This window comes from uncultured Apibacter sp. (assembly GCF_946479295.1).
Taxonomy (GTDB): Bacteria; Bacteroidota; Bacteroidia; order Flavobacteriales; family Weeksellaceae; genus Apibacter.
On the sequence record NZ_CAMLFD010000020.1, the window covers coordinates 1 to 46,957 of the forward strand.

Consider the following 46,957-nt stretch of genomic DNA (forward strand, 5'->3'; position numbering starts at 1 on the left):
ACGGATGTGGTAATGCTGGAATCATTACGATAACCCAGAAAGAAACTCCAAGGCCTGTACTATCTCCGCAATTTGTATGTGATGGAGATAATAATGGAATATATGACGACTTATTGTTAAAAGATTTAGATCCTAAAATAAAAGATAAAGAAGGTCATGATTATTTAAATAATTCCAATTATAAAATAACTTATCATGAGGGACTTTCAAAAGCATTGAAAGGAACAGAAAGTATAGATAAAAATACTTATTTTACTTTGTCCGATAATATTTACATTAGAATTAAAAACATACATACCGAATGTATAGGTATTACTAAAATTGAATTTGAAACTAATAATCCGGCAGAAATTAAAGATACAACTTTATATGCTTGTGATGAGGATAAAGACGGGTATGCATATTTTCAATTACCTTTAGTAGAAAGCTTGTTTAAAGTAAAACCAGATACAAGAGTACGTTATTATAGAACGGAAAAGGATGCAAATAATGCCTTAAAAGACCTGGCAATGGGTATTCCTTCTAAGGAAATACTAGAGCCGGAATTATCTAATTATAAAAGTAATAAAGGATATATCTATGTAAGGGTTGATGATATTTCTGAGGATTTTTGTCCTTCTGTAGCAAAAGTAGAGCTAATACCTTATATTTCTCCTACCCCTCCTAATGAAGTGGTATATGTCTGTCCAAGATACTCCACTACCTTAGATGCCGGAGATGATGGCTATACGGAGATCCGTTGGTTCTTTAATGGAAAATTAGTCGGAAATGGTCGTTATCTTGAAAATGTTAGAGATATAGGTGTTTATACAGTAGAACTTACCAAGCTTCTAAACTATAATATCTCTTGTACCACTACACATCAGATTAAAGTTAAACTATTGGAAGAACCTGTGATTGTAGAATTGCAACAAGGAAAAGATTATATTACTGTTATAGCTAAAGGACCTGCTCCTTTAGAATATTCGATAGATAAAGTAAAATGGCAAAGAAATAATACATTTACTAATCTGAAACAAGGCATTTATACCTTTTATGTGCGATCTGTGGCAAACAACTGTGATGCATTAACATCGAAAGGGATTATATTCGGGATTAATAATGTAATTACACCTAATGGCGATAACTATAACGATGTTTGGAGAGTGTGTGGATTGGATTTATTTAATGGAGGAGTTTCCCATGTTAAAATTTTTGACAGATATGGTAAGCAAGTGTTCGAACAAAGTTCCAATACGTGTTTCCTATGGGATGGTAAGCATTTAGGCAGAAATTTGCCAACATCTTCTTATTGGTATATAATAACTATTGCTGATGGGCGCGAGTTTACAGGTTGGATTATGTTGAGGAATTATAACGAATCAGATAGATAATACGATTAGTAATATAAATAAAAAAGACATTCATTTTCGAATGTCTTTTTTGTTATAAAAAAAGCCGACTGTTATAGTCGGCTTTAATACAAAAGATAAATTAGGACAACAACTTCCTAACAGTTTCTGAAATTATTTTCCCTTCAGATTTTCCTTGCAATTTTTTAGAAGCAATACCCATGACTTTTCCTAAATCTTTAATATCCTGGGCACCTGTTTCTTTAATAATTTCTTTGAGTTCATTCTCTAATTCTTCAGGGGTAAGTTGTGCAGGAAGAAATTTCTCAATAACTTTTGCCTGGGCCAATTCATTTTCAGCCAATTCATTCCTGTTATTTGCAATAAATTGCTCATAAGCTTCCTTTCTCTGCTTAACTAATCTTTGTAATAAAGCTATTTCTTGATCAGAAGAAATATTTTCAGTCTTGCCGTCAGTTTTAAGTAATAATAATTGAGATTTAATAGCTCGTAAAGATTCTAAAGCTATTTTATCTTTATCTTTCATAGCGACCTTCATCGCATCCATTATTTGGGTTTCTAAGCTCATATCATCTTTTTATAAGTTATGGACTAATCTACATTGTCATGGAAAAAATTATTAGGACGAATTTGAACTTCATTAGATTTTTTATTGAAGAACATATCCGAGTTTTGATTATAATCATTAGTATCATCTAAATTAATACCTTGTCTTTTATATGCAGGAACTCTTTCAACTTCATCAACATTTTGTTTAGATAATCCTTGAAATTTACTATTCAATTTTTTTAGTCTTTCTCTTCTTTCCTGAATTTTTTTCTCCATAAGTTCATTTAGAGATTCTGAAGAATAATTTTTATCTTCAATAACGGTTTTATCTTCGGTTAAGTTCGAAATCTTTTCCTCAGGAAGCTGAATCTTATTTTGATTGATATCAATCTCTCCAAAGTCAGTTTGTAAAGTTACTTTTTGGGTAAAATCATCAGCCTCATCTAAAGTGAATATGGTTGATTGATTGACAGGAGGCTCCTGTAACTTATCTTCACGAACTTCTTGATAACTATTTTCTGAGCTAGAAAATAGAGTTGTTTCGTTATTTTTGGAAAGATTAGTAATATCTTTTTTAATAATATTTATTTCTTCATCGATATAAAAAGAAGGAGCTGTAGGATCTTGTCTGTTTGATATACCAAAAGTAGTTACTTCATCCTCATCTTCAAGTGTTATTATCTTCTGGGCTACTTTTTCTTCCGTTTTTTCCTGATTATAATTTTCTTTATTTGAAGGAGAGATAACTCTAGGCTCATCGTTTCCATTATCTTTTTGACTTTGACTTTGAGAAATGGTTGAATTTCTAATTCCAACATGCAGAGTACCGGATGATGGAAAATCATCGGTTAAAGTATGTACGATCTTTTCTCTTTCCTTTCCGCTATTTCTTTCGTCGTCTACAGGAAATCCGGTAGCAATAACCGTAACGCTTATATTTTCTCCTAAACTTTCATCTTCACCGATACCCATAATGATATTTGTATTATTGCCTGCTTCAGATTGAATATGATCGTTTATAATACCTATTTCATCTACGGTGATTTCTTCTTCTCCCGAAACAATAAGTAACAATACATTTTTAGCACCCGTAATTTTATTATCATTAAGCAAAGGAGAATCCAATGCGGTCATAATAGCATCTTGAGCTTTATTAGGCCCTGAGGCTATAGAAGATCCCATTATTGCTGTACCGCTGTCTGCCAATACGGTTTTAGCATCACGTAAATCTATATTTATCGAGTAATTTTTTGTAATTACCTCTGCAATCCCTTTTGCTGCAGTGCTGAGGACCTCATTTGATTTAGAAAAACCAGATTTATAACCTAAATTACCATAAAGCTCTCGAAGTTTATCATTTTTTACAACGATTAAAGAATCTACGTTTTTTCTAATTTTTTCAAGTCCCTTTTCCGCTTGCTCCAGTCTGATTTTACCTTCAAATGAAAATGGAATAGTTACTATACCTACAGTTAATATGCCCATTTCTTTTGCAATGCCGGAAATAATGGGTGCTGCACCAGTACCTGTTCCACCTCCCATTCCTGCAGTAATAAAAACCATTTTGGTTTCTTCTCCTAAAGCATTTTTAATATCATCGATACTTTCAAGAGCAGCTTGTTCTCCGATTTCCGGATTTGCTCCTGCACCCAATCCTTCTGTAATTGTATTTCCTAATTGAATTTTGTTAGGAATAGGATTGTTTATTAATGCCTGTGCATCCGTGTTGCAAATTATAAAATCAACACCAGTTATGCCTTGATCATACATATAACCAACAGCATTATTACCTCCACCTCCAACACCAATAACCTTGATCGCAGAAGTTTTATTTTTGGGCAGCTCAAAAAATAGCTTATTGTTTTCTGTATTATCCATCTTATTTAAATAATTTACTCTGTGTCATTAATATATTTAATAAATTTTTCTTGAAAAGCTGCGAATATGGATTTCTTCTTTTTCTTTTCTTCTTTCAATTTTTTTTCAATATTATTATTTATTGTACTATTTGAAATTTTCTTTTCCTCAAGAGATTCAGAAGTGTTTTCCTTAGGTTGAATATCTTTCTGCTCTTGTTTAAACTTATTTTTCTTTAGATCAAGATTATTAAGTCCCGTCATCAATAGTCCGATAGCTGTAGCATATTCTGGACTTGCGAGTTCTTCCGGTTGTCCACTTGCAAGATGTTCATTGCAAAAACCTATCCGAACATCCATTCCGGTAGTATATTCTGTTAATTGTCTTAAATGTTTTAATTTAGAGCCACCTCCGGTCATTACAATTCCTGCAATTAATTTTTTCTTTTGCTCTTCACAGCCATAATTTTTTAATTCAATATAGGCTAAAGAAATAATTTCTTCTACTCTAGCGTGAATGATTTGGGATAATTTTTTTACCGTAATTTCTTTAGGTTCTCTCCCATGTAATCCTGGAATGCTTATGACCTCAATTTCTTTATTTTCAGAAGGCCAAGCAGACCCGTGTTTAACTTTTAAAATTTCAGCTTGTCTTTCAATGATGGAGCAACCTGATTTAATATCATCTGTAATAACATTGCCTCCAAAAGGTATCACTGCCGTATGACGTATAATATTATCTTTAAAAACAGCAATATCTGTAGTACCACCTCCTATGTCTATCAAAGCTACTCCTGCTTCTTTCTCTTCTTGACTCAATACAGCATCGGATGAAGCAAGAGGCTCGAGCGTTATTCCTACTAAGTTCAATCCTGCTTCTTTAACGCATCTAGCAATATTTCTTATTAAGGAAATTTGTCCAACTACTACATGAAAGTTGGCTTCCAGACGACTTCCATGAAAGCCGCGTGGTTCAATAATTTCAGATTGAGAATCTACTTTGTAATCCTGAGGGAGAACATGTATTATTTCCTCTCCTGGAAGCATAACAAGCTTATGTACTTGATCTTTTAAATTCTCAATATCTCTATCATCAATAACATCTTCGAAATTGGGTCTCGAAATATAATCACTATGCTGAAGACTTCTAATATGTTGACCTGCGATTCCTACAGTCACATCGGTAATTTTGTAGTTAGCAGCCTTTTCAGCCTCAGAAATTGCCTTTTTAATTGAATCAATAGTCTGAGTAATGTTATTTACCACACCTCGATGAACTCCTAAACTTTTAGCTCTGCCCATTCCCAGAATGACCAATTTTCCATGCTCATTCCTTTGACCTACTATAGCAACAATCTTTGTTGTTCCTATGTCCAAACCTACTGCAATATTGTTATTGTTCATATTTATCTTTTTGTTGCAACTATTTGATTGTCATATTTTAAACTTATTTTTTTATACACTCCAAAACCTACATAATCTAAATATTGTCTGTAAAATTCTTTTAAATTAGTAAGCTTTTGATGATTATTTTTTAATTCTCCATATTCAATATATACTCCCGGTATATTTAAAAGAAAATTATAACAATTTTTTTTGTCTTTTACAATACTTACAATATGGTTTTTTAATGTATCATCATCTGCAATTAATTGAGTTAATTTTACTAAATTATTAAATTCTTTATTTCCTATTTCCCCGGTTGCAATTAAACAAGGTAATGAAAAGTTTCTAGATAAAGGGAATTTACTTCCGAATTTATCCAAATAAAATTCTTCATTAGAGGTTTTTACTCGAACTACAGGAATTTTTTGATCAATATTTATATTAATAGAACCATTTAAATCAATATATACGTTACTATTAGAAATAAATGGATTTGAATCTAAATTACTTTCCGTTTTTGAAATGTTTATATCTTTTATTTTAATAGCCTTTTTTCCGTTTTCTGAAGATAGATTTACTATATCTTTGACCATAGTATTAGTAATAAAATGTATATAATCAGAATTTTCAATATGAATTTTTACTGTATCTATAATTCTATCGTTATGCCTTCGTACAGCGAAGTTCATTAGAAACCCTAATACTATTATCAATGAAAATATTTTTATAAATCTATATTTTAATTTCATTAAGCCAATTAATTATAGGATCATGTAAAGTATCAATGTTACCGGCTCCTATAGTAAGAAGCACATCAAAATCTTTTGTCTTAATAGTATTTAAAACATTGTCTATCGAGCTTATCTCTTTATTATCTAATTCAATTTTTTCAGCAAGCCATTCCGAGGTAACTCCCTCAATAGGAATTTCTCTTGCAGGATAAATGTCTAACAAAATTAGTTGGTCTGTTTTACTAAGACTACTAGCAAAATCTTCAGCAAAATCTTTTGTTCTAGAATAGAGATGAGGTTGAAAAACAGTCAGTAATTTTTTTGAAGGATACATATTTCTAATAGTATCAATTACTGCGTTTATCTCAGTCGGATGATGTGCATAATCATCAATGTATATTGTATCGTTTTCGAAAATATGCTGGTTGAATCTTCGTAAAACTCCTTTAAATTCAGCTAATGCTTTACGTAAAATATCGGGTTCAATACCTAGTTTTAAACCGATTGCTAAGGCGGCTATTGCATTTTCTACATTATGCTTTCCCGGAATAGGCAGTTTGAAATCTTTTATAGTTTGTTTAGGAGTTATTAAATCAAATTTAAAACTTCCGTTGACAATTTGAATATTTTCAGCATAATAATCAGCCTTTTCCTGCGCGGAATAAGTTAAATGTTTTGCCCGGATGGGTAACCCCTTTTTTACTACTAAGAATCCATCTTCTGGAATCAATGCTGCGAACTTATTATAGGAATCTATAATATTTTCTTTATTTCCATATATATCTAGGTGATCGGAGTCTGTTGAGGTTATAGTCGCCATATTGGGTGATAAGGCAAGAAAAGATCTATCGAATTCGTCTGCTTCAACAATAGAAATTTCAGCTCCATTATAAATAAAATTAGAATTATAATTTGCTGAAATGCCGCCGAGAAAAGCAGTCGAAGGTAGATTTGCATACTTACATATATGCCCCAATAGGGTAGAGGTGGTTGTTTTTCCATGAGTTCCTGCTATGGCTAAACATAAAGTACTTCTAGTAATTTCTCCTAAAACTTGTGATCTTTTTAAGAGAGTAAAGTTTTTTTCAATAAAATAATTTTTAATTTTTAAATCTTTCGGTATAGCCGGTGTATATATAATTAATGTATTTCCCGCTGAAATATCTTTTGGAAGTAATGAAATTGAATCTTCATATAGAATAGGTATATTTTCATTTTCTAGGCTATGAGTTAGCTTAGTACTTGTTTTATCATATCCATATACATTTGAGTTGGAAAACTTAAAATAGCGTGCTAAGGCACTCATTCCAATTCCTCCAATTCCTATAAAATAATAGTTTTTATATGTGTGAATGTCTGTCATTAATTATTCAAAATTTAATTCTTTTAATATATGAGAAACAATTTCTTCAGTAGCATTAGGTTTAGCCATTTTTAAAATATTTTCACCTAACAGTTCTCTTTCATTGGCATTGCTAATGAGATTTTGAATTTCTTCTAATAATTTACTTGAAACATCAGAATCTTTTACCATTTTTGCTGCTTTATAATTAACCAATTGCAGAGCATTTTTAGTCTGATGATCTTCTGCAGCATAGGGAAAAGGTATGAGTATAGTAGGTTTTCCGGCTAAAGTTAATTCGGATATAGCTATGGCTCCAGCTCTCGAAATAATTATATCAGCAGCAGCATAAGCTAGAGACATATTTTTAATAAACTCAGTTATTTGTATGTTGGGATGTTTTAACTCAGAATTATTTATAATATCAGAGTAATCCGATTTACCGGTTTGCCATAAAATTTGTATATCAGAATCAGCAATTATTTTTGAGTTATTTTTCCAAAAATTATTTATAGTCCTAGAACCTAAAGATCCACCTATTGATAATATAACCAATTTAGAAGAATCTAATTTTAATTCTTTCTTCGCTTGTTCTTGTGAAACTTTATTATTGAATAGTGATTTTCTAACAGGATTTCCTGTAAAGTGTATTTTTTCTTTTGGAAAAAACGTATCCATACTATCATAGGCAACAAATATTCCCTTTGTTTTGTTTGCAAGTTTCTTATTGGTTATCCCTGGAAAGGAATTTTGCTCCTGTATAAAAGTAGGAATATTTGTATTTGCAGCTACGTACAAAGCTGGTCCGGATGCATATCCTCCTGTGCCTATAGCAGCATCGGGTTTAAAAGATTTAATAATTTTTCGTGATTTTATGATACTTGAAAAAACCTTAAAAGGAAATTTTAGGTTGGCAAGCATAGAAGATCTTGAAATTCCTGAAATCCATAATCCTTCGATTTTATAACCAGCTTGAGGTACTTTTTCCATCTCCATTTTATCTTCCGATCCTATAAAAAGAAATTCTGCATTGGGTAAGCGACGTTTTATTTCATCTGCAATGGCTATTGCGGGGAAAATATGTCCTCCAGTACCTCCACCACTAAGTAAGAATCTAGGCGATTTCATAATTTACATCTTCTTTTTTATTATTTTCTTTAATATTTTCTTCAGGAATCATATCACGACTTACACTGATAATAATTCCTAAAGCCATATAGGTTACCCACATGGAGGTTCCGCCATAGCTTAGTATAGGTAATGGCTGGCCAGTTACAGGAATTAAGTTTACCGCAACAGCCATATTTGAAAATGCCTGAAATATAATAGGCAATCCAATTCCTACTACTAACAGGGTGCCGAATATATTTTCTACTTTTGTAGCAATAACTATTATTCTCCATAGTATAAGTAAGTAAAGGAAAAAGCATGTAATAGCACCCATAATACCATATTCTTCAACTATAATGGCAAAAATAAAGTCTGAGGACGATTGAGGTAAAGATTGCTTAAATGCACTTTTTCCCGGACCTCTAGCTATTATACCGCCTTGAACTATTGCCGCTTTTGCTTGTTGTACTTGATAGCTTTCTTCTCCTTCTCCTCCAGCAAAGTTCTCAATTCTGCTTTTCCAGGTATGAACCCTATGACCAGGAAACATATCAGGAAATTTTAGCATGATTGTTATAAAGAGAATAACCACAATTATACCAACTCCAATTATAGAAAGTAATATTTTCATTGGATACCCCCCGATAAATAATAAAGCCAACACCATCAAAAAGATTAAAATTCCAGTGGATCCGTTTGCCGGAAATATTAATCCCACTACTAGGAATATAGGTAAAAGTATTGGTACAAAACTGTTATTAAAAGTTATTTCTCTATCTTTATTTCTATCCAGATATCTGGCAACATATATATTTAATATTAATGCAGCGAAAACAGAAGTTTGAAAAGCAAATGGCACTCCTGGAAGTTTTAACCATCGAGAAGCATTTGCTCCGTCAATACTTTTTCCTTGCATTAAAGTAAGTATTAATAGAAAAATAACTACAGGTAATAATAATTTTGAAAAACCTCCAAAATATTTATAATCAATTTTTTGAAAAATAAAAACAATACCAATGCCAACTATAATGAATCCAGCATGTTTAGTAAAATGTCCCAATACAGAACCCTCTCCGACAACATACTGCAAGTTAGAACTTGCAGAATATACAGGTAAGAAGGATGCAAGCGAAATTAAAAATATCGCTGCCCATAAAGTTATATCTCCTTTAAAGTATTGTTTTAATTTTTTCATGTACTAAAGTTTTCTAACTTCTTCTTTAAATTGATTTCCACGATCTTCGTAATTTTTAAATAAATCGAAGCTAGCACATGCTGGAGAAAGAAGAACAGAATCTCCTTTAGAACCTAAGCTATAAGCTGCTTTAACTGCATCTTTCATTGACTGAGTTTCTACAATGTTTGAAACAATGTCTTGAAAAGAGCTTATAATTTTGGTATTATCTATTCCCAGGCAAACAATAGCTTTAACTTTGCGTTGTACAAAAGGAAGTAATTCTTTATAATCATTTCCTTTATCTGTACCACCTACAATCCAAATAATTGGAGTTTTCATGCTTTCTAAAGCATAATACACGGAATTTACATTAGTTGCTTTACTGTCATTTATGAAATTGATGCCATTAATTTTTAAAACAAATTCTAGACGATGCTCTACTGCTTCAAAATCCATCAGACTTTGTTTTATAAATTCATTTTTAATTTTAGAAAGCTTTCCTGCAATCCCTGCTGCCATAGAATTGGCCATATTATGTTTTCCTGTTAGTGCTAATTCATTAATTTTCATTTTAAAAGTATCAGAGTTAATGTGGAAGTTTATATATTCATTATCGCTATAAGCCCCGTTTTCTATTTTATTATCTAAAGAAAAAGAAAGCTTGTTAGCATGTGTATCATTATTTTCAAACCAATTTTTTGTCATCAGGTCATCTTCATTATATATAAAGAAATCGTATTTATCTTGGTTAGAGGTTATCATAAATTTTGCATCAACATATTTTTGGTATGTATAATCATATCGATCCAAATGATCCGGGCTTGTGTTCAGTACCATAGCAATGTGTGGTTTAAAACTTTGTATGTCATCTAATTGGAAACTGCTGATTTCAAGTATATAGTAATCGAAATTTTCTTCAGCCACTTGCCATGCAAAGCTTTTTCCGATGTTTCCGGCTAGACCTACATGATATCCTGCGTTTTTAAAAATGTGATAGGTTAGAGAAGTGGTAGTTGTTTTTCCGTTAGACCCCGTGATTGCAATTAATGTAGCCTTTGTAAATTGAGAAGCGAATTCAATTTCAGAAGAAATTCGAATTTTTCTTTCATTTATTTTTTGAATGATGTTAGATTTTTTTGGAATTCCAGGGCTTTTTATAATCCAATCTGCATTTAGAATTATTTCTACCGTATGTTGATTTTCCTCAAAAGGTATTTGTTTTTTGGTTAGAATATTTTTATATTTTTCTTTTATACTATTTCTATCGGAAAGAAAGACATCATAACCTACCTTTTTACCTAAAATTGCAGCTCCAACGCCGCTTTCTCCGCCACCTAATATAACTAGCTTCTTCATTTTTATCTATCTTATTTTTAAGGTTATAATACAGAAAATTGCGAGCATAATACCGATAATCCAAAAACGAGTAACAATTTTACTTTCATGGTATCCCAATTTTTGAAAATGATGATGAAGAGGAGACATTAAGAATATTCTTTTTCCCTCTCCGTATTTTTTCTTAGTATATTTAAAATAACTCACCTGTACCATGACTGATAGGTTTTCAACCAAAAATATTCCGCATAGCACCGGTATGAGGAGTTCTTTTCTCAATACGATAGCCAAAACAGCAATTAATCCGCCTATGGTCAAACTTCCCGTATCTCCCATAAATACTTGTGCCGGATACGTATTATACCATAAAAAGCCTATTAAAGCCCCAGCAAAAGCTGCTGAAAATATTACTACTTCTCCAGAGTTTGGTATATACATTAGATTTAAGTAATCCGCCATCATTATATTTCCAGAAACATAAGCAAAAAGAGCAAGTGCAGTAACTATAATAGCAGAACTTCCAGCAGCTAATCCGTCGATTCCATCTGTTAAATTGGCTCCATTTGATACAGCCGTTACAATGGTGATAACTACAGGAATTAAAATAATCCATACCAAATTTTGTGAGTCTTTTTCATCAACTCCTATCCATGTTAAAACTTTTCCATAGTCAAATTGATTATTTTTAAAAAAAGGAATGGTTGTTTTAAATGATTTTTCTTTAGGATAAAAGTCCTTTGCTAATTCAATATTAAGAGATCCTTCAATCTTTTCTCTAATTACAATGTCCTTATTGGTATATAATACAACTCCTACAAAAATTCCCAGACTAATCTGTCCTAAGATTTTGAACTTTCCTTTTAGTCCATCCTTATTTTTTTTATGAATTTTTAAGAAGTCGTCCAAAAAGCCAATAATGCCCATCCAAATTGTTGATATAACTAGAATGATGATATAAATGTTATTTAGCTTACAGAATAATAGTACAGGAATCAATGTGGCAAGAATAATAATTATTCCTCCCATAGTTGGAGTACCTTCTTTTTCTTTCTGACCGGTAAGACCTAATTCCCTAACGGTTTCACCTAGTTGCTTTTTTCTAAGAAAATTTATAATTCTTTTTCCTATAATTAATGATATGAATAAAGATGTAAATACCGCAGCTAAGGCACGGAATGTAATATATTTATATAATCCACTTCCGGGTATATAATAATGTACATTTAGATAATCAAATAAGTGGTAAAGCATCTTTTCTTTATGTATTTTTTAGTAATTGTTTAGTTATGTTCATATCATCAAATGGAAATCGTTCTCCATTTATTTCTTGGTAATTTTCGTGTCCTTTTCCAGCAATTAGAATTATATCTTTAGGCTGAGTCATTTTAATAGCTGCTCGTATGGCCTGTTTTCTGTCTGTTATGGAAAGATATTTATGGGTATTTTGTGCTTCAATTCCGGATTCGATTTCAGTAATAATTTCATCCGGATTTTCATCTCTAGGATTATCTGAAGTAATAATTGATAAATCAGATAACTGAGTAGCTATATTACCCATTTTAGGTCTTTTTTCCTTATCTCGGTGTCCTCCGCATCCGAATACTGTAATTAACTTTTCATTCCTTGTTCGAGATTGATTGATTGCTTCCAATATATTTTGTAATGCATCGGGAGTATGAGCATAATCAACAATAATATATTTTTGATCATCAGATACGTAGGTTTCAAAACGTCCTTTAACTCTTTGTAATTTGCTAAGAGCTGTCAATATAGTTAAGTGATCAAAACCCAATTCAGAGGAAATGGCATATGACAATAGTTCATTATATGCATTGAATTTACCTGCTAAGACTGTCCAAAATTCGTAACTATTAAATTGCAACAACATTCCATCTAGCCTGTTTTCAATAATTTTACCTTTATAGTCGGAAGTTGATTTTAAAGAATATGTTACCTTCTTAGCCTTTGTATTTTGAAGCATGATCAGTCCATTCTTGTCATCAACATTAGTAATAGCTATTGCAGTTTTTGGTAATTCATCAAAAAACTTCTTTTTTGCCAATATATAATTGGAAAATGATTTATGATAATCTAAATGATCATGAGTAATATTAGTAAAAGCTCCGATCTTAAAAGTAAGTCCGGCTAATCTATTTTGATGAATTCCATGTGAGCTGACCTCCATAAAAGCGTATTGACAATTATTTTCAACGGCTTGTGCCAATAAATTATTAATAGTAATGGGGTCGGGGGTTGTATGATTTGATTTTAAAATTTTATTTGAAATTCTATTTTCAATAGTTGATAGTAAAGCACAATGAAAACCTAATTGTGTAAATAGGTTAAACAATAAAGTGGTAGTTGTAGTTTTCCCATTAGTTCCGGTAATCCCTATAAGTGTCAATTTTTCTGAAGGATTATCATAAAAATTAGAGGCAACTATTCCTAAAGCTAGGCTCGTATCTTTAACCTGAATATAAGTGACTGAATCAAAGCATTGAGCCGGCAACTCTTCACATATAATAGCAGTAGCTCCTTTTGATATTGCTTGGGGTATAAATTGATGCCCATCTAAATCATATCCTTTGATGGCAAAGAAAATACATCCCGGTTCAATTTTTCTTGAATCGAAAGCAATACCTTTGATTAAAGAACTAACATTTCCTATTAGTTTTTCAATGGATACTTTATTCAATAGATCTGAGAGCTTTTTCATGCGCTTAATTTTAAATATACGGTCATACCTTTTTTTATTGGAAAGCCAATAATGGATTGTTCCACGACTTTTCCATTTCCTGTGTATACTACTTTCAATCCTAAATTTTCCAAAGCAGGTATGGCATCTTTGCCATAATAGCCGATCACATTTGGGACTATAGTAGTTAGTGGATTAATAGTTATTTTTTGTTTTCGTGTTATCAGTAAATTTATTTTTTGTGATTCTTTAGATTTATCTAATTTAGGTAGATTTAATGGTTTTTTTAGATATACTTTTCCAGCTATTTCTTTAAATACAGGAGCGGCAACTTGTGCCCCATAAAAACCTTTTTTGGGTTTATTGATGACTACAATGCAAGAATATTCGGGTTGATCTGCTGGAAAAAATCCACAGAATGATGCTTGATATAGTCTTCCTTTTCCTTTATTCCAATATTCTACCTGTGCAGTTCCCGTTTTACCGGCCATAGATAAATTGGGCGTATAAATGCTTCTCGAAGTTCCGGTTTCTACGGCATAGGTTAACATTTTCTTTAAATCGTTAATTGCTTTTTGAGAAGCCATTTTTTGATTTATTACTATAGGTGTAAATTTTTCTGTAACGATGCCTTTAGTTTCAATTTTATATAGCAACTGCGGCTTCATTAATTTCCCATTATTGGCTATCCCATTGTAAAAAGTGAGAATCTGTAAAGGAGTTAGCTTTATTCCATATCCGAATGACATCCAGGCAAGCGTAACCGGCCCCCATCTTTTGTCATATTTTGGAATGTAAGGTGCGCTTTCTCCTGGAATATCTATATCCGTTTTTTGATTTATTCCCCAGGAATTGATTTTATTCAAGAAATCTTGTGGATTTTTTGAAAAATAAGTGCTTACCATTTTAGATATCCCGACGTTGCTCGATTGAGAAAGAACCTGTGATAGTGTAATTACACCACTTCCATGGTCATCTCGTATAATATGTTTATGATATTCCCAATATCCCGGACCTATATCAACTTTTGTATTAGGTTCTACATATCCATCGTCAAGAAGTGCGAGCATAGATACGGATTTAAATGTTGATCCAGGCTCTGCAGCTTCCCATACAGCATAATTCCGTAGATCGATATATTCTCCTTCTTTAGTTCTTTTTAGATTGGTAAGAGCAACTATTTTCCCGCTTTTTACCTCCATTACTATAGTGCAACCGTGGTCAGCTTCTGATTTTTCAAGTTGATCTTGTAAAGCAGAGTATGCAATATTTTGAATCCTTATATCAATCGTTGTGTACACATCATTACCATCTTGTGGCTCCAGTTCAATATTTATGGGCTTCCATTGTTTTTGGTTAATTCGTTGTTGAATTTCTCTACCGTTTTTACCTTTTAAATAACCAGAGAAAGCTCCTTCCAATCCGGATTTACCTCTCTCATCATCAAATCCTAAAGTTCTGCCCCCAAATCCTGAAATAGTTTTTACTCTTTCTGTTCTTCTTTCTACTATAAAGCCTCCTTTATTTTTCCCTTTATTTAGGATGGGAAAATTTTTAAGTCGTGCAAATTGTTCGTAATCCAGACCTTTGACTAATTTTAAATATTGGTTTTCTTTTTTTCTTCCTTCATTTAGTCTCGAATAAAAATAAAAGCTCGGCTTTTTAAACATTTTTTGCAATGAATCGCATAATGCGCCAATATTATTCTGATACAATTCTGTGCGGATAGTTTTCATATCCATATAAATATCATATTTGGTAATCGTTGTAGCAAGTAAGATTCCATCTGAAGCGTATAAATTTCCTCTTGCAGCTACAACCTCAACATTTCTGAAGTTTGTCGTTTGTGCAAGATTTTTATACTTTTCAGTATCATGAGTTTGTATATATATAAGCCGTATAAATACAGATCCCGCAAATAGTAGAATAAATACGAAAACCCAATAGGTACGTGCTAATATTTTTCTTCTCTTGTTATTATTCATCTTCTACTTTCGGCACCAAAATTTTATAGGGTTGTTTATCTAATGGGTAAAGTGAATCAGAACTTACTATTTCACCCAATTCAGATTCTACTTTTAATTTCATTAGTTTATTATGTATTAAAGCGTATCTTGCTTTATACTCTTCTGATCTTTCTTTTAAGTCAGAAATTTCAACTACTTTTTCATCAACAATATGAGAGGAAGAAATTGAAATTAAAGATAATACCATTAGGAATAAGATAAATTTCCATACAGAAAATGCATCACCTTCTACTAAAAACTTTCCTTTTAGTATATCTAAAACAGTTCTTGATTTTCTATTTTTAGCTGTCTTTTTAGCCATTGTTTCTTTTAATTGCTATCCTCATTTTTGCACTTCGTGCTCTGGTGTTTTCGATTATTTCCTCATGGTTTGGAACTATTGCTTTTGAGAAAGGAATATCAAAAGGTTTGTCCCAGTTTCCAAATACATCTCTTTCCGGTTCTCCTTTAAACAATCCTGTTTTTAAGAATTTTTTTACTAACCGATCTTCCAATGAATGATAGGAGATAAAGACTAAAACACCTCCTGGTTTTAATATTTCATAACTTTGAGTTAAAAGTTCTTTCAGTGCATTTAACTCGTCGTTTACTTCAATTCTAAGAGCCTGAAATAATTGAGCGAAAAATTTATTTTGTTTAAAAGCAGGAATACTTTTACTGAATAATTCTTTGAGATCTGAAGTTGTTTCAATTATATTTTCTTTTCTTCTTTCTACAATTTCTTTTGAAATTTTCTTAGATTGTTTTAATTCTCCGTATAAATAAAAAATCTCCGATAATTGATCTTCCGTATAGTTGTTAATAATATCTTTTGCCGTAAGGGACTGTTTGTTGTTCATCCTCATATCTAAAGGACCTTCAAATCGGGTTGAAAAGCCTCTTTGGGGCATGTCAAATTGATGAGAAGAAACTCCCAAATCAGCAAGTATTCCGTCAACGCTATCTACTTTGTAGAATCGTAAGGAATTTTTAAGATAGCGAAAATTTTGTTGAATAAATGTAAAGCGACTATCTTTAATAATATTAGACGTGACATCATAATCCTGGTCAAAAGCATACAATCTACCTTCCGGAGATAATTTTTTCAAAATCAAGCCTGAATGTCCGCCTCCACCAAAAGTACAATCTACATAAGTGCCTTTGGGATTCAAGAGTAATGCTTCAACACTCTGTTGTAATAAGACAGGTTTATGATAATTCATTTTCAGATATATTACCCATTACTTCCTCAGCCAAATTGGCAAAGTCTACTTCATTCACATTGACAGACTCTTCATAAAGGTCTTTGTCCCATATTTCAATGACATTAATAGAAGCTGCAACTACAATGTTTTTTTCAAGCTTAGCAAATTGAATTAAATCTTTGCTTATTTGCAAACGTCCATTAGTATCAATTTCTATATTTTTTAAACCGGCTGTAAATTGGCGTATAAAGTCATTATTTTTTTTAATGAAACGGTTTAATTTATTTATTTTGCTCATCACTTGATTCCATTCGGACATAGGATGTAGCTCTAAACATGGTTGAAAAACAGATCTTTTTAGAATAAAACCTTCATGCAAAAGCGAGTCCAATTGCTTCTTCAAACCTGAAGGGAGCAGGATTCTTCCTTTTGAATCAAGGGTGCATTCGTATGTTCCTATAAAACTAACCATATTAGTTTCCAAAAATATAAATTATTTTCCACTTTACTCCACTTTACTCCACTTTTGTTGATAACTTTTGTAGGGTAAAATAGTTCAAAAAAATATGGAATTTCTGACTCGTAAAAAAGGAAAGTTATTAGTAAATAATGTTTCTAATTAGTAATAAATGATGTACTTTTGCATTTGCATAGCAATAAGATTGACTAATGATTTTTAATCTTCGTAAAGAAAAAAAATTTGCATACACAGTAAGGGGCGAGGGCAAACCAATAGTTTTATTACATGGTTTAATGGGAAGTTTAAGCAATTTTTCGGATCAGGTTGATTTTTTTTCTAAAAATGGATACAAAGTGTATTCTATAGAGCTTCCGTTGTATTCTCTTCCAACTCTACGAACTAATGTATTGGGATTGACTAATTATGTGATAGCATTCCTTCAAAAAATAGTTGATGAACCGGCTATTATTTTAGGAAATTCTTTAGGGGGACATTTAGGCTTAATGATATCTTTAAAAAAACCTCATTTTGTTGATTCTTTGGTTTTAACCGGAAGTTCTGGACTATATGAAAGAAGCTTTGGGGAGTCTTATCCGAAAAGAGGCAGTTATGAGTATGTCAAAAAGAAGTCAGAAGAGGTTTTCTATGATCCGAAAATAGCTACTAAAGAATTAGTAGAGGAAGTGTACGAAACATTATCCGATAGGAGTAAAGTTTTGAAAACAATTCATATTGCAAGAAGTGCTATTAAACATAATTTATCTAAAGAATTAAAAAATATTTATCAACCCACTTGTTTAATTTGGGGAAAACAAGATAACGTAACTCCCCCTGAAGTAGCAGAGGAATTTCATGAAGGTATTCCTAATTCTCAATTATTTTGGGTCGATCAATGTGGCCATTCTCCGATGATGGAAAAGCCAAATGAATTTAATGAAATTCTTTATAATTGGCTGAAAGAAATGAAATTATAGAAATTTTTACTATGACTATATATTCAGCAGAGTTTATAAAAAGCAGTAAATTTATGGAAGATTGCCCTGAAGGGAACAAACCGGAGTACGCATTTATAGGAAGATCTAATGTGGGTAAATCTTCTTTGATTAATATGCTCACTAATAAAAAAGGTTTAGCTAAAACTTCTTCCACTCCTGGAAAAACCCAATTGATTAATCATTTCCTGATTAATGATAATTGGTACTTAACAGATTTGCCAGGTTATGGTTATGCTAAGGCTTCTAAATCTAGTAGGGCTGAATTTTCTAAAATGATTGAAAACTACATCTTATCCAGAAAAAATTTGGTTAATCTCTTTGTATTAATTGATTCTCGTCATTTACCTATGCAAATTGATTTGAATTTTATAAATTGGTTAGGAGAAGAAGGAATCCCTTTTTCATTAATTTTTACTAAATTAGATAAAGTTTCTCAAAAAGAATTTTCGTTTAATTTTAAAAAATACTCTCAAAAATTACGTGAAACATGGGATGAGCTCCCTGAAATGTTTAAAACATCATCAGAAAAGAAAATTGGACAAGAAGAAATACTTTCCTTTATTGAAGATACTAATAAATATTTAGCTAGGAATAAGATTTATTTTGGCGAATAATCATCCTCTATATTTTGAAAATTAATGTAAGCGGTAGCTTTTAAATTACCTTTTATTGTTATGGAAAAAGATTTTATTTTCGGAATACGTCCTGTTATGGAAGCCTTAGAAGCTGGAAAAACATTTGATAAAGTGTTTATACAAAATGGCTTATTAGGAGAGAATATCAAAGTTTTAAAAATGAAATTTTCGCAAGCTGGAATTCGAGTTAAATATGTTCCTGTTGAAAAATTAAATCGATTGACTCGAAAAAATCATCAAGGTGTATGTGCTTTTCTTTCTCCTGTACAATTTTTTACTATAGAGGATTCGATACCTCAATTATTTGACGAGGGTAAAATGCCATTTGTTCTTATTTTAGATCATTTAACTGATGTAAGAAATTTTGGTGCAATTTGTAGAACAGCTGAAATAGTGGGGGTCGATGTTATAGTGATTCCGGATGAAGGTTCTGCTCCTGTCAATTCAGATGCAATTAAAACTTCTGCCGGTGCTATTTATAACTTAAAGATTTGTAAAGAAAAAAATTTATTAAAAGTATTAGAGTATTTAAAGCTCAGTGGTATAAAAGTTGTTTGTGCTACTGAAAAAACCAATACTTATTTATACGATGAAGTGTTGAAATTCCCATTAGCAGTAATTTTAGGGAATGAGGAAAAAGGAATTTCAAGAGATTTATTAAAAAATTCCGATGCGAACTTAAAGCTTCCAATTTATGGTAAAACGGAATCCTTAAATGTGTCAGTGGCTTGTGGGGCTTTTTTGTATGAGGTAATAAGACAAAATTTAAATTCTATTTAAAAAAATTTATATTAAAAATATTTTTTATAATGAAAAGTTCGATAATTATTGGAACGTTATTTTTAATCTTGGGAATAATTTTAGGTTATATCCAGTATAACGGATCAAAAGAACCATTTTTAACTATAACCTTAGTAGTAGGATTGATAGGAGGAGCCGGTTTAGGCCTTATATTAGGAGCTATCAGTGGGTATAGCAGCAAATCACAAAGTATCAAAAGAAAAGCAAGTGAGGCGGAAAGAGAAGTTATGAGGGATAGATTAAAAAATCAAGGATCATCAGCTAATGATAATTCTAATGGGAATTATTAGATAGATTCTTATAATAATAAATGGAAGGAATAAGTAATAACAGCAATATGGGCTGTATAATTATTCTCCTTATATAAAAAGTAGGCATATATCCTAAACTAAAATTTGTAAACAGCGAAAATAAATATAAGCTTGTAAAGAAAAGAAAGCAAAATAAAAGGATATAATTAGAAACCTTTGTAATTTTCTTGTCGTTGTACCATAATTGAATAATAACAAGTGTTATTAGGGAATTTATTCCGTATCTGAATATAAGAGATATAATTAGTTTCAGTACATTAAAATAGGGTGGAGCATGATGATTAAAATCTTTCTGTTTAAAAAATTGAAGGAGTGGATCATAAAATATATTTGTTTCGAATCTTCTTACTAAAATTAAAAGTAGTATACATAACATAATTCCAACAATTTTAGATACTCTTTTCATATTAATTATTTCTTTTTAAATACGAAAAATTTGATCCAAATAATCCATAAAACAATAATAAGTCCATAAATGATAGCTGGAAATAAATAATCATGGCTGGCTTCACCGTATTCCGGATAATAAGAAAATACGTAATTTATAAAACTAATTCTTAAAATATTTATTAAATATATAATTAAGATTGTTATCAGTAAATAAACACATGTTTTTTTTATCGAATTTGCAAAAGCGATAATAAATGAAATATATAGAATTATTACTGATAAAGCATTACAACCTTCGTTAACAATACTTATAGATTTATTATTAATAAAAAAACGCATATAGTTTTCATTATCCATATGTAATGCTTGGCTGGAAATTCCTACCCAATTTAGTAATGAGGAAGATTGCTTAGCAACCATATAAGTATAATCATCACAGGTGTGAAGTTTGTTTTGATAGTAACTTAGATACCAATAGTACAATATTGTTAAGAACAAATAAACGGAGAAAAATTTGACTAAACTTATGAAAATCGGTTTATATTCTTTCATAAAAATGAAATTAAAATATAAAAATATAAATTATTGATATTATATTGTTTAAAAATGCTAAAAAACTTCATCGCAAATTTATACGTTCAGAATGACAACATCAAATATGCAAAAATTTCAAAACTCAACTTATATGCCTTTCCGGAACGAATTGAAGTTTGCTTATGATATTTTTCAGTCTGAGCACAGAGTGGCCGATATTACTGTGCGCAATAAGCATTATGTTATCAAATAAACAGAAATAGTAAATGTTACTATCTAAAATCGTGATATTTAAATAATTATTGATTGTGTTTGCGTATTTTATTAAACAAACAGTTATTTTATAATTTACTCAAATGTAAAACGACTTCCGATATCAAATTTTTTAATATCAGAAGTCGTTTTTTATTGCTTAATAATGGATAATTTGCTCAATAATGATTTTATAGATTTGATTGACTATTTACTCATTTCTACTACCAAAACATTACCTTTATCTTTCAGGAAGTATTCATCCTTCTGCGGAGCTCGTAATAACAACATTTTATTATCGCCAATCTCCATTGTATCCCCGGGATTCATAGTTGCTCCACTCTGACGGAGATACGATAAAATATTACCAAACATATCGAAATAGTAAGATCCTTCATCATGGTTATTTGCTAATACAGCAAAATCAGGCAATCCAAATGCATCAGCATTGTAAGTGCGCATCCAGACACCTTTAGCATCTTCTAAAATATATTTAACAAACCCGCAGAAAAATAACGGTAAACAATCGCTTAAACTCTTCGCACTGTTTTCATCACTAAGTAAGTCACTTAAAACATTTGTAGGGAGTGAAGAATGAGCGTTTTCATTAATAACTGCTAATGCGTTAAATTCATCAAAACACGCTGCCAGACGGGACAAAGCTAGGTATTGTTCTAATGCATCTTCATCATTTCCCTTATAGTACAAAATTACATGGCTATCATTTTTACGAATTTGATCTTTGATATCTTGACTATAATGTGCTGGTGCAACACAAGTTTCCAATACATCAGCAGGAAAAGGCTCATTGAATCCGATCAGTCTAACTACGTGTTTTCCCCAACTTACTAAAGCAAAAACGCCTTGTTCAAGATCTCCGGCAGGTGTTTCGTAATCGACATTTGTTATTGAAGAATCTAGAAATCTTAATTTATCTAATAGTTTATCTTTGTCAAAATTAAGGGAGCCTTTAAATACAACACTTAATCCTATTGATTGTTTAATATTCGTATTTTCAACTTTAGATTTTTTACCAAATAAACGAGCAAACAGTGACATTTAAATTTCTAATTTTATTATTTAATATTATTTAACATATGTGCAAATTTAATTAATATTATTTAACGTTTTAATTAATAATTTATTTTTAAATTAAAAAAATATGACTTTAAATCAACAAACAATTAATCCTCAAATTCTTAGTGATAACAATTTATGCAATAGAATAGAAATACATTTGAAAATAAAGGTTAAATAGCAAGAAAAGAAAAAGATTATATTAAATTTTTATATTTATTTGTAAATGCTTTTAAAAATTGATGGATGTGAATAAAACAACATATTATATGTCCTATCATATAAATTAAAATGATTTTTTAAGTAAAGTGCGAGAATTTAATATTTTAGCAAAATATATCGGATTAGTAGTAATATTTAACAAAAAACAGGTTGAAATTATTCAACCTGTTTTTATTTAATTTATTTTTTATCTTCGATGCTTTTAGTATCCTTAGTATTATCTTTTTTTTCTGGTTTTGGTAACAAAACTTTTCTGGATAATTTAATTTTTTTCTTCTCATCAACACCTAGGTACTTCACTTCAATTATGTCTCCTAGTTTAACAGAGTCTTCGACCTTTTCTAATCGTCTCCATTCTAGTTCAGAAATATGAACGAGTCCTTCAACACCTTTAGAAAGTTCAACAAATGCACCAAAAGGTTTAATTGAAACCACTTTGGCTTTATAAATAGCTCCGACTTCAGGAACAAAAGCAATTTGCTTAATTTTTTCAACTGCTTCATCGATTTTTTCTTGATCTATCCCTGATATTTCAACTTTTCCTACCTCGTTGCTCTCTTCAATAGTAATTACTGTATCTGTATCTTTTTGAAGTTGTTGAATATTTTTTCCTCCAGGTCCGATTATAGCACCGATAAAATCTTTTGGAATTTCCAATGAAACTAATTTAGGCGCATTAGGTTTTAATTGTGGATTTGGAGTAGAGATAGTTTCCAAAATTTTGCCTAAAATATGTAAACGACCTTCTTTGGCTTGGTTCAACGCTTTTTCCATGATTTCAAAGGAAAGTCCTTGAATTTTAATGTCCATTTGACAAGCGGTAATTCCATCAGCAGTACCGGTTACCTTAAAGTCCATATCACCTAAATGATCTTCATCTCCTAGAATATCGGATAAGACACTCCATTTTCCTGACTCTTTATCGGTTATTAATCCCATTGCTATTCCAGATACAGGTTTTTTAATTTTAATTCCCGCATCCATTAAAGCCAGCGTTCCAGCACATACGGTAGCCATAGAAGAAGAACCGTTAGATTCCAAAATGTCAGATACGACACGTATAGTATAAGGGGTATCTTCAGGAATAACATATTTCAATGCTCTTTGAGCTAAGTTGCCATGTCCTATTTCTCTTCTAGAGACGCCTCTTACCGGTCTCACTTCACCCGTTGAAAATGGTGGAAAATTATAGTGTAAATAGAATTTTTCTTCATGCTGTGAAATTACATTGTCTACACGATTTGCATCTAAAGAAGAGCCTAAAGTAACTGTAGTCAACGATTGAGTTTCTCCACGAGTAAAGATTGCTGATCCGTGAGATCCGGGTAGATAATTAACTTCACACCAAATAGGTCTAATAGTTTTAGTATCTCTGCCATCTAAACGAATTCCTTCATTTAATATAAGTTGCCTAACAGCATCTTTTTGTACATCATGGAAGTAAGTTGCAGCTAAAGGTTTTTTCTCCTCTAATTCTTCTTCTGTAAATCTTGACAAAAACTCTTCTAGTATATTGTCAAATTTTTCGCTTCTTTCATGCTTATCAGATGGAGTTTTGGCAACGTCATATATTTTTTGGTATGAGAAATCTGTGATGGCTTTTCTCAGCTCTTCATCATGTGTTTCATGACAATATTCTCTTTTAGTAAGCGATTTTTCAATTTTAGCTGCTAATCTTTCTTCCGCTTCAATTTGTTTTTTGATAGCTTCATGAGCATACGAAATGGCATCTATCATTTCTTTTTCGGAAATTTCACTCATTTCTCCTTCAATCATAACAATCGAATCATTAGATGCTCCTACCATTATATCAAGATCGAATCCTTCATTCATTTGTGTAAGGCTCGGATTAATGATATATCTTCCATTTTGACGAATGATTCTAACTTCAGATATAGGTCCATTAAATGGAATATCAGTTATGCTTATAGCTGATGAAGCTGCCAGTCCAGCTAATGAATCTGGAAGTATAGATCCATCATAAGAAATAAGTTGAATCATGATCTGTATTTCCGCATGAAAATCTTCAGGGAATAGAGGTCGTAAGACTCTATCTACCAGTCGCATAGTTAGGATTTCCTCATCCGTTGGTCTTCCTTCTCTTTTCATGAATCCGCCCGGTATACGACCTCCTGCTGAAAATTTATCTCTATAATCTACAGTAAGCGGTAAAAAATCCACTCCGGGATTTGCTTCTTTTGCAGCTACAACTGTAGCTAATAACATAGTTCCCCCACATTTGACTACAACAGAGCCATCTGCTTGTTTTGCAAGTTTTCCAGTTTCTAAGATGATTTCTCTTCCATCATCCAAGACAATTTTTTCTGTAATTGCTTTTGGAATCTCCATAAAAAATAAAAATTTGTTAATATATTTATAATAAAGCAAAAAGAAAGTTTAATGTAATGTTAAAAATAGATAGTTACTTTAAATTTAAATAGGAAAACACCAGAGAACACTCAAGTCCATTAAAATATGAAAAGATTAATGGAATTCAGTGCTCAGTGTGCTTACATATTCCAATGACAAATAACAACCAATAATTTAAGCCTTTTTTCTTTTTGTGCTTTTTCAAAAAGATAGTAAAAGAGGCAATTTATTAATTGCCTCTTTATAATTTCTTCTACTTACGAATACCTAATTCTGCAATAATTGCTCTATACCTATTGATATCTTTTTTCTTTAAGTAATCAAGTAATTTTTTTCTTTTTCCCACTAAAGCCACTAGCGCCCTTTCTGTGTTGAAATCTTTATGATTTCTTTTTAGATGCTGGGTTAGGTGGTTAATTCTAAAGGTAAACAAAGCTACCTGTCCTTCTGCGCTACCGGTATTTTTTTCATCTTTACCGTGTTTTGCGAAAATTTCTTTTTTAACTTCTGATGTTAGATACATGCCAATATTAATTTTAATGATTATTATGTATTGAGCGGCAAATATATAACTTTTTTTGATGAAAAGAAAATAAGAGTGATTTTACAAAAAATTCACTCTTTTTATATTTTTGCTCACTCGGAGAGGTTTTTATTATTTTGTTAAAGGAGCAAATTCTAATACTACTTTACCGTCTTGAACAAATTGTAAAGTAGTATTTGTAAATACTAAAGTGCTTCTTATACCCATTAATTCTAAAAATCTAGGTTCTTGATTGTATTCTGGACATGCCATAAAAGTTGATACCATAGGACTAGGGTTATACATATTTTCAATAAGTTCAAATGATCCATTATAGATATTACAACCTGCATTACCATTTATCCTATTTTTATCAAAATCAAAATTTAAGGTAGGAATTTCTCCTTTAAATGAATCTGTAGCTGATGTACCATCTATGGAAGTTAAATACCAAGTACCTCTTAGCTTGATTTGTAATTCTTTACTATCCACTTTTTCTGCAACATTTTTTGTGGTGTTACAACTTTGGAATGTTGTACCTAAAAATAATAAGAATAAACTAGTAACACTAATTTTAATTAAATTTTTCATATATTATCTTAAATTATTTTTTTGCTTTTTTAGCAATTTTTAACATTTTAGCGGTATATCAAATATTTTGCCAAAGTGTTAAATAAGGATAAGTTTAAGGATTAATAAGAATTAATTAACTGATTAATTTCCTTAAAGCCGCCCCCATTATATACATCTTTGAATCCTTCATTTTTTAGATAATTGACTATTTTTTCAGATCTTATGCCTGATCTACAAAAAATAATCAAAGGAGTTGAAAATTTTCGAATTATTTCAAGTTGGGATGGAATATCATTCATTGGAATAGAAATAGCACCGGGAACATATCCTTCATTGATTAATTCATCATTTTCTCTCACATCTAAAAGTGTAACAGAGCTTTTTTTTAAAAGTTCTTTTAAATTCATAATTACCAAATAACAATTCTTTCTTTTTCAGGCTTAAACATTTTATCCCCCTTTTTTACATTAAATGCCTTATAAAAGCCTTCCACATTTTCCAAAGGTGCTATAGCTCTATAATACCCCGGAGCATGAGGATCGGTTTTAATTTGATTTGCTAAGGCTTCCTCTTTAGCTTTGGTTCTCCAAATAGTTGCCCAGGATAAAAAATATCTTTGTTCCGGTGTATAATTTTCAATCTTACCCGGATTACCTTTGTCTTTTAGATATAATTTCAATGCATCATATGCTATAGCGACTCCACCTAAATCGGCAATATTTTCACCTAATGTTAATTTTCCATTTATATGTAAACCCGGAATAGGTTCATAGGCATTATATTGTGCTTCTAGCGCCTTGGTTGCTGCCTCAAATTTCTCTTTATCCAAAGGGGTCCACCAATCTTTTAAGTTGCCATCGCCATCGAATTGAGATCCACTGTCGTCGAATCCATGAGATATTTCATGGCCGATTACAGCACCTATTCCGCCGAAATTAACGGCTGCATCAGCTTTATAATCATAGAATGGTGGCTGTAATATGGCAGCAGGAAATACAATTTCATTGTAAGAAGGATTATAATATGCATTTACTGTCTGAGGAGACATAAACCATTCAGTTTTGTCTACCGGTTTGCCTATTTTATTTTTATCTCTGTTATAATTGAAAACAATAGCATTTAGTTGATTTTGGAAAAAAGATCCTCCTTCCTGTAAAGATTGTATTTCTAAATTGGAATAGTCTTTCCATTGATCAGGGTATCCTATTTTTACAGTAAATTTATTTAGTTTATCCAAGGCTTTTTCCTTTGTGGATTGGGACATCCATGTTAAGTCTTTTATATGAATGACAAAGGATTTTTTTAAATAATTGATAAGCTCTTTTGCATTTTCCTTTGCTTCTTCGGGAAATACTTCGGCTACATATAATTTTCCGAATGCTTCACCAACTAGTGAATTGATGCGGCTAAGCGCACGTTTTTCAATGGCTCTTTGCTCCACTTGTCCACTTAATGTTTTGCCGTAAAAATCAAAATTAATGTCATCAAGTTCTTTAGTTAGACAGTCTCCTGCATATCTTAGAATACTGACTTTTATAAAGTCTTTTAGTAAGCTGATATTTTGTGGATTGATGTTTTTATCTAAGTTTTCAAAGTATTTTTTTTCAGGTATTATAATGGTATCTACTTGTACTCCAAGCTGAGAAAGATACTTTTTTAAGTTAATATTCTTCGATAATTTGGATAAATCATTCAATGAATAAGGATTATTTTGGAGTTGAGCATTTCTGATTTGCTCTACAGTCAGAAGATTAGAGGCTAATTTTGTTTCAAATAAAACAATATCTGCCGCGGTTTTATCTGGGTCATTATGTCCGATTACTTTCAATAATTTTGATAAATAGATCTTGTATTCTTGTAATGTTTTTTTTGACTTATCATCATTTTTTTGATAATAATCTCTACCCAAGCCTAAAGATATATCATTTAAATATACAGCGTTTACATTACTATTATTTAAATCTGATTGGACGCTGTATGAATAAAACGGATTCATTCCCAAAGGAGTAAATTCAATAAGTAAATTTTGTAAATCTGAAAGATTTTTAATTTTATCAATCTTCGATAAATAGGGAAGAATAGGAGAGATTCCCTGTTTATTTCTTTCTTCCATATTTATAAATGAACTATATAGATCTTTAATTTTTTGACCTTCAGAACCTTTGGGATAAGTTTGAATGATAGATTTTTTTAAAATACTTAGCGATACAGAATCGGTAAATTCCCGCAATTGATCAAAACTTCCCCATCTGGAACGATCTGAAGGAATTTGAGCATTTTTCATCCAATTTCCGTTTACATAATTATAAAAATCATCTTGCGGTCTTATTTTTTTATCCATGTAATTTTCATTAATTGCATGATTTTGCGCATGCATCCCACTCAAAGGGATAAGCGCTGTTGCAATAAATACTATAAATTTTCTCATTAATACAAAGTTAATTATCAATCAAAAATAGTTAAAAATACTCATATAAGTTATTTTTAACAAAATTTTAAAATGAAGTAAAATAAGCAATGTGACTTTTATTTTTTATTTTTGTATAAAATTAATTCTTGTTAAAAATATTTTTACAATTAAGCCAATGAGTGACCCTATTTTATACTTAAGGAATGCAAATATTTACCAAAAGAACTTTTTAGTTTTAAGTCAGGTTAATACAAGTTTAGAAAAAGGAGAATTTTATTATCTTATTGGTAAAACTGGAAGTGGAAAAAGTTCTTTGTTAAAGATATTATATGGAGATATTCCTTTGCTCGAAGGTGAGGGGAAAGTTGTCGATATTGATTTGGTTACTTTGAAGTATAATGATATTCCAGTTTTAAGGAGAAAATTAGGAATAGTCTTTCAAGATTTTCAACTATTGACGGATAGAAGTGTAGAAAATAATTTATTATTTGTCTTGAAAGCAACCGGATGGAAAGATAAATATGCTATTAATGAAAGAATAGAAGAAGTTTTGCAAAGTGTTGGAATGGCAACAAAAAAGCATAAAATGCCTCATGAGCTTTCGGGAGGTGAGCAGCAACGTGTCGCAATTGCAAGAGCATTATTGAATCATCCCGCTCTCATTTTAGCAGATGAGCCGACCGGAAATCTTGATCCTGAAACTTCTAACGAAATAATGACTTTGCTTAAAGGTATTGCACAGCAAAATCATTGTACAATACTTATGGCTACTCATGATTATTCAATGATAAAAAAATTTCCGGCAAAGACTATAAAATGTGAGAATGGTAAAATTTATCACGGAGATTCTAACGAACTTTTTCTCTAAAAAAATAAAAATTTAAATTATAAATATTTTTAGATGATTTCTATTCTTATTCCGGTTTATAATTATTCAATTGTAAATCTAGGAAATGAATTACTGATGCAGAAAAATAAACTAGATGTTCCTTGTGAAATAATATTTTTTGATGATTGTTCAACCAATGAAAAAATAAAAAAAGAAAACCAATTATTTTGTAAAAATAACAATATAGCCTATCACGTTTCAAAAAAAAATTTAGGAAGAGCTGAAGCGAGAAATTCTTTGGCTGAATTAGCAAGATATGAATGGTTGTTATTCATGGATTCTGATGTCTTTCCTGTTCGACAAGATTATTTAAAAAAATTTATTTTGTCGATTAGCCCTACAGGTCAAGTTTATACCGGAAATATTTTATACAGAAGAGATGTTAGCGAAAATTATAAAAATAATTTGCGTTGGAAATATGGTATTAAATATGAAGAAAATTGTATCAAAAATGACAATAGATCTAAGTATTTGTATTTAAAATCTGCCAATCTAATGGTTAGAAAAAAAACTTTTAAACATAATTTTTTTCCTGTTTTAAAATATAACTATGGATACGAAGATACAATGCTTGGATTAAGCCTTGAAGAAAAAGGAGTTAAATTAGAAATTATTCACAATCCGGTTTATCATGATGGATTAGAAACCAGTCAAGTTTTTTTAAATAAAACCGAAGAAGCAATTAGGAATTTAGCAGAATTAATTCGGGAAGAGAATAATTTATGTAAAAGAATTAAAATAATTAAATTATATTATTTATTAAAAAAACTTAATTGTGTTAAATACGTTAAATATTTGTTTGAAAAAAATCGTAATTCAATGAAAAAAAAACTTCTATCTGAGAATTCTGATGTAAGAATTTTTCAATTATATAAATTTGGATATTTGTGTTATTTGCTTGCTTTATAAAATATGTTTAATAAATTGGCTTCTTGAGCTTCCCAATTATATTTTTCTGAAGCTTTATCTAAATTATCTAGATAGTAACTTTTTCCTTTAGCTATAATTAAATTAATTTTTTCAGAAATTTCACGGGCGGAATGTTCAGAGATAACTTCTCCTATTTGATCTTTATTTATAACTTTTTTTATTTCCGGAAGATAAGTTCCTAATACGGGGATTTTTGCATGGATATAATCGAATAATTTATTGGGAAGAGCATAGCGATAGCTTAAGCCACGGTCTTCTTCTAAACTTAATCCTAAATCAGCCATAGGGGTTATTAATTTTAATTGTTCAGAAGGTATTTCTCCTAAAAAATAAACTTTATTTTCAAGATTTAATTCATTAGTATAATTTTCATATTTTTTTCTTAACGATCCGTCTCCGATAATCCAAAATTGAATATTATCAACAAATTTCATTGCCTCAATCATTTTATCAATACCCCGAGAGAAATTAATGACTCCTTGATATAACAAGATTTTTTTATTTTGAGGATTTTTAGGTAAGTCAATGGTTATATGTAATTCTTTATTTGGTTTTGTATTGATTAACGGGACATTTTTTATTACTATAGGACGATTGCCATAGTTTTTTTCAAAAAAATCCGCATAACCTTCGCTTACTGTGTAAAAGTGTTTAATTTTAGGAATGATATATCTTTCAAGTTTCTTCCATATTTTTTGTGAAAACCTCCCTTGCACGGATGGAAGCTCAGAATATATTTCGTGACTATCAAAGACCAGAGGGATACTTTTTATTTTAGAAACCAAATAGTTAGGTAATAGAGAATCTAAATCGTTAGCTAATAATATTGTATTTTTATCAGATCGGAAAAGTATATGCCAGAATAATTTTAGATTAAACTCAGAAAATAATAAAAACTTTTTTTGGAATACAAGATTGAAACGGCGAGTAGGGTAAGGTCTTTTTAGCGTAGGCAATCCATATAAATTTGTTCCGATAATAAAAATTTCATAACCTTTTTTGAATAAAGAATTACAGACTTTTTCTACTCTTTGATCTGTAGATATATTATTAATTACCGAAACTAATACCTTTTTTTTATTTATCATTCCTGTACAAAATTAAATATAAATCCAGATCAAAAACAATATATTTGTAAATTATCTCATATTTGGCAATGCAGCAAAAATTGAATATTCTTTTTCTACCCTATTGGCTTCCATCAAAAAATAATCCTAAAAATGGTAATTTTATTTTACGGCATGCTGAAGCAATTGCAACCTTACATAATATAACTATTCTTTATGTTGAAAGAGATGATACTTTACTAGAAAAATTTAAAATAAATATTGATAAAAATCATAATTTACTTATTATAAAAATATACTATAAAGGGCATTCTTATAAAGTTATTAATTACTGGAAAAAATTTAGAGCATATACTAAAGGTTTAGGACTTATTAAAAATATTGATTTGATTCATATTCATGTGCTATATTATTATGCTTTTTTGGCTTTATATTTTAAAATAATAAAGAATATAAATTTTGTAGTGACGGAACATTGGACCCGTTGGATAACTAAAGATAATAGCCTATCTCGTAAATTTTATTGCAAGATGATGAATATAGTTTGTTCTCAGGCTTCTTATATCCTTCCGGTAAGTGAAAATTTAGCGGATTCAATGAAAATGCAAGGGATCAAAGGGAAATATAAAATTATTCCTAATGTTGTAAATACCCAGGTTTTTAAGCCTACTAATAATAAGCCTGAAAAAAATATCTTTCTTCATATATCAAACCTTGTGGATGATCATAAGAATATTACTGGGATTTTAAATGTATCTAAAAAATTGGCAGAATCAGGATATAAATTTATTCTTAAAATAGGTGGAGACGGAGATAACACAATGATAAAAGAATTTATAAAGAATAATAAATTAAAAAATTATATATCGACTTTTGGCCCTTTAACTGAAAATGAAGTTTCATATAAAATGAGAAATGCAGATATGTTAGTGATGTTTAGTAATAAGGAAAATCAACCTTGCGTTATCAATGAAGCTTTTTCTTGTGGTCTTCCTGTAATCTCAACTAATGTTGGAGGAATTACAGAATTTTTTCCAAAAAATTTCGGAATTATTATCGAAAAAGGAAATGAAAATGATTTGTATGAAGCAATGGCAAAATGTATTAATGGTAAAGTTGAATTTGCAAAACCTAAGGATATGCATCAATATGCAATAAATCATTTTAGTATACAAATTATAGCCAAAGAATTAGAAAAAGTATATAGTAAAGTTTTGCAATAAATAAAATTTTTAATGATAAAAAATATTCTATCGTTTTTAAATGAATTTAAAAAGAATAAAGGGGGGTATATTGCTATTTCTCAGATTGTAAGTAAATCTGCCATGATAGTCAATTCTTTCTTTATTGTTAGAATGCTTACTAAAGAAGAATTTGGATCAGTTTCGTTAGCCTTATCTATTTTGTCTTTTCTTATGCCATTTATAAATATGGGAAGCCAAAATGGATTGCTTAGATTCGGATCCCTGGTTTCAACTTCAAACGAAAAAGATATATTAAGTAATTATAATTTTAAAACAGGTAATGCCTTAAATACTATTACTATAATTATATTTCTTATTATTTGCCTATTTTTTTCTACTAAATACAATTATTTAGTGACAATTTCATTAATTCTAAGCTTTCGTTTAGTTAGCCTTTCTTTTTTTTACCAAATAAGAATTGATTATCAGATTAGAAATAATAATTATGCCTATGCAATAACAGATATGTTATTTAATGTTTTCACGCTAATAGTTTCATTATTTCTTAGCTTTTTTTTTGGAATGTATGGATATGTAATTTCCCTATCGATGTCCTTTATCTTTTTTTCTTTTAAGGTTAAGAAACACTTTAAAGCTAAACCTTATAAAAAGTTTCCTGTTTCAAAAAAAGAATTTTGGAATTATTCTTTTGGAAGCTCAATTGCGAATTTTTTACACGGTTCCATTTCATCTTTGGATACTTTCATGGTGGGTTATTTTCTTTCGGCCACAAGCATAGCGGAATACAGAATTTCGTCTATCATACCTTTAAATCTTTTCTTTTTAGCTCAGATGTTTGTAGTAACAGATTATCCAAAATTTGTAAAAAACCATACTAATAAAAAATATTTTCAAACCTATTTGAAGAATTATTTTATTATTTTTTTATTTATAGGATTCTTACTTATCATCGTGTTTTCTTTATTTGGAGACTATATAATTAAATTATTGTTTGGAAACAATTATTATGCAACTTCAGCATTTTATGTATTGATATTGATATCTGTATTTTGTTTACTGATTTTAATTCCATTTGGAAATATTACCGCTGCACTAGGCCTGCTAAAAAAGAATATTTTTGCTTCCGTGGGTGCCATGTTAATACAAATTGTGATCGGAGTACTCTTGATTCCTCACTACGGTATTCTAGGAGCGGCTTTGTCTACCGGATTTGCCTATTTATTTTCCGGTTTTTATAATATGTTTGCTGTATATAAATATTTCAAAAAAAATTAATTTACTAAGTTATTCCATAAATTATCATTTTCCGGGATAGGAGCTTCCAAGATTATTTTTTCCTTTTTTACAGGATGTATAAATTCAATTTTTCTTGCCAATAGATGAATGCTTCCATCAAGATTTGACCGATCTGCACCATATTTTAAATCTCCTTTTATAGGACATTTTATTGCACTTAATTGTGCACGAATTTGGTGATGCCTACCGGTTTCCAGATCAATTTGTAATAACATATAGTTATCTGATTTTTTTACAATCGTATAGGTCAAGATAGCTTCTTTAGCATGGTCAGTAAAATGATTGTAGACGATAGCTTTATTATTCTTTTCATTTTTTTTTAAATAATGAATCAGTCTTTGTGTTTCAGGAATTTCATTTTTTTTAACTACTGCCCAATAAGTTTTCTTTATTTCTCTTTTCTTTAGCATTTCTGTTAATCGAGAAAGTGCTTTACTGGTTTTCGCAAATATTACAATACCGGAAGTTGGACGATCGATGCGATGCACTAATCCGGCAAATACATTTCCAGGCTTGGAATATTTATTTTTAATATAAGATTTAACCTCATCCAAGAGAGATATATCTCCGGTTTTATCTCCCTGAACGATTTGACCTGCTTTTTTATTGATAATTAAAAGATGATTATCTTCAAAAAGTATTTGATTTTCATTAAGCATGATCCATGAAATTAATCTAATTCAATTATTTATAAATCATTAACACCCTCTAAAAATTGGCTAGATAACGAAATTTTTTAAAAGCTTTCGTCCTTATTAGGAAATTCCTGACTTTTTACATCTTTTATATACTGCGAAACAACCTCTACAATTTGTTCGTGAAGGTTTATATATTTTCTGGCAAATTTAGGTTTGAAATTTTTATTTAATCCTAGTATATCGTGAATGACTAAAACTTGGCCATCTGTAAGATTTCCCGCTCCAATTCCTATGGTAGCTATTTGTAATTCTTTAGTAACTTTTTCGGCTAATAGAGCAGGGATTTTTTCCAATGTAACTGAAAAACATCCGATATCTTCTAACAACTTCGCATCGGCTATCAACTTATCGGCCTCCTCATTTTCTTTTGCCCTTAGTTTGAAAGAACCGAAGTGGTGAATGGACTGTGGAGTTAATCCTAAATGTCCCATTACTGGAATACCTGCTTTAACAATAGCTTCAATAGAATCTTTAATTTCAATTCCACCTTCCATTTTTATCGCTGCTGCACCGGTTTCTTTCATAATTCGAACTGCTGAACGATAGGCTTGCATAGGGTCGGATTGATATGTGCCAAAGGGTAAATCTACAATTAACATAGCTCTTTTAATTCCTCTAGACACGCATTGCGCATGGTATATCATTTGATCTAAGGTAATGGGCAATGTTGTTTCGTAACCCGCCATAACGTTAGCTGCTGAATCTCCAACCAAAATTGCATCCAATCCTGCTTCATCGGCTAGTTTGGCTATGGTATAATCATACGCGGTTAACATGGATATTTTTTCTCCCGTAGCTTTCATTTTTTTGAAAGAAGAGGTAGTTACCTTTTTTATTTCCGAATGTATTGACATTTCTATGAGTTTTTAATAAATTAAGATTATTATAATAAGTAAATGATTATTTTATAAGTACAATGGATGTAGAATTAAAATTTAAATATAAAAATCAAAACGAGTGAAAATAATTTTTATATAAATTTTATTATAAGCTAAATAAGATATTATTATTGTAAGAATAGTAAAAAATGTTGAAATTTAAGCCTTTTGATAGAAAATAAAATAAAGTAATAATAGTGAACCGATTATAATTCGGTACCAACCCCAAATTCTAAAGCCGTATTTTTTTATAACTTCTACAAAGAATTTAATAGCAAAAATAGCAACTACAAAAGCAACAAGGTTCCCTAAGATAAAAAGCCACATTTGATGACTGTTAGATGCTAACAGCTCGTAACCTTTCATACTAATACCATTTTCATCCCAAGTTTTTAATGTCAACGAATATACAGTTACAGCTAGCATAGTAGGAACAGCTAGGAAAAAAGAAAATTCAGCAGCAACTTCTCTGCTTAGTTTTTGTTGCATTCCTCCAATGATGGAAGCGGCAGAACGACTCGTTCCGGGCATCATGGCGAGACATTGCCAAAAGCCGATAATTATCGCTTGTTTTATAGAAATATCTTCTTCTTTAAGTATAGTAGGATTTTTAAAAAACCGATCAATAAATAAAAGTACGATCCCGCCTAATACGAGCACAATAGCAATCGGTATAGGTTTTTCCAACACAGCGTCTATTTTTTCATTGAATAATTTTCCTAAAATTAAAGCCGGAATAACGGCTCCCATTAATTTTAAATAAAAATTAAATCTTTTAAAATCAAAGAATTTTTTCCAATATAATACAACCACTGCTAAAATCGCTCCCAACTGAATGCAGTATTCAAACATTTTTACAAAGTTATCTTCCTGAATACCTAAAATAGAACTTGTAAAAATCATATGAGCAGTTGAAGAAACAGGTAAATATTCTGTTAGACCTTCAACAATAGCAATTATAATTGCCTCTAACGTGTTCATTATTTAATTTTTTTAGGATTGGAATAAGTCATGATTGAATAAATTTCGACGATAAAACCTAAAACAATGCATATGGGAGCAAGTCGAATTCTTCTAAAGCTAAAAATTTCTTCGTTCCAATTATTCTTATCAAATACACCATCAACTGTGTTCGCGTCAGGTCCGGTCATTAAAATAAGACCTAAGGCTATTAATCCTAACCCAATTAACATGAATATATAATTTCTTTTTCCAAATAAAAAAGGTTTTTCGGATTTAGAATAATTATTTTTTATTGAATTATCTTTCATCAAAAATTTATTTTTTGGCAATTTAAGAATTAAGAATAATATAAATCATCAATTTTAAGTTTTAAATATCTCCAGGTAGCGAACCAAGTACTTGTAGTAGTGATTAAAATACCTATACATATAATAAATAATGACAAGAAAATATGATTTGTATAATCTACAATTGGAGGAAGTATATTGTAACGAATAAGCATATAATTTACAATAAACAAAAGTATCAAGGCTATAACAGAACCTATAGCACCTAAGATGAAGGCTTGCAGTAGAAATGGTTTCATAATGAAGAAACGTTTGGCGCCCACCAATTGCATGGTTTTTATGATGAATCTTTTTGCGTAAATTTTCAGACGTATGGAATTATTGATAAGTGAAACTGCTATTAATAAGATAATTCCGGCAAGTATGGAAATGCCTAAAGTGATTTTACGCACTCCTTTATTCATTTGAGTTAATAAATTACTATCGGATTTTACCTCATCGACCAACACATTTTTTTGTATTTGATTTCTTATGGTTTCAATATGTATAGAATCTGTATACTCCGGTTTTAGAGCTATAGTGATAGAGGCTGGAAATATGTCTTCTTCAAAAAGTGATTGAGAATCAACTCCTAAATCTTTTTTCGCAGTATAGGTTGCTTGTTCCTTAGATATGTATTTAGCTTTTTTAACGTAAGGATTAACTTTTATACTATCAAGGTAATTGAGTTGCGCTTTTTCGTTTTTAATTAAGTTATCTTTATTTCTATCATTCTTAAAAAATACCTCAATCACCATTTGTTCTTTCAAATAATCAATATAAGAATTGGCATTAATTACAATCATGCCAATGATTCCAATTAAAAATAAGACTAAAGAAATGCTGATGACTACAGTAATATTAGAAGAACGTAACCTTCCCTTATTTAGCTTGTCTGTTTTATTGGCCATATTTTTAAAATATTCGCTAAAATATAAAAACTTCATTTATTTTAGTGTAATTTTGGATATAAATTATTGTTAAAATAAAGATACAATTGAAAGTTAAACCTAAAAAGCATTTAGGGCAACATTTTCTGAATGATCAGAATATCGCTTCGAAAATAGTAGATTCGCTATCCTATCAGCCGTATGATTTAATATTGGAAGTAGGACCGGGAATGGGAGTACTTACCCAATTTTTGCTGCAAAAAAAGTGTAAATTATTTGTTGCTGAAATAGACAAAGAATCAATAGAATATTTACAAATACATTATCCTCAGCTGGGAAAAAATATAGTAGGAGATTTTCTGAGGTTGGATTTGCAAAATTTTTTTTCGGAAAATCTTGCGGTCATTGGTAATTTTCCTTACAATATTTCATCTCAAATTGTTTTTAAAATACTGGATAATAGATGTATAATTCCTGAAATGGTCGGTATGTTCCAAAAAGAAGTGGCAGAAAGAATTGCTGCTCAAAAGGGAAATAAAATATATGGTATCTTATCAGTGCTTACTCAAGCTTATTATAAAGTAGAATATTTGTTCACTGTTCATGAAAATGTATTCACTCCGCCACCTAAAGTAAAATCAGCGGTTATAAGATTAGAAAGATATCGTGATCACATTGATGGGGTAGAGGATGGGTTTTTATTTAAATTAGTTAAAGCAGGGTTTAATCAAAGAAGAAAAACATTAAGAAATGCATTGAAAGTTTTAGGGATTCCCCAACATATCGAATCGCATGAATTTTTAAATCTTCGTGCAGAGCAATTATCCGTTGAAGATTTTATAATGTTAGCTCAATTGTGGAACTCATAATTTTGTCTAAATTTGAATATAAAAAATGTAAGTCTATGAAACTAAAAATTGATTATGTACTAGTAGTGTCAGTAATTATGTTAACATTCACCTCTTGTGAATTTAAACAGAAGGAAAATTCAATGGGAGGTGAAACATTATCTCATGTGGAAGTGGATAACGAACTTGATCCTGTATGTAATATGCATACAAAAGATAATGTAAGAGATACGCTAACCTATCAAAAAAAATTATATGGATTTTGTAGCTCTAATTGTAAAGAAGAATTTCAAAAAAATCCCAATAAATATTTATCCCAAAATCAATAAATTATTCCTTATAATTTAATTTATAGAGATTAATACGGGTTGTTATTTAGAATATTATATTGCAAAAAGAAAATTGCAACTTTAAAAATCAAATAACCATTGTTAGTTTTACCTATATCTTCTTGATTTTAGTTAGTAAAGGTATTTTATAATATTTTTAATATTGTTAAACTTCATCTTTCCAATCCTGCAAATTTTTCAAATATTATAAATAAACATAAATAAATATAATGGATAAATGCTTTTTTGCGGTATGATTTTTATATAGAAATCAGTAATTTATTTTATAGCAATGATTGTAAGGTATTTTTTAAAATAAAGAAATATTATAAATTTAACTATACCAAAAAAATATAATAATATCGTAATTATAATTAATTTATAGTTGTTTACTTAATGTCTTATTCAAGCTTTACGGCAAAACTTCATTTATAATGATGGTAAAAGTGAAGATTTATTATAAATTTACAACCTTTAATTTCTAAATACTATGAACGATTTTATTGCGGCCCGATCGCAGATGGCAGTCTCGCTAGGATTCCATATTATATTTTCATGTGTAGGAATGGTAATGCCTTTTTTTATGGCAATTTCACATTATAAATATTTAAGAACCGGAGACGAATTATATAAAGGTTTGACCAAAGCTTGGAGTAAAGGAATTGCAATTTTATTTGCTACCGGAGCTGTATCAGGTACAATGCTTTCTTTTGAATTAGGATTATTATGGCCTGAATTCATGAAACATGCTGGACCTATTTTCGGGATGCCTTTTTCTTTAGAAGGAACTGCCTTTTTTGTGGAAGCAATAGCCATTGGGTTTTTTCTTTATGGTTGGAATAAATTTAATCCGTGGTTTCATTGGTTAACAGGATTGTTAATCGGAATAAGTGGAATAACATCTGGAATATTGGTTTTGGCTGCTAATGCTTGGATGAACAGTCCTGCGGGATTTGATTATATCAACGGTAATTATATCAATATTGACCCCGTAAAAGCTATGTTCAATGATGCCTGGTTTTCACAAGCATTACATATGATTATAGCAGCTTTTGTGGCTACAGGGTTTGCTGTGGCTGGTTTACATGCATTAATGATCCTAAAGAAAAAAAATGTTGAATTTCATAAAAAGGCATTTAAAATTGCTGCTACTTGTGCCTGTATTGCTGCCTTGCTACAACCTATAAGTGGGGATATTTCAGCAAAAGACGTGAATAAAAGACAGCCTGAAAAGCTAGCTGCTATGGAAGCTCATTTCGATACGGAAGCTCCCGCTTCATTTGTATTGGGGGGGATTGTTAATGAAAAAGAAGAACGAGTTGATTATGCTATAAAAATTCCCGGATTATTAAGTTTTCTGGCTTATGGTAATTTAAAAGATCCGGTTAAAGGTATTACTGATTTTCCGAAGGAAGACAGACCACCTGTTGCCATTACCCATTATTCGTTTCAAATCATGATTATATTAGGTGTAGCCCTGATGATATTGGCTATTATCTATGGTTTGGCTAGATTAAAAAATAAAACTTGGCTTACAAAAAAATGGTTTTATAAACTTTTTGTTATAGCCACACCTCTTGGTTATATCGCATTAGAAGCCGGATGGACGGTAACAGAAGTAGGACGTCAGCCTTGGATTATTTATAAAATAATGAGAACCGCTGATGCTGTTACTCCAATGCCCGGTATTGTATATTCGTTTTATTTATTCACAGCCATTTTTATATCCTTGTCAGCAATTGTAATTTTCCTCTTATACAGGCAAATGAAAATGGTTCCTGCATTATATGATTCAACTGATAAAAATTATAAATCTAATAAGAAATAGAGTATGTTTTATTTATATGTAGTTATTTTTTTCCTGTGGACAGCCATAGCTTTGTATTTATTATTAGGGGGAGCAGATTTTGGGGTTGGAATTTTAGAGCTATTCAGTAAGCAGAAAAATGAAAAAAGAATTGAAAAAATCATGTACAAAGAAATGGGTCCTGTATGGGAAGCTAATCATATGTGGCTTGTTATTGTAATCGTGATTCTTTTTGTTGCTTTTCCTGATATATATGCAGTATTCTCCACCTATTTACATATACCTTTATTACTGATGCTTATGGGGATAATTGCCAGAGGAACTGCTTTTTCCTTTCGTAATTATGATGCTATTAAAGATGATTGGCAATACGTTTATAATAAGATATTCAGATATTCCAGTGTAATTACTCCATTTTTTTTGGGAATGATCGCAGCTGCCACAGTATCGGGAACTATAGATATGGGAGCTACGGATTTTATGACAGCTTATATATGGAGTTGGCTCACCCCGTTCGGATGTGCACTAGGAATTTTTACTTGTAGTATTTGTGGATATTTGGCAGCTTCATATTCTTTATCTCAGGTAAAAAATATTGATGATATAACTTATTTAACAACTAAGGTTAAGATATTTCTGTTTGCAATAGTAATAACCGGTGGAATAGTGTTTCTAAGTGCTTATATTACCGGAGTACCCCTACTTGAATGGATATTTGGTGAGGTAATCGGTTGGATCGCCGTAAGTTTAGCAACTATTTCTGTTTTTGGAACTTTATATGCTCTAAAAGTAAAAAAATATTCTTGGATTAGGCTATTAGCTGGATTTCAGGTTCTAACCATATTATTTGCAGTAACTTATCAGCATTATCCTAATTTGGTTATTTTAAAGCACGGCTGCTTATCCTTGACAGAAGATCAATGCATACATAAAACAATTGCAATGTTAGCATGGGCCCTTATGTTAGGAAGTATATTTATTCTTCCGGGCGTATTTCATTTAATCTATTCCTTTCAGAAAAAAAATAATACAGAAACTAAATAATTTAGAAAATTTCATAATAAAAAGGATTTAACTAATTTTGTTAAATCCTTTTTTGTATTTAGCCTAATGGGATCAATCTATACTATATACAATGCTTCTGCGGGTGCCGGAAAAACCTATACATTGGTTAAAAATTTTCTTAATATTTTACTGCAAAATGACTCTGTTGAATCAGTACGTTCAATTTTGGCAGTAACATTTACCAATAAAGCAGCCAATGAAATGAAAACCCGTATTCTTTCTTGGCTAAAGGATTTTTCGGATCAAAATCAATATAAAGTTAACCCAATTTTACAGCAAATATCGCAAGAATTGGGAGTAGATATTTTTACATTGCATCAACGAGCTTGCAAGTCATTATCTTACCTTTTGCATCATTACTCTTTATTTTCAATTAGCACCATTGATAAATTTAATTTACGACTGATGAAAGCTTTTACTAAAGAGTTGGGATTGTCTTATTCTTTTGCGGTTGAATTAGATGCTTCGGATTACCTTAAGCAGTCCATAGATGAATTGGTAGATGAATTGGGTACGGATAATCCTTTTGCAGAAGTTATTTTAAATTATATATTTTGGAAATTTGAGAATGAATCTTCGACAGATATTAGAAAAGAACTGCTTTCTTCCTCACAAAATTTTATGAAGGAGAGAAATCTTGAGAAGATAAATTCCCTAACTGCAAGAGAATTTGAAGATTTTAAAAAATTAAATCAAATACTCATTAAGCGAGTTCAGGAAAATAATATAATAATTCAGGATACTGCTTCTACAGTTATAAAATTGTTGCAATCTAATGGGTTGGAAGTAAGCGATTTTTATCAGGGAGCAAGGGGTATGGCGGGTCTTTTTTATAAAGTTTTAGATACTGATAAATTATTGAGTATTAATTTTTCGTCAACCTATTATAAGGCTTTTTGTGAAGAAGAAAAGTATGCAAAATCAAAATCAACAAAAGAGGCAACCATTAGAATCTTCGCCCCGCAAATGATTGATGCGTTTTATAAAATAAAACAGGCGGTAACTAGAATTAAAATAGATGATTCGGTTCGTAAGAATTTAATTACCATAGAGTTACAGTCTGAAATAAATCGTTTTTTAACTAGGAGGAAAACGGAAGATGATGTACTTTTCCTTTCGGATGTAAATCCTATTATCGGAATGCATTTAAAAGAAGAGCCCGTTGCCTTTATTTATGAAAAGCTTGGGGGAAGATATAACCATTATTTTATAGATGAATTTCAAGATACTTCACAATTGCAGTGGAATAATATGGTACCCTTGTTAGAAAATGCTAAAGTTTCCGAGGGAAATTCAATTACTCTGGTAGGAGATCCTAAACAGGCTATTTATAGATTCCGTTCCGGAAACCCGGAAATTTTAATTGATTTAGTTACGAATGCAGAAGATAAAGGAATACAGGTAGAAACTTTACAAAATAATTTTAGAAGTTTGCCCAATGTCGTTGATTTCAATAATAAATTTTATAATTATTTAGCTTCTCATATGGTGCATAATCCTGAATACAGTTCTTTATTCGGAGCTAATGCACAACAGATTTCTAAATTAAAAGAAGGGGGCAGGGTACAGGTTTCTTTTATAGCACCGCAAGAAGAAAATCTGTTAGAAGAAAGAATTGTTGAAATAATTGAAGAGTCATTGCTCAATGGATTTTCATTTAAAGATATAGCTATTTTAATAAGGAATAAAAAGCATAGTATTGCCATTGTTGAAAAGATTGCAGCCAAAGGTTATCCTATATTGACTGAAGAGGCGTTATCGGTTACTTCTTCTTCTGAAGTACAAGCTATTATTTATGCATTGAAATGGATTTCCAATCCAGAAGAAAAAGAATACCTTGTAAGAATGTTAAACTTGCTCTGGACCTTAGGTAGAATAGAATTTAATGATTTTACGGAAGAAATAATTAAGATAAAAGAGTTGTCTTTTGAGGATACTTTACTCTGGTTTCATGAAACTCTAAACATTTCTTTACCTTACCAACAAGTTCATACACTTAGCTTTTATGATTTTGCCGAAGAATTTATTAGCTCGCTGGGTTTTGGTGAAAAGGAAGATCTTTATATTTCTGCATTATTAGATTTGATAATTCAGCTGGAGAAAAATGGAGTGATAAGTTTACAGGATTTTTTGGAAAATTGGGAATTAAAAAGTTCGGGGCTTTCGATACGATTTCCTTATAATAGAAATGCTATCCAAATTATGACCATTCATAAATCCAAAGGATTGGAATTTCCAATAGTAATTTATCCTATGATCAATAGTAATTCCAATAAAGAAGAATATTGGTTTCCTCTGGAAGAAGATCTATACAATGGTTTTGATAAGTTTTATACTTCAACTAAATCAGGATTAGATGACACCAATGAAAATATAAAAGAAGTAGTAACTACTCGTGAATTTGAAAATAAAATAGACGAGCTTTGTATACAATATGTTGCTACTACCCGGGCTTCGCAACAATTATTTTTATTGGAAGAGAAAAAAGATAAAGTGAGCAGCCCTATTAATGAGTTCTTAAATCATCAAGGGTTGTCAACGGAAGGCATTGTTGAGATATATCCTTCCGCTGAATATAAAAAAAAGAAAGAAAAAAGTGCAAGTCAGATTATTGAGGAAGAGGAAATTCGATGGACTTCCGAAAGGTGGTATTCAAAAATAAAGATCAGTACTGAGGCTCATAAATTTTATAGCGAGGAAAACGAAGAAATACAATATGGAAATAGTATACATGCGATCCTAGCCGAGATAAACACAGTGGATGATTTGCCAAATGTATTAAAAAAACAGGTTTTGTCAGGTATGATCCTTTCGGGACAAGAAAAAGAAATTGGAGAAATGGTGAAAAAGGTCATTACTTCTCCTCAACTTAAAAAATATTTTTCTAAAAAAGTTATTTCCTATCAAGAACGTGAAATTATATTTGAAGGAAAGATTTATCGCCCGGATCGAATCGTTGAAAATGAAGGATCCTTAATCATCATTGACTTTAAAACCGGAAAAAAATTGCCCCAACATAGAAAACAAATTGAATTATACGAACAGGCTTTTCTTGCTATAGGTAAAAAAATTGAAAGTAAAATGTTAGTTTATATTAATGATCAAAGTATTGAATTAATAACAATTTGATAATAAATGTAATTTATTTGTGTTTATGATAAAATTTAGTTGATACTATTTAATTCTATTTATCTTTTAATTTTTTTATTAAAAAGATTATGAGTTTAATTATATACAGAGATAGTTAAATTTATAAATACCTATATAATTCATATACTCCTTCTAAATATAGTTTATACAAACGAGGTTGGGTTTCACCGAAACTATGTATATATATTTATCTTTTTCAATGTAATAATATAAACTTAAATTACTTTTTTCTATTTCGTAATAATCATAAAATTCTTTACCGACTTCTTTTACAATACCAGATTTTAGATCTTCTTTAAATTCTCTAGTTTCAGTTCCATGAAGAATATGCAAATCTTTTTTATGAAATTGAAATCTTCTATACTAATTTTTTCTTTTAAGTTTTTGTCTCGATAAGTTGAATGCTTAGAAAAACAAACAAATCAACTTCTAAAAGTTAGCTTTTTGTGCATTCAAAAAATAATTTAAATTAATATTTATATTATACTATCTATCTTCTTTTCTAATTTGCTCATTTTTTCCAATATAGGGTTTTCATAATCACTAAAAACATCTAAATAAGCTCTTACAGAGCCCTTAATTACATTAGTGTGTAATCTATCATTCAAAATTAATTCTTTTAATTTATTATACTTATTTACGATAAAATTTAGTTTCATTTTATCTATACTATTTAAAGATTTAATTATAAAATCAATATCTTTTATAAGCTGCTCTTTCATTATTTTTGATAATTTATTTTATTGTGATGGTAAAGGATTTACTTTTACTATCCAATTTGAAGGCCAATTTTAAGGCATTAAATATTGATCAGCTCCACCTTCTAAAATAGTGCCTGATATAGTTGTCTGAGGAGCTACCTTTCCTATATTTAGTATTGTTCCTTTCGGTATCTTTATAATTGTTTCAAATTCTTTAAAATTTTTCCATTCAGGTAACAAAGCTGCATCTATTTTAGCGTTAATAAGATTACATGCAGGTACAGTGGTAACAAAAGCACCAGTTGAAGAAGCTTTTCCTCCAAAAACTCTATAAACAATAATATCTTCTTGTGTCATAACAGTTTTATAGTTACCTTCTTCAAATGATTCAACAATCCAATCAGGTAAAGCTTGTTTATTTATTTCTTTAAATTTACCCCCACACTTATTTAACCCAAACGGGTCAACCCATGAATTACTATCATGCGTATACGCATACAAATTTGGGTTATTTCCAGCAAGTCCTATAGGATCTTTGCTTATATAAGTTCCTGAATTACTATCGTAATATCGGAAACGGTTATAATAGAGTCCTCCAAGTTCCTCATCCTCATACTGACCAAGCTGACTGAAAGGTAAGAAATGCTTATGGTTAAAGCCATTTATATATATATATATTTAATATAAAATACATTTAAATGATAATTTAATTAAAAATATCAAACATTCAAAGATTGGTTTGTTAGTTTCTTTGTATTATTTATATATTAATTCAACAATCGACCAATGACAGGAACATGAAAAAGTGGTATCATCTATTTTTTTTATTTTATCTATATGTATTTGTTCTAATTCATCAGTATACTTTCCTTGTAATTTAAAATATAATTGGTGAAAATGATAATCACTTACTTCACTTTCAACTATTTCAAATCCTTTCTTTACAAGAGTATCAACTAATATTTCTATTGGATTACAAACTTTAACTTTCTCTATTTGCATTCTATTTTTGTTTTAGGATTTCTGCTTTCTAAATTAATAGGATCCCCTACTGCTTTCAATTTTTTTTCAAAATCTTCTATAAAATACTGTGTTGCCCCCCTTACCATGTTGAGGGTTGGCTTCTAGTTGAAACAGCTACTTTAATATCTTCTGTTAAAACATAAGCCTGTACCTGAGATCTATATCCAAATTTGTCATGAGGCTTTACTTGAGCTGATTCCCATAATGTCTCTTTTATTTTTCCTGACATTTCTAATGATTCTTTTGATAAATAAAACTCAGATTGCCCTGGAATTTCCCCATAAACAATAGTTCCTTTCTCTAATGTTACTGTTCTCCAAGTATCTGTACCTGGATATGCTCCTGATCCCTGCCATCCTCTTGCTTTCCATGCTGGAGTATTTCTTTTCACTCCGTATAATCCTGATGAATCCACCTCTGTATTAGAATCGTATACATAAGCATACAAATTTGGGTTATTCCCAGCGAGTCCTATAGGGTCTATACTTATATAAGTTCCTGAATTACTATCGTAATATCGGAAACGGTTGTGGTCTAACCCTGTGCATCCTTTTTCTTCGCGCGAGGTTTTACTTTTAGCTTCAACTCTGTTCCA

47 protein-coding genes are annotated in these 46,957 nt (G+C 30.4%); 14 read left to right on the forward strand and 33 right to left on the reverse strand.

The window, feature by feature from the left end; all coding sequences use genetic code 11:
* Window positions 1-1,373: T9SS type B sorting domain-containing protein (locus Q0T35_RS10085; RefSeq protein WP_295842937.1), on the forward strand; the 1,373-nt coding region annotated here is incomplete at its 5' end.
* A gap of 100 nt (window positions 1,374-1,473) precedes the next feature.
* Here Q0T35_RS10085 and Q0T35_RS10090 read toward each other — a convergent pair.
* The 14 genes from Q0T35_RS10090 to mraZ are packed head-to-tail and all read right to left on the reverse strand — an operon-like array spanning window position 1,474 to window position 17,216.
* The gene (locus Q0T35_RS10090; RefSeq protein WP_293918949.1) at window positions 1,474-1,920 is read right to left on the reverse strand and encodes a GatB/YqeY domain-containing protein; all 447 of its coding nucleotides are present in this window, start codon (window positions 1,918-1,920) and stop codon (window positions 1,474-1,476) included.
* 23 nt (window positions 1,921-1,943) lie between these two features.
* Window positions 1,944-3,779, reverse strand: a complete 1,836-nt coding sequence (gene ftsZ, locus Q0T35_RS10095; RefSeq protein WP_295842940.1) for a cell division protein FtsZ — start codon at window positions 3,777-3,779, stop codon at window positions 1,944-1,946.
* A 14-nt stretch (window positions 3,780-3,793) separates the two neighbouring features.
* Entirely contained in the window at window positions 3,794-5,161 is a 1,368-nt protein-coding gene (gene ftsA, locus Q0T35_RS10100) for a cell division protein FtsA (RefSeq protein ID WP_295842941.1), read from the reverse strand.
* A 2-nt stretch (window positions 5,162-5,163) separates the two neighbouring features.
* A complete protein-coding gene (locus Q0T35_RS10105) occupies window positions 5,164-5,856 on the reverse strand; it encodes a hypothetical protein (protein ID WP_295842943.1) in 693 nt (230 codons plus the stop codon).
* A 19-nt stretch (window positions 5,857-5,875) separates the two neighbouring features.
* Complete coding sequence (gene murC / locus Q0T35_RS10110) at window positions 5,876-7,237, reverse strand: UDP-N-acetylmuramate--L-alanine ligase (RefSeq protein ID WP_295842945.1); 1,362 nt, start codon at window positions 7,235-7,237, stop codon at window positions 5,876-5,878.
* 3 nt (window positions 7,238-7,240) lie between these two features.
* Window positions 7,241-8,344: an undecaprenyldiphospho-muramoylpentapeptide beta-N-acetylglucosaminyltransferase gene (murG, locus tag Q0T35_RS10115; protein ID WP_295842946.1), complete on the reverse strand. Its 1,104-nt coding sequence runs from the start codon at window positions 8,342-8,344 to the stop codon at window positions 7,241-7,243.
* Window positions 8,331-9,521, reverse strand: a complete 1,191-nt coding sequence (locus Q0T35_RS10120) for an FtsW/RodA/SpoVE family cell cycle protein (protein ID WP_295842949.1) — start codon at window positions 9,519-9,521, stop codon at window positions 8,331-8,333. Before Q0T35_RS10120 ends, murG begins: the two co-directional genes overlap by 14 nt.
* A gap of 3 nt (window positions 9,522-9,524) precedes the next feature.
* Window positions 9,525-10,859: a UDP-N-acetylmuramoyl-L-alanine--D-glutamate ligase gene (gene murD, locus Q0T35_RS10125; protein WP_295842951.1), complete on the reverse strand. Its 1,335-nt coding sequence runs from the start codon at window positions 10,857-10,859 to the stop codon at window positions 9,525-9,527.
* A 6-nt stretch (window positions 10,860-10,865) separates the two neighbouring features.
* Window positions 10,866-12,089, reverse strand: coding sequence for a phospho-N-acetylmuramoyl-pentapeptide-transferase (gene mraY / locus Q0T35_RS10130; RefSeq protein ID WP_293918854.1), 1,224 nt, complete (start codon window positions 12,087-12,089; stop codon window positions 10,866-10,868).
* Between the two features lie 7 nt (window positions 12,090-12,096).
* On the reverse strand, window positions 12,097-13,554 hold the full coding sequence (locus Q0T35_RS10135; RefSeq protein WP_293918853.1) for a UDP-N-acetylmuramoyl-L-alanyl-D-glutamate--2,6-diaminopimelate ligase: 1,458 nt from the start codon (window positions 13,552-13,554) through the stop codon (window positions 12,097-12,099).
* Window positions 13,551-15,518 carry a penicillin-binding protein gene (locus Q0T35_RS10140; protein WP_293918852.1) on the reverse strand — a complete coding sequence of 656 codons (1,968 nt, stop codon included), beginning with the start codon at window positions 15,516-15,518 and terminating at the stop codon, window positions 13,551-13,553. The genes Q0T35_RS10135 and Q0T35_RS10140 overlap by 4 nt, the downstream gene beginning before the upstream one ends.
* Entirely contained in the window at window positions 15,511-15,861 is a 351-nt protein-coding gene (locus Q0T35_RS10145; protein ID WP_293918851.1) for an FtsL-like putative cell division protein, read from the reverse strand. Before Q0T35_RS10145 ends, Q0T35_RS10140 begins: the two co-directional genes overlap by 8 nt.
* Window positions 15,854-16,762, reverse strand: a complete 909-nt coding sequence (gene rsmH / locus Q0T35_RS10150) for a 16S rRNA (cytosine(1402)-N(4))-methyltransferase RsmH (protein ID WP_293918850.1) — start codon at window positions 16,760-16,762, stop codon at window positions 15,854-15,856. Before rsmH ends, Q0T35_RS10145 begins: the two co-directional genes overlap by 8 nt.
* Window positions 16,749-17,216 (reverse strand): division/cell wall cluster transcriptional repressor MraZ, encoded by a 468-nt coding sequence (mraZ, locus tag Q0T35_RS10155; protein ID WP_293918857.1) that lies wholly within the window; start codon window positions 17,214-17,216, stop codon window positions 16,749-16,751. Before mraZ ends, rsmH begins: the two co-directional genes overlap by 14 nt.
* A gap of 197 nt (window positions 17,217-17,413) precedes the next feature.
* Between mraZ and Q0T35_RS10160 the strand changes: the two genes are divergently transcribed.
* Genes Q0T35_RS10160 through Q0T35_RS10175 form a run of 4 tightly spaced genes read left to right on the forward strand, consistent with a single transcriptional unit; the run spans window position 17,414 to window position 19,925 of the window.
* Complete coding sequence (locus tag Q0T35_RS10160) at window positions 17,414-18,178, forward strand: alpha/beta hydrolase (RefSeq protein ID WP_293918849.1); 765 nt, start codon at window positions 17,414-17,416, stop codon at window positions 18,176-18,178.
* A gap of 11 nt (window positions 18,179-18,189) precedes the next feature.
* Window positions 18,190-18,813, forward strand: a complete 624-nt coding sequence (gene yihA, locus Q0T35_RS10165; RefSeq protein ID WP_293918848.1) for a ribosome biogenesis GTP-binding protein YihA/YsxC — start codon at window positions 18,190-18,192, stop codon at window positions 18,811-18,813.
* 60 nt (window positions 18,814-18,873) lie between these two features.
* The gene (rlmB, locus tag Q0T35_RS10170) at window positions 18,874-19,614 is read left to right on the forward strand and encodes a 23S rRNA (guanosine(2251)-2'-O)-methyltransferase RlmB (RefSeq protein ID WP_293918847.1); all 741 of its coding nucleotides are present in this window, start codon (window positions 18,874-18,876) and stop codon (window positions 19,612-19,614) included.
* A gap of 29 nt (window positions 19,615-19,643) precedes the next feature.
* Window positions 19,644-19,925, forward strand: a complete 282-nt coding sequence (locus Q0T35_RS10175; RefSeq protein WP_295842954.1) for a hypothetical protein — start codon at window positions 19,644-19,646, stop codon at window positions 19,923-19,925.
* Here Q0T35_RS10175 and Q0T35_RS11200 read toward each other — a convergent pair.
* The 8 genes from Q0T35_RS11200 to Q0T35_RS10210 all read right to left on the reverse strand — a co-directional run bounded on the left by Q0T35_RS11200 (window position 19,909) and on the right by Q0T35_RS10210 (window position 28,315).
* Complete coding sequence (locus Q0T35_RS11200) at window positions 19,909-20,352, reverse strand: exosortase F system-associated protein (protein ID WP_366937742.1); 444 nt, start codon at window positions 20,350-20,352, stop codon at window positions 19,909-19,911. The two genes, Q0T35_RS10175 and Q0T35_RS11200, sit on opposite strands and share 17 nt — an antisense overlap.
* A 5-nt stretch (window positions 20,353-20,357) precedes the next feature.
* The gene (gene xrtF, locus Q0T35_RS10180) at window positions 20,358-20,888 is read right to left on the reverse strand and encodes an exosortase family protein XrtF (protein ID WP_295842958.1); all 531 of its coding nucleotides are present in this window, start codon (window positions 20,886-20,888) and stop codon (window positions 20,358-20,360) included.
* Window positions 20,889-21,329: 441 nt separating this feature from the next.
* Entirely contained in the window at window positions 21,330-22,181 is an 852-nt protein-coding gene (locus Q0T35_RS10185; protein ID WP_295842961.1) for a DUF4261 domain-containing protein, read from the reverse strand.
* Window positions 22,182-22,601: 420 nt separating this feature from the next.
* Window positions 22,602-24,770 (reverse strand): polyribonucleotide nucleotidyltransferase, encoded by a 2,169-nt coding sequence (pnp, locus tag Q0T35_RS10190; protein WP_295842963.1) that lies wholly within the window; start codon window positions 24,768-24,770, stop codon window positions 22,602-22,604.
* Between the two features lie 274 nt (window positions 24,771-25,044).
* Entirely contained in the window at window positions 25,045-25,314 is a 270-nt protein-coding gene (rpsO, locus tag Q0T35_RS10195) for a 30S ribosomal protein S15 (protein ID WP_293918968.1), read from the reverse strand.
* Between the two features lie 132 nt (window positions 25,315-25,446).
* The gene (locus Q0T35_RS10200) at window positions 25,447-25,905 is read right to left on the reverse strand and encodes an META domain-containing protein (RefSeq protein ID WP_293918969.1); all 459 of its coding nucleotides are present in this window, start codon (window positions 25,903-25,905) and stop codon (window positions 25,447-25,449) included.
* Window positions 25,906-26,006: 101 nt separating this feature from the next.
* Window positions 26,007-26,294, reverse strand: a complete 288-nt coding sequence (locus tag Q0T35_RS10205) for a rhodanese-like domain-containing protein (RefSeq protein WP_293918970.1) — start codon at window positions 26,292-26,294, stop codon at window positions 26,007-26,009.
* 2 nt (window positions 26,295-26,296) lie between these two features.
* Entirely contained in the window at window positions 26,297-28,315 is a 2,019-nt protein-coding gene (locus tag Q0T35_RS10210; RefSeq protein ID WP_293918971.1) for a M13 family metallopeptidase, read from the reverse strand.
* 157 nt (window positions 28,316-28,472) lie between these two features.
* On the opposite strand from Q0T35_RS10210, the gene Q0T35_RS10215 reads away from it, so the two are divergent.
* Window positions 28,473-29,165: an ATP-binding cassette domain-containing protein gene (locus tag Q0T35_RS10215; RefSeq protein ID WP_293918972.1), complete on the forward strand. Its 693-nt coding sequence runs from the start codon at window positions 28,473-28,475 to the stop codon at window positions 29,163-29,165.
* 33 nt (window positions 29,166-29,198) lie between these two features.
* Entirely contained in the window at window positions 29,199-30,095 is an 897-nt protein-coding gene (locus Q0T35_RS10220; RefSeq protein WP_295842966.1) for a glycosyltransferase family 2 protein, read from the forward strand.
* Here the strand turns inward: Q0T35_RS10220 and Q0T35_RS10225 are convergent.
* Entirely contained in the window at window positions 30,077-31,204 is a 1,128-nt protein-coding gene (locus Q0T35_RS10225) for a glycosyltransferase (RefSeq protein WP_293918974.1), read from the reverse strand. The two genes, Q0T35_RS10220 and Q0T35_RS10225, sit on opposite strands and share 19 nt — an antisense overlap.
* Before the next feature lie 68 nt (window positions 31,205-31,272).
* On the opposite strand from Q0T35_RS10225, the gene Q0T35_RS10230 reads away from it, so the two are divergent.
* On the forward strand, window positions 31,273-32,406 hold the full coding sequence (locus Q0T35_RS10230; protein ID WP_293918975.1) for a glycosyltransferase: 1,134 nt from the start codon (window positions 31,273-31,275) through the stop codon (window positions 32,404-32,406).
* Between the two features lie 12 nt (window positions 32,407-32,418).
* On the forward strand, window positions 32,419-33,663 hold the full coding sequence (locus Q0T35_RS10235; RefSeq protein WP_295812762.1) for an oligosaccharide flippase family protein: 1,245 nt from the start codon (window positions 32,419-32,421) through the stop codon (window positions 33,661-33,663).
* Here Q0T35_RS10235 and Q0T35_RS10240 read toward each other — a convergent pair.
* The 5 genes from Q0T35_RS10240 to Q0T35_RS10260 all read right to left on the reverse strand — a co-directional run bounded on the left by Q0T35_RS10240 (window position 33,660) and on the right by Q0T35_RS10260 (window position 37,496).
* Entirely contained in the window at window positions 33,660-34,343 is a 684-nt protein-coding gene (locus tag Q0T35_RS10240) for an RluA family pseudouridine synthase (RefSeq protein WP_293918756.1), read from the reverse strand. The genes Q0T35_RS10235 and Q0T35_RS10240 overlap by 4 nt on opposite strands.
* Before the next feature lie 77 nt (window positions 34,344-34,420).
* On the reverse strand, window positions 34,421-35,236 hold the full coding sequence (gene panB / locus Q0T35_RS10245; RefSeq protein ID WP_293918754.1) for a 3-methyl-2-oxobutanoate hydroxymethyltransferase: 816 nt from the start codon (window positions 35,234-35,236) through the stop codon (window positions 34,421-34,423).
* A gap of 183 nt (window positions 35,237-35,419) precedes the next feature.
* A complete protein-coding gene (locus Q0T35_RS10250; protein WP_293918753.1) occupies window positions 35,420-36,241 on the reverse strand; it encodes an undecaprenyl-diphosphate phosphatase in 822 nt (273 codons plus the stop codon).
* Window positions 36,241-36,531, reverse strand: a complete 291-nt coding sequence (locus Q0T35_RS10255; protein WP_293918751.1) for a DUF3098 domain-containing protein — start codon at window positions 36,529-36,531, stop codon at window positions 36,241-36,243. The genes Q0T35_RS10250 and Q0T35_RS10255 overlap by 1 nt, the downstream gene beginning before the upstream one ends.
* A gap of 29 nt (window positions 36,532-36,560) precedes the next feature.
* Window positions 36,561-37,496 (reverse strand): permease-like cell division protein FtsX, encoded by a 936-nt coding sequence (locus Q0T35_RS10260; protein WP_293918749.1) that lies wholly within the window; start codon window positions 37,494-37,496, stop codon window positions 36,561-36,563.
* A gap of 50 nt (window positions 37,497-37,546) precedes the next feature.
* On the opposite strand from Q0T35_RS10260, the gene rsmA reads away from it, so the two are divergent.
* The 5 genes from rsmA (at window position 37,547) to Q0T35_RS10285 (ending at window position 44,617) form a co-directional block, all read left to right on the forward strand.
* Window positions 37,547-38,308, forward strand: a complete 762-nt coding sequence (gene rsmA, locus Q0T35_RS10265; RefSeq protein WP_295842972.1) for a 16S rRNA (adenine(1518)-N(6)/adenine(1519)-N(6))-dimethyltransferase RsmA — start codon at window positions 37,547-37,549, stop codon at window positions 38,306-38,308.
* Window positions 38,309-38,343: 35 nt separating this feature from the next.
* Window positions 38,344-38,616, forward strand: a complete 273-nt coding sequence (locus Q0T35_RS10270) for a YHS domain-containing protein (protein WP_293918745.1) — start codon at window positions 38,344-38,346, stop codon at window positions 38,614-38,616.
* Between the two features lie 490 nt (window positions 38,617-39,106).
* Complete coding sequence (locus Q0T35_RS10275; RefSeq protein WP_293918743.1) at window positions 39,107-40,444, forward strand: cytochrome ubiquinol oxidase subunit I; 1,338 nt, start codon at window positions 39,107-39,109, stop codon at window positions 40,442-40,444.
* 3 nt (window positions 40,445-40,447) lie between these two features.
* Complete coding sequence (locus tag Q0T35_RS10280; protein ID WP_295842973.1) at window positions 40,448-41,467, forward strand: cytochrome d ubiquinol oxidase subunit II; 1,020 nt, start codon at window positions 40,448-40,450, stop codon at window positions 41,465-41,467.
* 66 nt (window positions 41,468-41,533) lie between these two features.
* Window positions 41,534-44,617, forward strand: a complete 3,084-nt coding sequence (locus Q0T35_RS10285; RefSeq protein ID WP_295842976.1) for an exodeoxyribonuclease V subunit beta — start codon at window positions 41,534-41,536, stop codon at window positions 44,615-44,617.
* Window positions 44,618-44,770: 153 nt separating this feature from the next.
* Here Q0T35_RS10285 and Q0T35_RS10290 read toward each other — a convergent pair whose 3' ends face one another.
* The 5 genes from Q0T35_RS10290 to Q0T35_RS10310 all read right to left on the reverse strand — a co-directional run.
* Window positions 44,771-44,971 (reverse strand): hypothetical protein, encoded by a 201-nt coding sequence (locus tag Q0T35_RS10290; RefSeq protein ID WP_293918737.1) that lies wholly within the window; start codon window positions 44,969-44,971, stop codon window positions 44,771-44,773.
* A 143-nt stretch (window positions 44,972-45,114) separates the two neighbouring features.
* Complete coding sequence (locus tag Q0T35_RS10295; RefSeq protein WP_293918736.1) at window positions 45,115-45,360, reverse strand: hypothetical protein; 246 nt, start codon at window positions 45,358-45,360, stop codon at window positions 45,115-45,117.
* A gap of 69 nt (window positions 45,361-45,429) precedes the next feature.
* A complete protein-coding gene (locus Q0T35_RS10300) occupies window positions 45,430-46,017 on the reverse strand; it encodes an RHS repeat-associated core domain-containing protein (RefSeq protein ID WP_366937743.1) in 588 nt (195 codons plus the stop codon).
* Between the two features lie 78 nt (window positions 46,018-46,095).
* On the reverse strand, window positions 46,096-46,341 hold the full coding sequence (locus Q0T35_RS10305) for a hypothetical protein (RefSeq protein WP_295842978.1): 246 nt from the start codon (window positions 46,339-46,341) through the stop codon (window positions 46,096-46,098).
* Window positions 46,342-46,441: 100 nt separating this feature from the next.
* The coding region (locus Q0T35_RS10310; RefSeq protein ID WP_295842979.1) for an RHS repeat-associated core domain-containing protein at window positions 46,442-46,957 on the reverse strand (516 nt) is incomplete at its 5' end.

What these genes read in the sequence shown, in the direction of transcription:
- Q0T35_RS10090 (WP_293918949.1), bottom strand. Translation starts at nt 1,920, where the DNA reads ATGAGCTTAGAAACCCAAATAATGGATGCGATGAAGGTCGCTATGAAA.
- ftsZ (WP_295842940.1), bottom strand. Translation starts at nt 3,779, where the DNA reads ATGGATAATACAGAAAACAATAAGCTATTTTTTGAGCTGCCCAAAAAT.
- ftsA (WP_295842941.1), bottom strand. Translation starts at nt 5,161, where the DNA reads ATGAACAATAACAATATTGCAGTAGGTTTGGACATAGGAACAACAAAG.
- murC (WP_295842945.1), bottom strand. Translation starts at nt 7,237, where the DNA reads ATGACAGACATTCACACATATAAAAACTATTATTTTATAGGAATTGGA.
- murG (WP_295842946.1), bottom strand. Translation starts at nt 8,344, where the DNA reads ATGAAATCGCCTAGATTCTTACTTAGTGGTGGAGGTACTGGAGGACAT.
- Q0T35_RS10120 (WP_295842949.1), bottom strand. Translation starts at nt 9,521, where the DNA reads ATGAAAAAATTAAAACAATACTTTAAAGGAGATATAACTTTATGGGCA.
- murD (WP_295842951.1), bottom strand. Translation starts at nt 10,859, where the DNA reads ATGAAGAAGCTAGTTATATTAGGTGGCGGAGAAAGCGGCGTTGGAGCT.
- mraY (WP_293918854.1), bottom strand. Translation starts at nt 12,089, where the DNA reads ATGCTTTACCACTTATTTGATTATCTAAATGTACATTATTATATACCC.
- Q0T35_RS10135 (WP_293918853.1), bottom strand. Translation starts at nt 13,554, where the DNA reads ATGAAAAAGCTCTCAGATCTATTGAATAAAGTATCCATTGAAAAACTA.
- Q0T35_RS10140 (WP_293918852.1), bottom strand. Translation starts at nt 15,518, where the DNA reads ATGAATAATAACAAGAGAAGAAAAATATTAGCACGTACCTATTGGGTT.
- Q0T35_RS10145 (WP_293918851.1), bottom strand. Translation starts at nt 15,861, where the DNA reads ATGGCTAAAAAGACAGCTAAAAATAGAAAATCAAGAACTGTTTTAGAT.
- rsmH (WP_293918850.1), bottom strand. Translation starts at nt 16,762, where the DNA reads ATGAATTATCATAAACCTGTCTTATTACAACAGAGTGTTGAAGCATTA.
- mraZ (WP_293918857.1), bottom strand. Translation starts at nt 17,216, where the DNA reads ATGGTTAGTTTTATAGGAACATACGAATGCACCCTTGATTCAAAAGGA.
- Q0T35_RS10160 (WP_293918849.1), top strand. Translation starts at nt 17,414, where the DNA reads ATGATTTTTAATCTTCGTAAAGAAAAAAAATTTGCATACACAGTAAGG.
- yihA (WP_293918848.1), top strand. Translation starts at nt 18,190, where the DNA reads ATGACTATATATTCAGCAGAGTTTATAAAAAGCAGTAAATTTATGGAA.
- rlmB (WP_293918847.1), top strand. Translation starts at nt 18,874, where the DNA reads ATGGAAAAAGATTTTATTTTCGGAATACGTCCTGTTATGGAAGCCTTA.
- Q0T35_RS10175 (WP_295842954.1), top strand. Translation starts at nt 19,644, where the DNA reads ATGAAAAGTTCGATAATTATTGGAACGTTATTTTTAATCTTGGGAATA.
- Q0T35_RS11200 (WP_366937742.1), bottom strand. Translation starts at nt 20,352, where the DNA reads ATGAAAAGAGTATCTAAAATTGTTGGAATTATGTTATGTATACTACTT.
- xrtF (WP_295842958.1), bottom strand. Translation starts at nt 20,888, where the DNA reads ATGAAAGAATATAAACCGATTTTCATAAGTTTAGTCAAATTTTTCTCC.
- Q0T35_RS10185 (WP_295842961.1), bottom strand. Translation starts at nt 22,181, where the DNA reads ATGTCACTGTTTGCTCGTTTATTTGGTAAAAAATCTAAAGTTGAAAAT.
- pnp (WP_295842963.1), bottom strand. Translation starts at nt 24,770, where the DNA reads ATGGAGATTCCAAAAGCAATTACAGAAAAAATTGTCTTGGATGATGGA.
- rpsO (WP_293918968.1), bottom strand. Translation starts at nt 25,314, where the DNA reads ATGTATCTAACATCAGAAGTTAAAAAAGAAATTTTCGCAAAACACGGT.
- Q0T35_RS10200 (WP_293918969.1), bottom strand. Translation starts at nt 25,905, where the DNA reads ATGAAAAATTTAATTAAAATTAGTGTTACTAGTTTATTCTTATTATTT.
- Q0T35_RS10205 (WP_293918970.1), bottom strand. Translation starts at nt 26,294, where the DNA reads ATGAATTTAAAAGAACTTTTAAAAAAAAGCTCTGTTACACTTTTAGAT.
- Q0T35_RS10210 (WP_293918971.1), bottom strand. Translation starts at nt 28,315, where the DNA reads ATGAGAAAATTTATAGTATTTATTGCAACAGCGCTTATCCCTTTGAGT.
- Q0T35_RS10215 (WP_293918972.1), top strand. Translation starts at nt 28,473, where the DNA reads ATGAGTGACCCTATTTTATACTTAAGGAATGCAAATATTTACCAAAAG.
- Q0T35_RS10220 (WP_295842966.1), top strand. Translation starts at nt 29,199, where the DNA reads ATGATTTCTATTCTTATTCCGGTTTATAATTATTCAATTGTAAATCTA.
- Q0T35_RS10225 (WP_293918974.1), bottom strand. Translation starts at nt 31,204, where the DNA reads ATGATAAATAAAAAAAAGGTATTAGTTTCGGTAATTAATAATATATCT.
- Q0T35_RS10230 (WP_293918975.1), top strand. Translation starts at nt 31,273, where the DNA reads ATGCAGCAAAAATTGAATATTCTTTTTCTACCCTATTGGCTTCCATCA.
- Q0T35_RS10235 (WP_295812762.1), top strand. Translation starts at nt 32,419, where the DNA reads ATGATAAAAAATATTCTATCGTTTTTAAATGAATTTAAAAAGAATAAA.
- Q0T35_RS10240 (WP_293918756.1), bottom strand. Translation starts at nt 34,343, where the DNA reads ATGCTTAATGAAAATCAAATACTTTTTGAAGATAATCATCTTTTAATT.
- panB (WP_293918754.1), bottom strand. Translation starts at nt 35,236, where the DNA reads ATGTCAATACATTCGGAAATAAAAAAGGTAACTACCTCTTCTTTCAAA.
- Q0T35_RS10250 (WP_293918753.1), bottom strand. Translation starts at nt 36,241, where the DNA reads ATGAACACGTTAGAGGCAATTATAATTGCTATTGTTGAAGGTCTAACA.
- Q0T35_RS10255 (WP_293918751.1), bottom strand. Translation starts at nt 36,531, where the DNA reads ATGAAAGATAATTCAATAAAAAATAATTATTCTAAATCCGAAAAACCT.
- Q0T35_RS10260 (WP_293918749.1), bottom strand. Translation starts at nt 37,496, where the DNA reads ATGAAGTTTTTATATTTTAGCGAATATTTTAAAAATATGGCCAATAAA.
- Q0T35_RS10270 (WP_293918745.1), top strand. Translation starts at nt 38,344, where the DNA reads ATGAAACTAAAAATTGATTATGTACTAGTAGTGTCAGTAATTATGTTA.
- Q0T35_RS10275 (WP_293918743.1), top strand. Translation starts at nt 39,107, where the DNA reads ATGAACGATTTTATTGCGGCCCGATCGCAGATGGCAGTCTCGCTAGGA.
- Q0T35_RS10280 (WP_295842973.1), top strand. Translation starts at nt 40,448, where the DNA reads ATGTTTTATTTATATGTAGTTATTTTTTTCCTGTGGACAGCCATAGCT.
- Q0T35_RS10285 (WP_295842976.1), top strand. Translation starts at nt 41,534, where the DNA reads ATGGGATCAATCTATACTATATACAATGCTTCTGCGGGTGCCGGAAAA.
- Q0T35_RS10295 (WP_293918736.1), bottom strand. Translation starts at nt 45,360, where the DNA reads ATGAAAGAGCAGCTTATAAAAGATATTGATTTTATAATTAAATCTTTA.
- Q0T35_RS10305 (WP_295842978.1), bottom strand. Translation starts at nt 46,341, where the DNA reads ATGCAAATAGAGAAAGTTAAAGTTTGTAATCCAATAGAAATATTAGTT.